Below are 52,776 nucleotides of genomic sequence, written 5' to 3'. Positions count from 1 at the left end.
CGGTGCGCCGCCTTCTGGACCGCGCCCTCCCCCAGGGCGACTCACGCGTGCTCGACCTCGGCTGCGGCGGCGGCGAGTGGCTGCTGCGCGCGCTGGGGGCGTACCCCAAGCTGCAGGCGGAGGGCGTGGACGTCGCCGAGGGCGCGCTGGCCCACGCCGCGGAGAGCGCGGAGGCGCTCGGCGTCCGGGACCGTCTCGTCCTCCATCGTGAGGACGCCGCCGAGTTCAGCTCCCCGCACGCGTTCGACCTGGTGATCAGCGTCGGGGCGACGCACGCGTTCGGCGGCCTGCTGCCCACGCTCGCGGCGGCGCGCGAGCACCTGGCTCCCGGCGGACGCGTCCTGGTCGGGGACGGTTTCTGGGCCCGTGAGCCCTCGCCCGAGGCGGTGGAGATGCTGGGCGAGCTCACCGACCTGCCGACCCTGATGGACCGCGTCACCGCCGACGGCTGGATGCCGGTGCACGGCCACATCAGCACGCGCCAGGAGCTCGACGACTACGAATGGGCCTGGACGGGGTCGCTGGCTTCATGGGCTCTGGACAATCCCGACCATCCAGACCGGTGCGAGGCGATCACGACGGCCAACACCCACCGCGCCGAATGGCTGCGCGTCTACCGGGACGTCTTCGGGTTCGTCAGCCTGGTCCTGCGCCCGACGTTCTGATCCCGCGTCCGACGTTCTGGTTGACGAGCGTCTCGCTCTGATCACGTCACGAGACCGCCTGCCCGGCTCCTGCACACATGCCGCCGCGCCAGTTCACCCCAAACCGCGGCGGCCCGGGCGTACGGCCCCCTGGCGGTCTCCTCGTAATCCCCTCGCTCGGCGACCCGCCGTACGAAGAACTGCGCCGCTTCGAAGCACAGGACGTACTCCTCACAACAGGACGCTTCGACCACGCGTACGAGTCCGCGCGAGACGTGGGGCTCCCACATGGGCACGGTCAGACCGTCCCACCTGGAACGCCGGCTTCACCGGGGGAAGGAAGAGGGCAGGAGCGCTCAGCTCTGGCAGAGGTGCTCACATCCTCGAAAGCATAGGCACCTTGGCGCAGAACGGCCCACACATTTCACTGTCCGGCATCAGTGACATAGCTTCCCGCTCCGACGGCCCACTCGCCCACAGCTTCGAGCCCTGCCCTGGATCGGACGTCCGGGCACGTCAAGCCGGCTGTGGCAGCCTGATCCGTCCTGAACCGGCCGACGGGCGCACCCAGGCCAACGCCGGGGAGCGCGAGGGGACGGGAGTCCCCTCGCACGGGGGTGCGGGGCTTGCCCCCGTAGAAGAGTGCCGCGCAGCGCCCCATGGCGAAGCCCCTGGCTTGAGGGCCGGGGGCTTGCCCTCGGGACGTGTCAGCGGCCTTGGTTGGCGACTGCTTCGATGGCGGACTTGGCGGCCTCCGGGTCGAGGTAGCGGCCGCCCCGCACCTTCGGCCGGAAGTCGGCGTCCAGCTCGTACGCCAGCGGAATCCCCGTAGGGATGTTGAGCCCCGCGATCTCCTCGTCGCCGATGCCGTCGAGGTGCTTGACCAGCGCCCTGAGGGAGTTGCCGTGCGCGGCCACCAGCACGGTGCGCCCGGCCGCCAGATCGGGCACGATCTCGTCGTACCAGTACGGGAGCATGCGGTCGACGACGTCCTTCAGGCACTCCGTGCGCGGCATGAGCTCCGGCGGAAGGAGGGCGTAGCGGGGGTCGCCGACCTGGGAGTATTCGTCGTCGTCCGCGATGGGCGGCGGCGGCACGTCGTACGAGCGGCGCCAGAGCATGAACTGCTCGTCGCCGAACTCCTCGCGCGTCTGGGCCTTGTTCTTGCCCTGCAGGGCCCCGTAGTGGCGTTCGTTCAGCCGCCAGCTGCGCTTGACCGGGAGCCAGAGCAGGTCGGCCTCGCCGAGGGCGAGCTGGGCCGTCTGGATGGCCCGGGTCATGAGGCTGGTGTGCAGGACGTCCGGCCGCAGACCGGCCTCCTGCAGGAGCCGGCCGCCGCGCCGGGCCTCGTCCTCGCCCTTGGCCGACAGGCTGACGTCCACCCAACCGGTGAACAGGCCCTTCGCGTTCCAGTCGCTCTCACCATGCCGTAGCAGCACCAAAGTCGCCATGCGGCAATCCTATGGCCGCCGTGCCGAGCGGCAGGAGGTCACCGTCCGGGGTCGGCGAAACGGGCGAAGGCCTGCAGGTTGGCCAGGGATTCGCCGCGTTTGGCGCGCCACTCCCACTCCCGCCTGATGGACGAGGCGAAACCCAGCTCCAGAGCCCGGTCGAACCAGTCGTCGGAGTACGTCAGCACGCAGCCGAGCAGCCGGTCGACCTCCTCCTCGCTGACGGCGGCCAGCGGCACCCGGCCGACGAGGTAGACGTCGCCGACGGGGTCGAGGGAGAAGTGCACGCCGTACATGCCGCCGTTCTTGCCGAGGAGCCAGCGGTAGAACTCCTCGTGGTTCTCGTCCGGCTGGCGGCAGAAGAACGCCTCGACGTGCAGCACCCGCTCGCCGACGATCAGCCAGGTCATGGTGGCGAGCTTGTGCTGTCCGGGCAGTTTGACCAGGAACGCCCCAGGCCGCGGCTCGTCGTAGGAGACGTCCGCGGCCTTGAGCGCGGCTTCGACGACATCGCGCATGGGATACAGCTTAGGAGCGCGCGCCGTACGGCCATGAGGCCCGCTAGAAGTTGAGCGCCACGGGCACCTTGTGCAGATTCGCGACGGCGCCCGCGTACACCTCCATGAGCCGTCCCGCCGTCGCCTGCCAGCCGAAGGCGGCCGCGTGCGTACGGGCCCCCCGCGACAACTGCTCACGCCATTCCGGCGTGGTGACCAGACGATGCAGGACACGGGCCCATTCGTCCGGATCGTGCCCGTCCACCAGCACCCCGGAGACACCGTCGTCCACCGCGGTGCGCAGTCCGCCCACCGCCGCCGCGGCGACCGGCGTCCCGCACGCCTGCGACTCCAGGGCCACCAGCCCGAACGACTCGCTGTACGACGGCACCACGGTCACGTCCGCCGCCCGGTACCAGTCGGCCAGTTCCTCCTGCGGAGCCGGCGGCACGAGCCGGACGACGTCGGAGATGCCCAGCTCACCGGCCAGTTCCGTGAGGATGGACGGCCGGGCGAGCCCGTTGCCGGACGGCCCGCCGACGCACGCCACGACCAGGCGGCCGCGCAGCGAGGGGTCGTCGATGAGCATGCGCGAGGCCGCGCGCAGCAGCACGTCGGGGGCCTTGAGCGGCTGGATGCGGCCCACGAACAGCAGGACGCGGGCGTCCTGCGGCAGGTCCAGCCGCTGCCGGGCGGCGCCCTGTGAGGCGGGCTGGAAGACGGTGAGGTTGACGCCGGGGTTCACGACGGCCACGCGCTGCTTGGAGGCGCCGTACAGGTCCATGAGCTCGCGGGCCTCGTCGGCGGTGTTGGCCACGAGGCGGTCGGCGATCTCGACGACCTGTTCCTCGCCCACCACGCGGGCCTGGGGCTCCGGCTTGTCGTCCTGGGCGAGCAGCAGGTTCTTGACCTTGGCCATGGTGTGCATGGTGTGCACGAGCGGCACGCCCCAGCGCTCCTTGGCCAGCCAGCCGACCTGCCCGGACAGCCAGTAGTGGGAGTGGATGACGTCGTAGCGGCCCGGGTCGTACATGGCCTCGGTGCGCAGCACCTCGGACAGGAACGCGCAGAGCTGCCCGGGCAGGTCGGCGCGGTCCATCTCCTCGTACGGCCCGGCCGTCAGGTGGCGCACCAGCACGCCGGGGGCGAGTTCGGCCACGGGCGGCTGGTCGCGGGCGGTGGCCCTGGTGAAGATCTCCACCTCCACGCCGAGTTGCGCCAGTCTCCTGGCCGACTCGACGATGTACACGTTCATGCCACCGGCGTCGCCCGTGCCGGGCTGGTCCAATGGCGATGTGTGCATGCTGATGGTCGCGACCCGGCTGACCCGTCGTCGCCTCACTCGACATCACCTCCAAGCGGAATACAACTATCCAGATTTTTTCGACATTCCCTGCCGCGGTTCGCACCGCGTTCGCCCTGGCAGGATGAGGGCATGCAGAGAACGGCAGTGGTGACCGGGGCGAGCGGCGGGATCGGCGAGGCGACCGCGCGGCGGCTCGCCGCTGAAGGCTATGCGGTGGTGGCGGGCGCACGGCGCCGCGACCGGCTGGACAAGCTGGCCGCGGAGGTGCCCTCGATCAGGCCGGTGACGCTTGACGTGACCTCTCAGGAGTCGGTTGACGCGCTGGTCGGCTCGCTCGACCGCTGCGACGTGCTGGTCAACAACGCCGGTGGCGCGCTCGGCATGGAATCGGTCACGGACGGCCTTCTCGACGACTGGCAGCAGATGTACGACACGAACGTACTCGGCTCCCTACGCATGACCCAGGCACTGATCCCCAAACTCGTGGCGTCCGGCGACGGCGTCCTGGTGATGCTGACCTCGACCGCGGCCCTGGTCTCGTACGAGGGCGGCGGCGGCTACGTCGCGGCCAAGCACGCCCAGTCCGCGATGGCCGAGACGCTCCGCCTTGAGCTGGTCGGGCAGCCGGTCCGGGTGGTCGAGATCGCGCCGGGCATGGTGAGGAGCGAGGGCTTCGCGGTCACCCGCTTCCGCGGCGACGAGACGGCCGCCGCCCGCGTGTACGAGGGCGTCCCCGGCCCGCTGACCTCCGAGGACGTGGCCGACGCCATCGCCTGGTGCGTGACGCGCCCGTCCCACGTCAACATCGACCGCCTGGTGATCAGGCCGCGCGCCCAGGCCGCCCAGCACAAGGTGCACCGCGTCAGCGGTGGCTGAGCCGGATGGCCAGACCGGTCGGCGCGATCACGCGCGGCACGACGTGGCACAACCGGCTGCGCCGGGTCGACCGCTGGACGGCCGCCGTGCACGGCCCGGCCCTGCGCGCCGCCGTCCGCCCGCTCGTCGTCGACCTCGGCTACGGCGCCTCGCACACGACCACGCTTGAGCTGTTCACCCGGCTGCGCGCGGTCGCGCCCGACGTCGAGGTGGTCGGCATCGAGATCGACCCGGCCAGGGTGGCCCTGGCCAAGCCGTACGAGCGGGAGGGGCTGAGCTTCGCGCTCGGCGGCTTCGAGCTGCCCGTCCCCCGCCCGCCGACGCTGGTACGCGCCTTCAACGTGCTGCGCCAGTACGGCGAGGCGGAGGCGTGGCACTACTGGGACGTGCTCTGCGGCAGGCTGGCCCCCGGCGGCGTCCTGGTCGAGGGCACCTCCTCCGAGACCGGACGGCGGGCGATCTGGGTGGGCCTGTCCCCCGACGGCCCGCACACACTGACGTTCTCCGCCCGTTTCGACGCCTTCGAGCGGCCTTCGGACCTGGCCGACCGCCTGCCGAAGACGCTCATCCACCGGAACGTGCCGGGTGAGCGCATCCATGCGTTCCTGCGCGACTTCGACCACGCGTGGGCGGTCAGCGCCCCTTATGGGGTGCACGGGCTGCGGCAGCGCTGGCTGGCGTCCGTACGGCTGCTGGCCGGGCAGTGGCCGGTGGCGGTGCGCCCGCCGCTCGGCGGCCCGGCGAGGTGGCGGCTCGGCGAGCTCACCCTGCCCTGGTCGGCGGTGGACCCGCGCTGAAGACGGAGAGCCGGCCGCGGAACACCTCGGCCGAACACCTCGGCTATGAGGAGAGCTGCCCGCGGAACACCTCGTAGGCCGCAGCGTCGAACAGCACGAACCTGACCTCCTCGACCGACGTCCCGGCCGCGCGCACGGCGGTCACGGCGATGCGCGCGGCGTCGTCGAGCGGCCAGCCGTAGATGCCGGTGGAGATCGCGGGGAAGGCCACCGTCCTGGCGCCCAGCGCGTCCGCCACCCGCAGCGACTCGCGGTGGCAGGAGGCCAGCAGCTCGGAGCGGTCCTGCGACCTGGAGTAGACCGGCCCCACCGTGTGGATCACCCAGTGGGCCGGCAGCAGCCCGGCGGTGGTGGCGACGGCCTGGCCGGTCGGCAGGCCCCCGCCGAGGTGCCCGGCGCGCAACTGCCTGCACTCAGCCAGGATCTCCGGCCCGCCGCGCCGGTGGATGGCGCCGTCGACGCCTCCGCCGCCGAGCAGGGAGGAGTTGGCCGCGTTCACGATCGCGTCGGTCCGCTGCTCGGTGATGTCTCCCTGCACCAACGTGACATTCATCTCACCCAGCCTGCCAGCCGCGGTTCCGCGTCGCCACTTGCCGCTCCCGGATGCCAGCTCGACGCTTTGTAGAGCTACCCTGAAGGGCGTGAAGGGTCTTGGCGAGCTTGAGCGCAGCATCATGGACATCCTCTGGGCGGAGCACAGCGCGTTGACCGCCCGCGAGGTCGGCAGGCTCATTGCCGATCGCGACCTCGCCCCCACGACGGTGATGACCGTACTCGACCGCCTCACGCGCAAGGGCTTCCTGGATCGGACCAGGGACGGCCGCGCGTGGCGTTACGAACCGGCCGCGAGCCGTGACGCCTACATCGCCGAGCTTATGCTTGAGGCGTTGGACCTGACGGGCGACCGCTCGGCCGCCCTGACCCGCTTCGCCCAGGCCGTGTCGGGCCCGGAGGCGGAGATCCTGCGGAGAGCTCTCACGGAGCTGGAGGAAGAGTGATCACGGCAGCGGTGCTAGCGGCGCTCGCCACGGCGTGCGCGCTCGGCTCCTGGCGTTTCACGACGGCCCGGTGGACCTCCCGCGCCCCGAAACTCGCCATCATCGTCTGGCAGTCCCTGGGCGTGGCCTGGGGCCTGGCCACCACCGGCGCCATGCTGGCCTACGCGGTCACGCCCTACGACGTGGGCGTGCTGCCGGGGCTGATCGCCTTCGCGCGCGGGGAGACGCCGTCCGAGGCGTGGGACCCGCTGCACGTGCTGGCCATGATCGCCGGTCTCACCTCGCTGGCGGTGCTGGTCGTGGTGCTGCTGACGGCCGGCGTGCAGGCGTTGCGCGCGCGGCGGCGGCATCGTGTGCTGCTCGCGCTCATCTCCCGCGACGATCCCGGCGTTCCCGGGGTGCGGGTGCTCGACCATCCAAGTGCGGCGGCGTACTGCGTGCCGGGGTTGCGCTCGCAGGTCGTGGTCAGCGCGGGCGCGCTGGAGCTGCTGTCGCCCGACGAGATGGCGGCCGTGCTGGCGCACGAGGCCGCCCACGTGCGCGAGCGGCACGATCTGGTGCTGCTGCCGTTCGCCGCGCTGCGCCGTGCGCTGCCCTGGTCGAAGGTGGTGGCCGACGCGCAGGCTCAGGTGGAACTACTGATCGAGATGGCCGCCGACGACCGTGCCCGCCGCTACTGCTCGCCGCGCAGGCTGGCCACGGCGCTGCTCAGGTTCGGTACGGCCGGCGCCATGCCGACCCCGCAGGGCATGCTCGGCGTGCACGCGCACCACGTCATGGCCCGGGTGGACCGCCTGATCAAGCCGGCGCCGGAATTGTCAGCATCTGTCCGGTACGGCTACCTCGCCCTCTCTGTGAGCTTGCTCACCGCCACACCCTTCCTGTGGGTCTACCAGCTCTGACTGCTTGCTGGTGTTAGCCATTCCGTTTGCAATTGCAAGCACGGGACGGCAGACTGTCGGTATGGCACTACCGAAGGTCGGCTCGATCGGCGAATACATCCGCGAGCAACGGCAACAGGCGAAGATCTCGCTGCGCCAGCTCGCGCAGGCGGCAGGGGTCTCCAACCCCTACCTCAGCCAGATCGAGCGCGGGCTGCGCAAGCCGAGCGCGGAGATCCTCAACCAGATCGCCAAGGGTCTGCGGATCTCCTCGCAGGCGCTCTACGTGCAGGCCGGCCTCATCGAGGACCGGGAGCCGCCGAGCGACGTGATCACCGCGATCAACGCCGACACCTTGCTCACCGAGCGCCAGCGCCAGGTGCTGATCGACATCTATGAATCGTTCCGCAAGGAGAACCGCACCGAGGGCGAGCAGACCTCCCAGAACGCCCGCCCTCAGCACGACTCCACCGCGGACGACGAGCCGCCGCTGCCCGAGGAGTATCTCGCCGCGCTTGAGCCCTACGCGGCCTCCCCCGGCAACGGGACCGTCACCCAGGAAACCAAGGAAGGTTAACCCATGACGCTCGCCACCGAGGTCAAGAAGCTCACCGACTCCAAGCCCTTCTACGCGTTCGCGGGCGCCGGCGACTTCGCCGTGGAGAAGCTGCGCGAGCTGCCCGAGCAGCTCCGCCAGCTCCAGTCCCGCCGCTCGGAGCTGGCCAAGGACCTGCCGGAGAAGACCCGCGCGTACGCCGACAAGGCCGAGGGCTTCGTCCGCGAGTTCCCCGAGAAGGCCCGCGAGTACGCCGACCAGCTGAGCAACAAGGCCACCGAGGTCTACGAGGACTTCGCCAGCCGTGGCCGCAAGGTCGTCAGCAAGACGACCGGTGAGGCCGCCCTTGAGCTGGAGGAGGTGTCGGAGGCCGCCGAGCCGCCCGTCGCCGAGCCCGTCAAGAAGACGACCCGCGCCCCTCGGGCCAAGGCCTGACCGAGCGAAAGGGCCCGCCTCCCCGGAGGCGGGCCCTTTTCTCTTCCGGTGCCCGCTTGTCGGGGACGCCTATTAGGCTGGGGCCGATTTCTTCGCGGCGTTGGGTGGAGCCAGCAACATGAATATGATCAACGGCCTTTTCAACTTCCTCTTCTTGGTGCTCGCCGCCGTCATCTTCGGCATGTCGGTCTACGCGCTGGTCCACGCGGCGCGGGTGCCGACCAACGCGTTCGTCTCGGCGGGCAAGCTGCAGAAGAAGATCTGGCTGCTCATCCTCGCGCTGGCGACGTTGCTCTCCGGCGGCGGTGCGCTGGGTTACTTCAACGACTTCATGCTGGTCGGCGGCTTCAGGTTCATCGGGCTCAACGGCATCGGCCTGTTCTCCATCCTGGCCGTCATCGCCGCCACCATCTACATCGTCGACGTGAAGCCCGCCGTCAAGGGCATGGGCCGCGGCAACAGCGGCCCCTACGGCCCCTGGTAGATCAGGCCAGCTCGCCCGCCAGCCATGCGGCGATGCGCTCGTGCCCGGCGAACGTGGGATGCACGCCGTCGGGCAACACCGTCTCCGACGGCCTGCCGGTCACCCATTTGCGGCGCATAGGGTCGAGGAACGGCACCCCCGCGGCGTCCGCCACCTCCGCCAGGGCGTCGCGCACGCGATAGGCCTTGGCCGGGGTGTCCTCCAGCCAGATCGGCCCGACCATGACGACCTTGGTGACCGGCCAGCGGCGGCGCACCTCGGCGAGCAGGCCGGTGGCCGCCTCGCGCACCTGCCCGGTGCTCCAGCGCTGGTCGTTGTGGCCGCCGGAGATGACCAGCACGTCGGGGGCCGGCCGCCAGGCCAGTTCCTCCTCGAACGACCGCCGGAACGTGCGGCCCACCTTGCCCTCGTTGAGGTAGCCGGTGCCACCGGCGCCGGCGATCACCGGCTGCCAGCCGAGCAGGCGCGCCGACTCTGAGGCGTAGGTCCGCCAGGGCGGCACGGGCCCTGAGCCGACCGTGAAGCTGTCACCCACGAACATCATCACCGGGACCGCCGGGCGGGCCGGAGGGACGGCCTCGGGCGCCCGCTGCGGCGGCGTACCGGCCACTGCACTACTACATGCCGAAACTCCAGCAAAAATCCCCATTATCGCGACGACCGGGGCGATTCTTCCTCGAAGCATCAGGCCACGCATTATCACCCCGGGGCACTAGGCTGCCGATATGACCGCCGACCTCCACGGACGCACGCAGCGGCTCGAACTGTCCGACCAGAGCCTGCGGGACTTCGAAGCCGTCGTGCTGGACGCGACGCCTGAGGGGATCGTGCTGAGCAGGTCGGCATTCTATCCAGGCGGGGGCGGCCAGCCGGCCGATCACGGAGTTCTGGTCTGGCAGGGTGTGGAGACGCGCATCGTCGGGGTGCGCAAAGGCGACGACCTCTTCCTGATCCCCGCCGAGGGCGACCCGATCCCGCCCGCCGGCACGGTGGTGGAGGCGGCCGTGGCCGACGCCCGCCGGTCGGCGCTCATGCGTACGCACTCGGGGCTCCACGTGCTGTGCGGCGTGGTGTTCAGGGACTACGGCTGCCTGGTCACCGGCGGCAACATGGACGAGCTGAGCGCCCGCATGGACTTCAACCTGCCCGAGGTGCCGCCCGGCTTCAAGGAGGCCGTCGAGGACGCCTGCAACGCCGAGATCGTCGCCGACCGGCGCATCGACGTGCGCGTGCTGCCCAGGCGGGAGGCGTTCGAGATCCCCGACATCATCCGCACGGCCACGAACCTGGTGCCCGAGGCCGTCCAGGACGTGCGCATCGTCGACATCGTGGGCCTCGACACGCAGGCCGACGGCGGCACCCACGTGGCCTCGACCAAGCAGATCGGCCGCATCAAGGTGGCCAAGATCGAGAGCAAGGGGCGCGGCTTCCGCCGGCTGCGCATCGCGATCTCCGACTAGCGCCCTTCGACCAGCCCGGCGAGCCCGTCGAGCAGCGCGTCGAGGCCGAAGGCGAAGAGCCGGTCGAGGTCGAGGTCGAACTCGCCGCCCAGCTCCTCGACGACGCCGGTGAAGGCGGTCAGCCGCCCCGACTCCGCCAGCGCCTGGAGCTCCCCTTCCCTGCTGGTCATCCATTCGTCGGCGGTCAGCCCGGTCGCGGCCTGGGCCTGCTGCTCCATCTCGATGTTGGCGGCCAGGCCCTGGACGAAGCTGAACAGCAGGGTGTGCACGTGCATCTTGCTCATGGGGTCGAGGGGCGAGCCCTCCAGCGTGCGCATGACCCACTCGGTGTGGGCGATCAGGCTGGCCGAGGGCAGCGGCCTGGTCAGTGACGTGACCCTGGCCATCCACGGGTGGGTGCGGTAGCCCGCCCACTGCACCCGGGCGGCGGTCTCCAGCCTGGCCCGCCATCCGTCGGGCGGTGGGTCGGGCAGCGGGAACTCGCGGATCACCTGGTCGATCATGAGCATGACCAGGTCGTCCTTGCCGCCGACGTGCCGGTAGAGGGACATGGTGGCCACGCCGAGCCGGCCCGCCACGCCGCGCATGGTCAGCTCGGCGAGCCCGTCGGCGTCGGCGATCTCGACGGCGGCGGCCACGATGCGGTCGCGGGTCAGGTCGTCGCCGGACGGGACGGGGGCCCGCCGCGCCCCGCCGCCGCGGATCTCGGCCACGACCGTGCCGACGCGCGGCTCGGCCACCACCACGCCCTGCTGGGCCAGCACCGTCAGCGCCTTGGCCGCCGTGGCGAGCGCGACCTCCCAGTCGCGGGCGAGCTGCCTGGTGGAGGGCACCCGGTCGCCGGGCCGCAGGCGGCCGTCGGCGATGCGCCGCCTGATGTCCTCGACGATGCGCGCGTAAGGCGGAGCGGTCATCTCGTCCCTCTCTCTGTACTAGTACAGATCTTATCAGCGCAGCCTTGTGAGCTGCTGTATGTACGTCGTACATTCAGTTCTGCGTACAACGTCAACAGCAAGGAGCTCATCATGAAGGTTCTCGTCTCGGGGGCGAGCGTCGGGGGTCCCGCCCTGGCCCACTGGCTGCGGCGGCGCGGCTTCGAGGTCACGCTCGTCGAGCGCGCCCCGCGCCCGCGCAAGGGCGGCCAGGCCGTCGACCTCCGGGGCGCCGCCCTGGTCGTGGCCGACCGCATGGGCATCCTGGAGCAGGTCAGGGCGGCCCGGACGACCATGCGCGGCATGTCCATGCACGACGGCGACGGCAACGAGATCATGCGCAGCACCGAGGAGACCGTCAGCGGCGGCCGGCTCGACAGCCCGGACGTCGAGATCGCCCGCGACGACCTCACCACCATCCTCGACGCCGTCACCGACGCCCCCTGCCGGTACGGCGACTCCGTCGCCACCCTCACCCAGGACGACGAAGGCGTGGACGTGACCTTCGACAGCGGCGTCCGGGAACGCTACGACTACGTGATCGGCGCCGACGGCCTGCACTCCAACGTCAGGAAGCTGACCTTCGGCCCGGAGCAGCCCTTCCTCAAGCACCTCGGCATGTACGTCTCCATCTACACCGCCGACAACTTCCTCGGCCTGGACCACTGGCAGGTCTGGCATCGAGCGGGCGAGGCCGGGTTCGGCCTGTTCAGCGACCGGGACACGGCGGTGATGAAGGTCAACATGGGCTTCGCCGCGGGCCCGCTCGACTACGACCACCGCGACGTCGAGCAGCAGAAGCGCCTGGTCCAGGAGCACTGCTCGGGGCTGCGCTGGCAGGCGCCCAAGCTGCTGGAGGCCATGTGGCGGGCCGACGACTTCTACTTCGACGCCATGGCCCAGGTCGAGATGGACCGCTGGTCGAAGGGCAGGGTGGCGCTGATCGGCGACGCCGGCTACTGTCCCTCGCCGCTGTCGGGGCAGGGCACCAGTCTGGCCCTGGTGGGGGCGTACGTGCTGGCCGAGGAGCTGGGCCGGGCCCCCGAGGGGGCGTTCGACCGGTACGAGCGGCGCATGCGGCCCTACGTCGCCCTCAACCAGGCTCTCGCCCTGGAGAACCCCGGCATGGCCGCCTCGCCCGAGAGCGTACGCCGGGCGGCCGACGGCATCACCCTGGATTGACACCCGCAACCGCTACGATGTCCCGCCATGACGGGTTTCAGACTCACGTTGGCCGCCCTGGGAGCCACCGCGCTGACGTTGCTGGCCACCCCCGCCCTGGCGGAGGCCGGGATCACGGACCAGGTGACGATGACGCTCGCCAAGGACGGCACGCTCCACGTGGTCGAGAAGATCACCGGAGCGTCCGGCGGCCTCAAGCGCACCCTCCTCACCAGGACCCGCTACGACGACGGCAACGACCGCGTCTACCAGGTCGCCAACGTCAAGGGCGGCAAGCTCGACGGCGACGTCCTGACGGTGACGGGCCAGACCGTCGAGTACGACGTCAAGGGCGCGGTGACCACCTCCGGCGGCGTCGAGGAGCTGCGCTGGTTCGCCGTCAGCGGCTGGAACGTCGCCGTGGCCAAGGCGACCGTCCAGGTCCACGGGCCCGGCCAGGTGCAGAACCTGTCGTGCTTCGCCGGCGACCTGACCTCGGCCATCGGCTGCACCGCGGCCACGATGGACCACACCGGCACGCAGGCCGACTTCGAGCAGGAGAACCTCGCGCCGGGCCAGGCCCTGACGGTGGTCGTCGGCTACCCCAAGGGCTCCAGCTCCGGGGCGCCCATCCTGGAGAGGCGCTTCTCGCTGGCCTCGGCGTTCACCCTCGACCTGGTCACCGGCGGCGCCCTGGCCGGCCTGCTGGTGCTGCTGCTCGGCGGCGTCGGCCTGCTCTACTGGACGCGCGGCCGGGACGCCCGGGTCGCGGGCCATGAGAAGGGCACGGTCGATCCCATCCAGAACGGGCACTTCACCCCGCCGGACGGCGTGCGTCCCGGCCAGATCGGCACGCTGGTGGACGAGCAGGCCGACGTGGTCGACGTCACCGCCACCATCGTCGACCTGGCCGTCCGCGGCTACCTGCGGATCGACGAGCAGCCCCGCCAGGCCTACGACGCTCCCGACTGGATGCTGGTCAGGCTGCCGAACGCGCCGGTCAACGCGCTGCTGCCGTACGAGCGGGCCCTGTACGACGCCGTCTTCGACGGGCGCGACACGGTGCTGCTGTCACAGCTGTCCGGCTCGTTCACCGGCCATCTGGGCAAGGTGCGCGACGCGCTCTACACCGACGTGGTCGCGCAGGGCTGGTTCGCCCGCCGTCCCGACACCGAGCGCACCCGGTGGACGACGATCGGCGTCGTGCTGATCGGGCTGGGCCTGCTGGCCACGGTCGGGCTGGCCTGGTTCACCACGTACGGGCTGCTGGGACTGGCCCTGGTCATCGCGGGCGGCGCGCTGGCCGTCGGCGGCCAGTACATGCCGGCCAAGACCGCCAAGGGCTCGGCCGCGCTCGCGCACACGATGGGCTTCCGCGAGTACCTGTTCTCCGGCGACCTGGGCGAGGTGCCCGAGCAGCACCGGGTGGAGCTGTTCTCGCGCTACCTGCCGTACGCGGTGATCTTCGACGGGGTCGAGCACTGGGCGCGGGTGGTGGCCTCGGTGACCGGCAACGGCCACCAGGCCGACAACCTCTACTGGTACCACGGGCCGGCGGAGTGGGACCTGTCCAAGTTCGCCGGGTCGATGCGCACGTTCACCACGACGACCTCGGGGGCCATCTCCGCCAGCCGCCAGTTCCGCAGCCTCTAGCGGATCCGCAGCTCGCCCACCGGCCGGCCGCCGCCCAGCAGCGCCGGCCGGGCCAGCTCGGCCAGCTCGGGGGCGTCCAGGCCGAGCGAGCGCAGGGCCGCCACGGTGACGGGCACGCGGGCCCGCGTGGAGCCGTCCTCGACCTTGATCGTGCCGGCCCGGCCGTCCTCGAACGCGAACGCGTCGAACGCCTCCGCGCCCGCCTTCAGCATCAGCCCGGGGATCGCCCGCATGATTTTGGCCTCGGGCCGGTCGGTGCCGGACGTCCACTCGGGGTAGGTCCGCATGGCGTCGAAGATCCGCCGCTCGTGCGAGCCCTCCGCCGCCAGCGGGAACGCCCTGAACGCCTTGGTGACGCCGAGCATCGACACGAAGAACAGCGGCGCGCCGCAGCCGTCCACGCCGGAGGCGGCCACGCGCTCGCCGGTCAGGTCCTCGACCGTCGCCCGGATCGCACGCTGGAGCGGGTGCGCGGGCTCCAGGTACGTCGTGAGCGGCCAGTCGTTGAGCACACAGGTGGCCAGCATGGCGGCGTGCTTGCCGGAGCAGTTCATGTAGACCCTGCCGAACTCGGTCGAGGTGCGCTCGAACGGGTGGTCCTCCGGACACAGCAGGGCGGACTCATCCAGGCCCGCTCCGGCCAGGATGTTCCGCACGCCGTCCACGTGGAACGCCTCACCGGAGTGCGAGGCGCAGGCCAGCGCCAGCAGCTCCCCCTCCAGCTGGAGGCCGTTGCGCATCATGCCGAGCGCCTGCAGCGGCTTCATCGACGATCGCGGCGAGGCCGGCACGTGCACCGCTCCCCGCGTCTCCACGGGCACGCCCCGCGCGTCCACGGTCAACATGCGGGCCTGATGCGTGGACTCCACGAACCCCGACCGGACAACCTCGACAATCAGCGACATAACGCGCCCCCTTTCGGCACGAGTCTACGAACAGTTCTTTCTGCGCCAGAATGGGATGCCATGCGAGCAGTCGTACAACGAGTGAGCTCGGCCTCCGTCGAGGTCGAGGGGCAGACGGTCGGCGCGGTCGACGAACCTGGGCTGCTGGTCCTGGTCGGCGTGACGCACACCGACACCCGCGCCGAGGCCGCCAAGCTCGCCGCCAAGCTGTGGGGCCTGCGCGTCCTGCACGGCGAGAAGTCGTGCTCCGACGTCTCCGCCCCGCTCCTGGTGATCAGCCAGTTCACCCTCTACGGCGACGCGCGCAAGGGCAGGCGCCCCACCTGGCAGGCCGCGGCCCCTGGACCGGTCGCCGAGCCGCTGGTGGAGGCCGTGGTCGAGGAGCTGAGGGCGCTCGGCGCCCATGTGGAGACCGGCCGCTTCGGCGCCGACATGAAGGTCTCGCTGGTCAACGACGGGCCGATCACGCTCGTCCTCGACATCGACGCCTGACGGGTCAGCGGATGCGGCGGCGCAGCGAGGGGTCGATGGCGACGTTGCGGCCGGCGTCGGGGGGCACGACGACTTCCTGGGCGGCGGCCACGCCACCGGCCAGCAGCGGCGCGTCGACCGGGACCGTGCGCTTGACCACGGCCAGCGCGATCGGGCCCAGCTCGTGGTGGCGGGCGGCCGAGCCGACGACGCCGACCTCCTGGCTCTCGAAGATCACCGGGTCGCCGTGCACCGGCAGGGTGTCGACGCTGCCGTCGAGGTGCAGGAACACCAGGCGGCGCGGCGGGTGGCCCAGGTTGTGGACGCGGGCGACCGTCTCCTGGCCCCGGTAGCAGCCCTTGCTCAGGTGGACCGCCGAGCCGATCCAGTCGACCTCGTGGGGGATCGTCTTGTGGTCGGTCTCGAAGCCGAGCCGCGGCCGGTGCGCCTCGATGCGCAGCGCCTCGTACGCCCACAGCCCCGCCAGGGGCCGGCCCAGATGGTCGGCCAGCTCCGCGCGCGGCACCAGGAAGTCTTCGGTGGCCGTGGAGAGCACCGCCAGGTCGTCGGCCCGCGACACCTCCACGCGCAGCATGAACCGCATGCGGTCGAGGTAGTCGATCAGGCTCTGGGCCGTGCCGGGCTCGACGTGCGCCAGCACGCTCTCGCCGTCGTCGACCAGCGTGAGGTGGTGCAGCACGCGGCCCTGGAGGTCGAGGTCGAGCGTCTGCGTCCACTGGCCGGGCGGCAGCGCGTCGAGCTTCTGCGAGGTCAGGTCGTTGAGCCATTTCAGCCGGTCGACGCCGGAGATGCGGACCACCTCGCGGTTGCTGCGGTCGACGACCGCCTCACCCTTGGCCAGCGCGCGCTGTTCGGCGAACAGGTCGCCATAGTGCGCGGCTACGTCGGCGTCCGGCCCGTCGGCCGCGACGGCGCCGGGGAGATCGAGCAGAGGGCTACGCATGCCCTCAAGGCTATCCGCCCGCGCGACGGCGCCCGACGCCGGTGCCGCGGGTCAGCGGCAGTTGCTGCACCGGCCGAACACCGTGAGGTGATGGACGTCGGCCGCGAACCCCAGCTCCTCGTCGAGCCCCTTCACCAGCCCCTCGGCCAGCTCGGGACGCACCTCGAAGACCTCGTCGCACCCCCGGCACACCAGATGGACGTGGTCGGCCTCGGCCGCCAGGTGGTAGGTCGGCGCGCCGTGGCCGAGATGGGTGTGGGTGACCATGCCGAGCTCTTCGAGCAGCTCCAGCGTGCGGTAGACGGTCGAGATGTTGACCCCGCGCGCCGTCTCGCGGACCTTGGTGCAGATCTCCTCGGGCGTCGCGTGCTCCAGATCCTTGACCGCTTCGAGCACGAGCTGCCGCTGCGGGGTGACCCGGTAGCCCTTGGCGCGGAGTTCCTCGTGCCACTGCGTCTCGGTCATGCCCCGAGTGTAAAGCGCACGATCGCCTGTTCGCGGCCGTCCGATAATTACTTGCCCCCGGCGCGCGCGACCGCATAGCTTCATGAGTACGCGGAAAGGAGGTGGTCCGAATAATGGATAGTCATAGTCGGGCTAGCGAGGTGGTTGTCCGCTAGCGCTGCGGACTGTTGTCTCGTGTCGCAAGCGAATCCGAGGCAACCACCGGGGCCCCTGGCAGCCGGAGGGCGGGATGACGCATCCCGGCCATGGTCCATCCGGCCCGTCTGCTCGGCAGGCGGAGTGTTGCCCGGGGCCCTCTTTGTTTCTCCGATCGATTCTTCCCTCAGTGTTCGCCGTGCGGCTCGATGCCCAGCTCGGCGCAGGCCGCCCGGTAGAGGCGCACCACCGCCTTGCGCACCTGGGCGCGCTCGGTCAGCGTCTCGCCCCACGGAACGCGCACCCGCTCGCCGCCGTCGACCGTGAACTCCATCGCCTCGGCGTCGACGTCGCTGGTCACCGCCGAGGTGGCCCCCGGCCGGCCGCCGAGCCCGCGGACGATGACCAGGGCGTCGCCGGTGTGGTCGTCGTTCATGTGGCGCTTGATCGCCTCGACGGCCTCGGGGGGAAAGGGCGAGGTCATGCTCAGGACACCTTCTTCAGCTCGGCCGACATGTGGTCGGTGAGCGGGTGGCCCATGGCCGCCATCTCGTAGGCCCACATCAGGTTGCCGTTGACCAGGCCGTAGAGGCGGTGGCCCGCGGTGTACTCCTTGGACGTGGAGGTGCGGGCCACGACGTCGGTACGCAGCTCGATCTTGTGGAAGACGACCTCGCCGATGTAGATCTCGACGATGCCGGTCGGGTGCGCGAGCACCACCTCGATCTGCCGGTCGGGCTGCGCCCGCCAGTAGCCGGACTCGGTGGCCAGCGGCCTGACCCGGTTGCCGTCGTTGTCGAGCAGCCAGGTGCGGCTGACGTACGTCAGGAACGGCTTGCCGTTGTGGCCGAACTCGATCTCCTGGCCGAAGTTGAAGCTCTCGATCGTCGGATAGCCGCCCACGCCGGCGCCCTCCCAGCGGCCGAGCAGGAACGCGATCTGCTCCAGAGCGGGATGCACCTCAGGTTCTTCCATGCTCACCAAGCCTAGCGCCGGTGGCTAACCTTCTGAATCGGGGAGACGTTCCGTCGGGGGGAGCCGCGATGCTGGATGCCTGGGCCGTGCCGCCGCACGTCGACGTGCTGTTCGTGGGCGCCCATCCGGACGACGAGTACCAGTCGCTGTCCACGTTCGGGCAGTGGCGCGAACGCCTGGGGCTGACCACCGGCGTCGTGACGGTCACCCGCGGCGAGGGCGGCGGCAACGCCACCGGGCCGGAGAAGGGCGCGGCGCTCGGCCGGATCAGGGAGGCCGAGGAGCGCGAGGCGGTCGCGCACGCGGGCATCCGCGACGTCTTCTACCTGGACAGACCGGACTTCTGGTACACGCTGTCGGCGCCCCTGACCGCCCGCGCGTGGGGGCCGGACACCCTCAGGCGCATGGTCGAGACGATCAGGGCCACCACGCCCACGACCATCGTCACGATGGACCCGCGGCCCTTCAACCAGCACGGCGGGCACCAGCTCGCCGCCCGGCTGGCCGTCGAGGCGTTCCGGCTGGCCGCCGACCCCGCCGCGTTCCCGGGGACGGGCGCGCCCTGGCGGGCCTCCCGGCTGCTGACCCAGAACTGGGGGCTGCGCGGCCCCGTGGGCCCCGGCTGCGCGACGGCCGGCCTCCGCGACCCGGCCACCGGGCTGCCGCAGCTCGGCGTCTGGGAGGGCGTCCGGTCGCCGCGCCACCGCGGCACGTGGGCCCAGCGGGAGCGCGACGCCGAGCGCGCGTACCGCACGCAGGGGTTCGCCTCCCGGCCGGCGAAGGTGGCCGGGCCGTTCGGGTGCGACTGGTTCTCGGTCGTCTTCGACGGCGGGCGGCCGGTGCCCGCCCCCGTCGTCGAGCAGGCCGGTCTTCGCCCCCTGTACGCCGAGTTCCGCGACTGGGCGCGCGCGGTCGGCCTGCCCTGGCTGGCCAACAGGGCACAGCCGGACTATCCCGAGCCGCCCGCCACCACGCTGCCGGTCGCCGGGCGCGCTCCCGTCCTCGACGGCGTCGCCTCCCCCGGCGAGTACGCCGGCCCCGCCCTGCGCCTGGCGCACTGGGAGGGCGAACGCTGCGCGGCGGCCGACTGCGCCGCGACCGCCCGGCTGGCCCGCCGCGGCGACGACCTCTACGTCCAGGTCGAGGTCACCGACGAGGCCCGCGGCGCCGCCCTCGGGGAGTGCGAGCGCCACTGGCGCACCGACGCGGTCGAGATCGCCCTCGACCCGCGCGGCGACTCCGACGACACCTCGACCACGTTCAAGCTGGGCGTCCTGCCCTACACCGCCCGGGGCGGGCCGTGCGCCGCCCGCGACGCCGACGCCCGCCAGGGCCCCGCCCCGCGGGTACGCGTGGCCGCGGCGGCCCACCACGGCGGCTACGGCGTCGAGGTGCGCATCCCGCTCGCGCTGCTGCCCGCCCCGCCCGCCGCGCTGAGGGCGAACGTGCTCGTCTACGACTCCGACACCAAGGACAGGACCGGGCAGACGCGGCTCGCCTGGTCGCCGTTCGGCAGCGCCCAGGCCGATCCGTACGTGTGGGGTCAGGTGCGGCGGGGTTAGGGTGACGCCATGGCACGTTCATTGGTGATCAAGGTGACCGCGGGGGCGGACGCCCCTGAGCGATGCAACCAGGCCTTCACGGTGGCGGCGGCCGCGCTGGCGAGCGGCGTGCCGGTCTCGCTCTGGCTGACCGGCGAGTCGTCCTGGTTCGCCCTGCCGGGCCGGGCCGAGGAGTTCAGCCTGCCGCACGCCGCGCCGCTGGCCGACCTGCTGGAAGCCGTCCTGGCGGCGGGCCGGGTGACGCTGTGCACGCAGTGCGCCGCCCGCCGGGACATCACGGTCGACGACGTGATCGAGGGCGTGCGCATCGCCGGCGCGCCCGCGTTCGTCGAGGAGGCGGTCAGCGAAGGCGCCCAGGCCCTGATCTACTAGGCCGTCAGCCGGACAGCACGGTGTTGAGCCGCTCCTGGCGCAGGGCCTCGTAGCGGGAGTCGTCGAGCGGCGTCAGGTCGCCCACGCGCCACGACAGCAGCAGGTCGGCCAGGGCGGGGTTGCGCGCCAGCGCGGGGCCGTGCAGGTACGTGCCCACCACGTGGCCCGCGTAGCAGCCCTCGAAGCCGTCGCCGTTGCCCACCCCGGCGACCGTCTTGGACAGCGGCCGCACGCCCTGGCCCAGGTGCGTGACGCCCATGTGGTTCTCGAAGCCGGTCAGCGTGGGCAGGTTGAGCGCGGCGTCGACCTCGGCGACCAGCTCGCCCACGGCCCGCGCCGGGCCGCGCGAGCTGGCGATGTCGAGCAGGCCGATGCCGTCGACCGGCTGGCCCTCCTCGCCGCCGAACGTGCTGCCCATGATCTGGTAGCCGGCGCACACCGCCAGCATCGCCGCGCCCCGGGCGATGGCCCGCTGGAGCCCGCCGTCGCGGCGCAGGCGCTGGGCGGCCAGGATCTGCGGACGGTCCTCGCCGCCGCCGATGAGGTAGATGTCGCCGCTCTCCGGCACGGGGTCGGCCGAGCGGACGTAGACGGTCTCGACCTCGATGCCCCTGCGCTGCGCACGCTGCTCCAGGACGAGCACGTTGCCCTGGTCGCCGTACGTGCTCAGCAGGTCGGGGTAGATCCAGACGATGCTGAGGGCGCTGTCAGAGGGCACGTCCGAACTCCGATCGGATCAGCTGGAAGGCGGTGTAGTTGGCGATCACGTCGACCCGGCCGGGCGGCTGCATGGCCAGCGCCTCGGAGAACGAGCTGCACAACGTGAACGGCACGTCGGCCACGTCGAGCCGGAGCGCCAGGTCGAGCCGTCGCTCACCAGTGACGAAGACCGGACGGCCGCGCAGAATGCGGTAGTCGACGTCCCACAACCACGAGGTGTCGCGGCCGTCGGGGCCCTGCGCGTTGACCGAGAGGATGATCGGCAGCTGCGGGTCGGCGACGTCGAACGCCTCCAGCCAGCCCGCCGGGTTCTTGGCCAGCAGCAGCCGCGCGTGGCGGCCGTCGCGCTCGACCGTGGTGTAGCGGCCGGCCACCGACGTGACCTCGCGCAGCCGGGGCAGCGCCCGGTCGACCGGCAGCCCGAACGCGTCGGCCACGGCCAGCGCCATCACCGCGTTGGAGCGATTGGCCAGGCCGGGAAGCTGGATGTCGAGCAGCCAGCGCTGCCCGCGCGGGTCGACGGCGACGTCGTCGTCGAGCATCCACTGCGGCTCGGGACGGTGGAAGGTGCACTCACGGCAGGACCAGTCGGCGTCTTTGCGGTCGAGGGGGCCGCCGCACTCGGGGCAGCACCAGGAGTCCTCCTTCCAGCGCTGCCCGCCCGCGACCCAGGTGACCTTGGCGGCCGTGGAGGCCCCCCAGGTGACGAGGGGGTCGTCGCAGTTGGCGATGACGTGGGTGGGCCTGCCGGACAGCGCCCTGCGCCACTTCTGCGCGAGCAGCCAGATCTCGGCCGCGCGGTCCATCTGGTCGCGGCTGAGGTTCATCAGGCAGACGACGCCCGCGCCGGTGGTGTCGAGCACCTCCGGCAGGTACTTCTCGTCGACCTCCAGCACGCCGTAGGGGGCGCCCTTTTGCTGGGAGAGCGCCGAGACGTGGCCCGCCGGCATGTTGGCGCCGAAGGCGTTGGTGGCCACCTCGCCCATCTCCAGCAGCGCGGAGGTGATCAGCCTGGTCGTGGTGGTCTTGCCGTTGGTGGCGCTGACCAGGGCCAGCTTGCGGTCGCGGGCCAGCTTGCGCAGGAGGTCGGGCTCAAGCAGCAGGCCGACCCTGCCGCCGATCACCGAGCCGTCACCGCGCCCGGTCATCCGCGAGAGCGTGGCGGCGCTGCGTCCCAGGGCGCTGGCGAGCTGAGCCCGCAGAGGAAGCTGGGTCATGCCCATGGATCCTAGTCGCCGTTGAGTCGTACTCTGGAGTTGCACACGAAAACGCGGCCCGGTTGGTAGCCCGGGCGAAGCCTCACGTATCCGCCCTTCCAGGGATGTCCGGTGTGCCGGAAGCGGCCTGTCCAGGTCGTTTTCCCGGCATGTCTGGATGAAGGGCGGAGAAGATGGTCACGTTGTCGGTCTACCTGGACGGCCCGTTCTGGGTCGGGGTGCTGGAGGTCGCCGAAGGCGGGCGGCTGCGGGCGACCCGGTTCACCCTCGGGTCCGAGCCCACCGATCCCGAGCTGCACGCGTTCCTGATGCGCCATGGCGTCCCCCTGCTGGAGCAGGCCCATGCCGCGCCCGCCGTGGCCGCCGGGGAGCGGGTGCGGCGGGTCAACCCCCAGCGGGCGGCCAAGCTGGCGGCGCGGGCCGCGGCGCAGGTGTCCGTGCGGAGCACGGCCTCCCAGGAGGCGATGCGGCTGGAGCTGGAGAGCCGCAGGCAGGAGGCCGCGCAGGGGCGGCGGGAACGGCGGCGCGAGCTGGCCGAGCACAAGCGCGAGGTGGCCCGGCGCAAACGCCTCGAACGCCGCCGCGACCGCTAGCCGTGGCGCCCCGGGGGCGTCAGGACGAGGGCGCCTCGACGAAGGCGATCTCCGGGGCTCCACCGTGCTCGAACGGCAGGACGAACCGCTGCGGCCACGACAGCACACCCTCCAGCCAGCCCGCGCCCATCGTCTGGCCCACGTGCCTGATCCTGGCCGACGCCTCGATGCCGATCGCCACGTTCGTGATGTCGCGCTGCACGTTCTCGTTCTCGTCGTCGCCCAGGATCACCCGCCAGGCCAGGGCCCGGTTGTGGTCCACCTCCATGGACAGCGGGTGGTGGCGCAGGGCCTTGGCGCGGTGGCCGAGCAGCTCGGCGTGCACCAGGTCGGCGCCGCCGTTGCCGTTGGCCCCGCGGAACAGGGCGTACTCCATGGGCGGGGCCGGGCTGCGCAGGTTGGGGGCGGGCTGGCCGTACGGGAAGAGCCGGTCGACCTCGTGCAGCCAGCGCACCTGCGGGATCACCCACGACGCCCCGGGACGGTCGCCGCCGGCCTCGGCCCCGGACAGCAGCCGCGCGGCGACCTCGGCGGCCTTCTCGGTGAGCAGCGCCGGGTCGAACCAGCTCCGCAGCGACCAGGCCCGCCGCTGGACGGCACGTTCGACCAGGGTGGCGAGCAGGCACTCGCGGCGGCGGGCGGGCAGCTCGGCCCAGGACGCCGACAGGGCGCGCGGCACGCCGGGCAGCGGCCGGTTGCTGACGAAGGCGAGCACGACCGTGTCGCACCAGATGCGCAGCCACGCCCAGTCCGGCCCGTCGGCGAGGACGTCGGCCTCCCTCAGCTCCACCAGGGTGCACGCCTGGCCGGTACGGCACTGCGCCCCGCAGGCGGCCGACCTGCGCCCGCGGATGGGCGGCTGTGGGCCCGGCAGCGGCTTCTCCCGCGACTCGCCCAGCGGGACGCGCACGCGCAACGGCCGGTCCATGCCGTCGGCGAACACCGCGGCCGAGCCCGGCTGGAGCGACACGACGTGCCTGGACTGCTCGTCGCTGAGGTTCATGGCCGCGCCGACGAGCTTCCTGTCGTCCTCGGCGGGCAACCGGTGGACGACCTTCAGCGCGGTGTTCTTCACGACGTCGGAGACGAGTTTGGTCGGGATCTGCTCGGCCACCACGATGCCCTCGCCGTACGCCCTGATCTCGGCGAGCAGGCCGGCCAGCAGCTCGACGGCGTGGGTGGAGGCCCGCCCGTGGCCGCGGTCGCGCAGCAGCCGGTGGGCCTCCTCGATCACGATGACGTGCCGCAGCCCGGCCGACTTCTCCTTCCTGGCCCGCATGCGCAGGTGCTCGACGATCCGGATGATCAGCGTGCCCATGAGGAACGCCTTGTCCTCGTCGTTGGCGACGTCCTCGATGGCGAGGACGACGTTGCGCTCCAGCAGGCCGCCGATGTCGGCCGGGTGGCCGCCCTCGAAGAAGCGCCCGGCCGAGCCGACCCGCAACGACCGCAGCCTGAGCGAGATGAAGCCCTCGACGTCGGCCTGGACCTCGCGGCCGTAGCCGATCTCCTTGATGACGTCCATGGCGTGCTGCTGGAGCTGTTCGAGCGTCGGCACGCTGGGCGGGACGTTCGAGCCGGGCACGGCGCCGCCGGTGACGACGTCCCAGCCGGTGGCCTCGTAGACCCGTTGCAGGGACAGCGACATGATCTGCGGGAACGGCTCCTCGGCGTCGAACGCCGCCATGAACAGCGCCCTGATCATGTCGATGTGCGCCTGGACGGGATAACCGGGCTCGGGTTCGAGCGGGTTGACGCTGAGCGGCACGCCCTCGGGCGCCGAGGGATTGATCACCGTCACCGGATCGGCGATGCGGCCGGCCATGGCCGCGTACTCGGACTTGGCCGGCTCGATGGCCAGCCAGGGGATGCGCGCCTCGCTGAGCTGCTCCAGCAGGTGCCGGACGGTCTGGGACTTGCCCGAGCCGGTCGCGCCGGTGACGAACGCGTGCCTGTTGAGCGTGGCCAGGGGCACCCGGAAGCTGCCCACCCCCCTGTCCTGGCCGTCGAGGATCTCGCCCAGCTCCAGCTCGCCGCCGTCGGCCTCGGAGGTCACGTCGAAGAAGCCGGAGTCGAGCACGCGTACGCCGGGGACCTCGCGCCGGGGCAGCCCGGCCAGCGCGGCGAGCGCGCCCGCGGTGGCGGCGAAGGGCGCGGCGGCGCTGTCGGCCGGGTCCTGCATGGTGATGGCCAGGGCCTCCGACAGCGCGTAGACCGCGCCGTGCGCGCTGCGCAGCCGGTACGGGTGGTGGCTCATCTCGACGGACCCGACGAGCACGGGCGCGATCTGCCGCAGCTCCTCGGCGGTGGCACCGCCGGCCAGCACCCGCACGTTCCACAGGCCGGCCTCGCGGAAGGCGTCGAGCTCCTGCATGCGGCGCTCGGCCCGTTCGGCGTCGAACCGGGAGCGCTCGGAGGCGTCGCCGTACTGCCGCAGGACGTTGAGCTGGGTGCGCAGGTGCGCCACCTCGGCGTCGAGCAGGTCGGTCGGCTCGGCCACGACCAGCCAGGCGAACGGCCGCGACATGAGCGTGACCAGCGTCGACTCGAACAGCGTGGGCCGCCTCAGCTCGTCGGGGTCGGACCCGGCGAACTCGCGTCCCCGCCCGCCCAGTGGCGGCGCCTGGCGGCCGGGGCACGGCGTCCAGACCAGGTCGGCCAGGTCGGCCAGGTACTCCTCGTCCAGCTCGATGCCCCGCGCGCCGCCGGGGAACAGCAGTGGCTGCGGCCCGGTCGGCAGGCCGGGCACGTCGGTCGCCCGTCGTGGCTGGCGCGGCGGCGAGAGCGGGCCGGCGTTGGTGATCAGTTCGAGCGGCGCGCCGGAACCTCGCGACAGCCACCCGATGACGAACGGCCGGTCACGCTGCGCCGCCGACAGCACGGCGGGCAGCACCGTGACGAAATCCCATTCCGCCGACGAGCTTCGCGAGGGTGCGGCGATCGACTGGATCCGATACCAGGGCCCGCTCAGCGAGACACTCGGCTGCATCTTTCAATTCCCCCACAGTCGGTTCTCAGTAAAGTCCCGCCGATCGTCAGCTCCTCACCACGCCCTTGACCAGGTCATTGCCTGCCCTTGCGCCAGTCAAGGCGTGGCGGTGGTGGCCCGAGGTTGGGTGGCGGCTCTCCGTCGGCGCCCTCGTCGCCCGCCTCAAGGGCCAGCACGGCCTCGCGCACCTCCTCCAGATCGCCCAGCGTGGTCTTGGGGAAGGTCAGGATGGCCGGGTTGGCGTCGGCCAGCCGCACCCGCCGGCCCTCGGCGGTCGCGTCGGTGACGATCACGGACGTCGTGGGGAGCTGCTGGAGCTGGTGCGGCTCGACCAGGAACTCGCGCGAACGGTGCAGCACGCGCTCGGTCTCGGAGATCTTGTCCGCGGTCCTGCCCCACTCGGTGGACTCGGTGATGTCCTCGACCAGGTCGGCGTGGCCGTCGCCGCGGTCGTGCCGGTCGTCGTCGACCTGGGAGATGGTGGAGGTGTAGCCGCCGTCGAGGCCCGGCAGGGCGTCGCTGATCGTCTCGGTGAGCTGGGCCAGCTCCAGCCGGTGCTCGGTGCCGACGTGCTCGCTGGCGACCCGGGCGTCCTCGGCGTTGCCGAGGCGCATGAACGCCACCGCCGCGTGGCCGCGCCCCAGGCGCTCCTTCACGGTGGGGGTCAGGCTCCGGTACGTCAGCACCAGCCCCGTACGGGAGGTCTCGCACGCGTCCATGAGCCGGTCGAGCACGTCGCCGCGGAGCTTGTCGGCGCCCGCCACGATGATCGTGTGGTACCAGGGCCGGTCGGAGGCGGGCGACTGGCGCAGGATGTGGGTGAGCGCGGTGGCCACGTACGTGCCGAGCACGCGGTTGCCGAACACGCCGGCCTGCCGGTCCATGCTCACCACCCGCAGCCGGGCGGGCGGCAGGCGCACGGCCTGGGTACCGAGCGTCTCCAGCTTGCGCAGCTGCGACTCCAGGGCCCAGGCGCGCTCGATCACCACCCGGTCGCTCACGCCGCGGCCGAACAGCGTGCCGATGCGTTCGAGCTGGGGCGCGGTGATCAGGCCGAAGCGCAGGTCGTCCCGCGGGTCGCCGACCTGCGCCAGGGCGCGCAGGGCGGCGGTGACCTGGCTGATGGTGGCGTTCTCGCCGAGCACTTCGAGCACCCGCTCCAGGATGGCGTTGTCGAAGCTGAGGTCACGCGTGGTGCGCTGCTCCTCGCTCACGCTGACCACGTGGGCCAGCACGTCGGCGAACGCCTCCGGCTTCAGCGTGGCCCCGAGGTCGAGCTTGGGCAGGTCGACCGGCAGCACCCAGACCAGCGGGTCGTCGCCGCCCTTGCGGGCCAGCTCGATCAGGTCCTTGGCGATCGCGCCCTCCGACAGGTCGAGCACGGTGAGGTGGCCGCCGCTGTAGAGCCGGGTGGCGCCGAGCAGCGTGATCAGCGCGGACCAGCCCGGCAGCGTGCCGCCGGCCACGTCGATGCGGTCGATCTCGTCGGGGACGGCGACGGCGTACCAGGTGAGCTGGCGTTCGTGGCGCTCCTTGGACTCCTGCCACTCGCGGTAGCGCCGGGCGTGCTCCTCCTGGGCGCGGAACAGTTCTTTGTCACGTTCCTGACGTTGCCGGTCGTCCCTGGCCTGCTGTTCGAGCACCCTGAAGCGCACCGCCCGGTCACCCTGGAGCAGGGCGTAGGTGCAGATGCCCGCCACCCCTCCGGCCGCGACCAGCCCGAGGATCGCGAACGACCACCCCAGGTAGCCGCTGAACGCGGCCACGAGGATCAGCACGGACACGGTCAGGCTGATGGCCCGGATGACGCGTACGGGCCGGTTGAGCATGTCCTCCTGGAGCCGCTCGCGGCGCAGCGCCTCGGCCGCCGCGCGCTCGGACGACTCCGCGGCCGGCGCGGGCTCCTGGACCGGCGAGGGCCGTTTGGGCGGCGGTCCGGGGTCGGGATGCAGCAGCATGTACTGCCACCCCAGGTAGATGCGGTCCGCCTGGAGCTGGGCATGCTCGGGATGCACGTCCGCCACGTGACCCTCCGGCCGCGATATGTCGTTAGTTGCAGGGGCCAGCCCTTTTCCGCTCCGTGACAGCGTATGAGCTTCCACCCCCGTAGCGGCAGGGTTCGCGGCAATTCCACCCGCCAGAAGGGAGCATTGCGGCAGATGGGGCAAGCGTGACCTATTACCATCCATACCCATGACGGAACCCTCCGGCGACACGAGGCCCAGACGCCCGGTGGCGGTGCCCATCGTGGCTCTCGTGGCGGTCACGGCCGTCGGCATCACCGCCTTGCTGGGCGGGCTGAACGAGGCCGCCGACAAGGGCCCGGACCTGCTCGCCCAGGGCGCGACCCTGGACCAGGGCCGTTACTCCACGCGCTTCGTCGAGTCGCGGGTCAAGGTGGAGAAGGCCGAGACCCAGTTCGACGAGGACAAGCGGTTCGTGGAGCTGGTCTTCGAGGTCACCAACAAGGGGGACGAGACGTCCAGCGTCGGCCTGCCTCCCGACCCCGCCAAACCGGAACAGGCGTGGCTCGGCGAGTCCTTCGCCGACTCGCTCGTGGCCATCAGCCCCAAGTTCCCCAAGGAGTCGGGGCCCTTCGTCTACGCCGTGAACAAGGGCGACGAGACCCGGCAGCTCCATCCGGGCGTGACCAGCCAGGTCCTCGTCCGCTACCGGCTCGGCGCGACCGAACGGCCACCGGACAAGGTCACCGTCGACGTGGCCACCTTCGAGTACGTCCCCGGCTTCGAGGACCAGCGGCTGCGCTGGCAGATGATCGCCGAGGAGAAGGACGACAAGTTCTTCCCCGAGGTGAAGGCCCGCGTGACGATGCCGGTCAAGGCGGGTGAGGGGGCATGACCGCCATCCAGCCGCGTTCCTCCGCCGTCCCGGACCGCCCCGGCCGTCCCGACCGCCACGCCGGACACGGGCGCAAGCGGGGCTCGACGCTGCTCAACGCGTGCGCCGGGCTGCTGCTGGCGGCCGCCGCCGTCGGGCTCCAGACGTTCCACCTGTCCGCCAACGAGGCGAGCGCCAAGGTGACGTACAAGGGCGTCAAGGGCGAGAGCGTGGACGCCCGGCGGTTCACCGTACGGCTCGACTCGTTCGTGGCCGCCAAGACGATCCAGAACAGCGACCAGACCATCGCGACGGACAACCTGTTCCTGGTGGTCACCGCCTCGGCCAAGTCGAGCCTCAAGCCGTACCACCTGGGCCAGCCGGAGCTGCTGACCACGGACGGCAAGAAGTTCGACGCCACCGACCGCGTGGCGAGCCCTCTGACGCTGGCCAACACGTGGGTGCAGCCCGACATCTGGGTCAGCGGGCGGTTCTTCTTCGAGGTTCCTCCATCGGCGTTGCCGGGGGCGCGGGTGGTCTTCGGGCTGCCGGCCGAGGTGGTGGTGGAGCCGTTCCAGCCGGAGGTCGAGGTCGACCTCGGGCTCGACGAGGAGGCCGCGCGCAAGCTCGCGGCCTCGCCGCAGGCCGTCTACTCCACCGTCAAGAAGTGATCGCACTGTGAGCACGAACGAGCGCGACTGGTTCGCCCCCAGGAACGACCAGCAGGCCGAGGACCCTTCCCCTTCGGCCTTCCCGCCTCCCCCGCCGCCACCGGGCCCGGCGACGCCTCCGGGACCGCCTGCGGCTCCGGCGTCCCCGGCGTTCCCCGCGCCCGGGCAGGCGTCCGCGCCGGAGCCGCAGGCGCCCCTGCCGGCCAGGCCGCCCAGGCCCCGCCGCCGCCGTACGGTCTCGCCGCCCCCGAACCACCCCACGCCGCCCCCCGGGTACGGCATGCCCGGCGCGGGATCGCCCGGTGGCCCCCGGATGCCCGAAGCACCGCAGAACCCCGCACAGGGGCCTTTCGGGCAGGGCACGCCCGCGACGGGTGCCGGGTTCGGGCAAGGGGCGTCAGGGGCCGGGTTCGGGGGGCAGCCGTCCGCCGGGCACGGGTTCGGGCAGCAGGGGCCGGAACGCGGCCGGTACGTGCACCCCGATCAGCAGGTCTGGCCGCCCGCCCCCCGGGAGTCCTCCGGAGGCCGCAGCACGCAGCCGTTGCCCGCCATCCGCCCCGGCATGACCATGCCGTCCCCGCAGCGGGCCCCCGGCGCGGCTCCCGGCACGGCCCCCGGCGCGGCTCCCGGCACGGCCCCCGGCGCGGCTCCCGGCGCGGCTCCCGGCGCGGGCTCCGTGCCGCCGGAGCAGCCGCCGGCGCCGCAGGAGCCCCCGCAGCCCAGCCGCGGCCGGCTGGTCCTGGTCGCCGTGGGCGCCGTCGTGGCGTCCGTCGTCGCCATGGGCCTCACCACGTACGACGGTTACGTCTTCTACGACACGACCATCACCGACGGCATCACGGTCAGGGAGATCTCCGTCGCCCCCGGCCAGTCGGGCAAGCTCCACGACATCGAGTGGAAGGCCGCGCTGAGCACCGTCCCGGCCCCTCAGGGCAGCAAGCACGGCCCCGAGGTCACCTGGCTGAAGGTGGACATCACCCAGAAGCTGCTCGACGAGGGCAGCGCGACCATGACCGCCGCGCCGGGCAAGGTCAAGCTGGAGGACCGCGCCGGCCGGAGCTGGACGGTGGAGTTCGAGCCGGGCGATCGCCCGACGGACCGGCTGGAGCTGGGCAAGGAGTACAAGATCGAAGGCATGGCCATCGTCCCGACGCCGGTCGCGAACGAGGTCGAGCTCTCCTTCACGCCCAGCGACTACCGCTCCGACACCCCCACGGCGGACTTCTTCAAGCGCGAGAAGGCGGGCAAGCCGGAAGCGGACGTGCTGCGGTTCAGACGTCGGTGAGCGGCTCGCCCTTGAGCCTGGCCCGCGTGGCGGCCAGGTCGTACGTGGCCGCCAGCAGCGCCATGGTGAGCACGGTGACGACCATCTCGCGCACGAACGTCACCGGCCCCTGCTTGTACGTCCAGGCCCACTCGGCCTGCGAGCCGACGAGCGTCACCACGGCGCGCTCGGCGTACTCGGCGCCCACGGTGAGGACGACGTAGCACAGGCACATCATGCCGAACAGCGGCGCGCCACCCTTGATGATCATCCGTAGGGAGTTGGCCAGCGGCAGCCAGCGGTCCCGGAAGCCGCCGGTGAGCTGGTCGAACGACCTCTTGGTGAGGTCGTGGCTGCCCTCCAGCCGGTCCACGCCCCGTTCGAGCCGGGTGCCCTTGAACAGGCTGCGGGTCTCGTCGGAGTAGGCGCCGAACACGAGCATCGCGATGGTCAGCCAGGCCAGCGGGACGGCGACGCCGTCGATGAAGTACGGCCAGAAGTCGCCCACCGCGTCCGTGACCGTCTTCCACAGCGGCACGCTCTTCTCCGCCTGCTCCACCAGGTCCTCGGTGCCGGCGACCACGCTGCGGTGCTCCACCCAGTCGGAGCGCAGCCCGGCGATGGCGACGGTGGCGTTCAGGCCGTAGAAGACGAAGGCGAACTCGGAGAAGGCGGCGCCGAAGCCGAACAGTTTGCCCTTGCCCTGCTCCACGAACTTGGCGAACAGCCACTTCAGGCCGAACAGCACGACCATCGCGCCCAGCGACACCCGCCAGTCGAGGTCGGTCAGCCCCTTGCCGACCTGGGTCTTCTCACCGAACCAGGCCGCCGACGTCATGTCGTAGAAGTGGTGGTTCAGGTCCATGCGCTGGAGGGCGCGCGCGTCCTCCACGTGCCAGCCCCATGAGAGGTAGAGCACCGCGAAGGCGGGGGCCACCCGGTCGAGCACCCTGAAGAAGCGCTCGTCCTCGACGCCCTCGCTCCTCCGGGCACGCATCTCCCACAGCGCGCCGCGCAGGGTGTAGAGCATGCCCGTGGTGACCGTCATCACCGCGAGGACGATCATGGTCAGGAACGTGACCGTGCCCACCAGCCGGACCTGCCGGAAGTCGCCGTAGGCGAGCTCGGTGGCGGCGTACAGCAAGGCGAAGCGCACGACCTGGCCCGCCGCGTACCAGAGGATCAGCGGCAGCGCGCATCTCCCCGCGAGGCGCAGCGCGTGCAGGGGCAGCGAGTACGGCGACGGCATCCGCTGAGCCGGCGCAGACCCAGGTCGGGGCGGCGCCATCACACCTGTCGATCCGGACATCTGCTGAATCGTAGCGGTCTGTCCCTTGCGCCGCAGCCGCAACTCGCGGACACCCGATGACCAGCGTGTTCGCGGACCATTTCCGTGCAGTGACAAATCCGGGAGCCGAAGGATCGGCGGTCCACATCGGACGAACCGTGCGGCACGATGGCGTCATGGACCCGCTGCCCGCGTTCGACCAGGACCCCGCCGTCGTCGGTGATCGGCTGCGACGGCTGCGACAGGCGCGCGGAGTCTCGCTGTCCGAGCTCGCCAAACGGGCGGGCATCGGCAAGGCCACGCTGTCCGGCGTCGAGACCGGCACCCGCAACCCCACGCTGGAGACGCTCTGGGCGATCACCGCGCAGCTCGGCGTGCCCATCGGGGCGATACTCGACTCCCCGCCCGAACCGCGGACCATGCGCGGCGCCGCCATCGAGGCCGACCTGCTGGAGGTCTTCGAGGACGACAGCGTCACCTACGAGCTCTACCGCGTCCGCGTGCCGCCGGGCATCACCCAGACCTCCCCCGCCCACCACAAGGGCGTCAGCGAGCACGTCACGGTCTTCAGCGGCACGCTCAGCGCCGGCCCGATCCACGAACCGCTCACGGCCGGGCCCGGCGACCACATCTCCTGGCTGGCCGACGTCCCCCACGGCTACCGCGCGCACGGCCCCGACGTCGTGCGCGCGACCCTTCTGATGCGTTACCCGGCCAAGCCTTCCACCTGAGCGGGCCGGCAGGTGCGGCACGGCCGGTAGCCGGCCGCCCTGGCCTGGGCCAGGCTGCGGAAGCCGTGGCGGTGGGCGGGGGTGATCCGGCGGGCGTTGTGGCAGGTCGGGAAGCACACCACGCCGGTGGTGTCGCTGGCCAGGTAGAACACCCGCTCCCCGGCCAGCGAGCGCACCCGGTCGAGATCGACGCCCTCGGCCAGCAGCAGCCGTTCCTTGGCCGCCGGGCCGAACACGTAGTCGCCGGTCACGCCGTCGGACCTGACGACCCGGTGGCAGGGCACGAGCAGCGGCACCGGGTTGGCGCCGAGCGCCGTCCCCACCGCCCGTACGGCCCGCGGCCGCCCGATCTGCGCGGCCACCCACGCGTACGGCCTGACCTCGCCCCTCGGGATCGTCCTGACCGCGTCGAGCACGTCGCGCTGGAAGCCGCTGACGCCGCGCAGGTCCAGCGGCAGCTTGCCCAGGCGGCCGGTGCGCAGCGCGGGCAGCAGCCCGGCGGGCGGCCGTTCGGCGGCCAGCAGCGGCCGGCCGAAGCGTTTCCTGAAGGAGGCGGCGAAGTCGTCGCCGGCGTGCACGTACGCCACGCCCTGGTCGGTGAAGGCCACGCGCAGCTCGCCGATCGGCGCGGGCACGCTCACCCAGCGGGCGGCGATCCGGTCGAGCAGCCCGTCGGGCGCGTCGGTGGCCAGCCCGGCCAGCCCGGCCAGTAGCGAATCGTTGTTCATCGGGCACCTCCCAGTTCACGGAGCCGCCGCAGCCCTCGCGACACGTGTGACTTGACCGTGCCCTGCGGAATCCTGAGCACGGTGGCGATCTCGCTGACCGGCAGGTCGACGACGTGCCGGAGCACCACCGCGGCCCGCTGCTCGTCGGGCAGCAGGCCGAGCAGCTCCGACAGCTCGTCGCCGGTCTCCTTGCGGACCGCCGCCTCCTCGACGTTCTGGGCGGGGTCGGGCTCGTCCACGGGTTCGTCACGCAGGTCGGGCGGCGGTTTGCGGGATTTGGCCCTGGCGCAGTTGCGCCAGATGTTCATGAGGATCGTCATCAGCCAGGCCCGCGGCTGCAACGCGGCCACGCGGTCGGGCCCGTAACCCGCCAGCGCCCGGTACGCCCGCAGGAACGCCTCGGCGGTGAGATCCTCGGCGTCGGCCCAGCGCCCGCTCAGCCGCAGCGCGGTCGAGAAGACCAGGCCGCGGTGGGCGGCGTACAGCTCGGCGAAGCCCTCGTCGAGGTCGTCGAGGAGCGCTTTGCGCACCGGGTCGAGGCAGTCGGTTCCACTCACAATCTCTCCAACACCGCCGCGCCGGTTTCGGTTGCGTCCGCCCGGAACGGGGACGGGGCCCGTGTCCGATGTGGACACGGGCCCCGCCTTGACGCTGTCGGGCTCAGACGGCGACCGCGAGCTGGGAGACCTCACCCAGCCTGGCCTCCACCTGAACGTCCCGGGTGACGCCGCCGCCCGCGATGATGCGGACGGTCCAGTCGCCGGGAGCGGCGAAGAAGCGGAAGACGCCGTCGTCGGAGACGACGACCTCACCGGTGAACTCGCCGGAGTGGTCGAGCAGCCGCGCGTAGGCGGTGGTGGCGCCCGTCACCACGCCCTGGATGACGGCCTGGTTGGACAGATCGATCCCGGCCGGCAGCGCGATGGTCTGCTCCGGCGCTCCGCAACCCTGTGCAGTGGTCATCAGCGGGCCTCTCCCAGCTCGATCGGCACGCCCACGAGCGAGCCGTACTCGGTCCACGAACCGTCGTAGTTCTTCACGTTGGCCTGGTCGAGGAGCTCGTGCAGCACGAACCAGGTGTGCGCCGAACGCTCGCCGATGCGGCAGTAGGCGATGGTGTCCTTGCCGAAGTCGACGCCGGCCTCGCCGTAGAGGGCGCGCAGCGCGTCGTCGGACTTGAAGGTGCCGTCGTCGTTGGCGGCCTTGGACCACGGGATGTTGCGGGCCGTGGGCACGTGGCCGCCGCGCTGGGCCTGCTCCTGCGGGAGGTGGGCCGGGGCGAGCAGCTTGCCGGTGAACTCGTCGGGCGAGCGCACGTCGACCAGGTTGAGCTTGCCGATCGCGGAGACCACGTCGTCGCGGAAGGCGCGGATCGCGGAGTCCTGCTCCTGGGCGACGTACTGGGTCTTGGCGCGCTCGGGCACGTCGCGGACCAGCTCGCGGGAGTCGAGCTCCCACTTCTTGCGCCCGCCGTCGAGCAGCTTGACGTCCTGGTGGCCGTAGAGCTTGAAGTACCAGTAGGCGTAGGACGCGAACCAGTTGTTGTTGCCGCCGTAGAGCACGACGGTGTCATCGTTGGAAATGCCGCGGTCCGACAGCAGGGCCTCGAAACCGGTCTTGTCCACGAAGTCGCGGCGGACCGGGTCCTGCAGGTCCTGCCGCCAGTCGACCTTCACGGCGCCACGGATGTGGCCCTTGTCATAGGCGCTGACGTCTTCGTCGACCTCGACGAGTACGACGCCAGGGGTGTCGAGGTTGGCCTCGACCCAGTCGGCGTCCACCAGGGCGGCGGAGCGGCTCATTCGGAAACCTCCATGTTGGCGGCGGGCAGTAGACGGCGGGTGAGCAGGTACGTTTCGCAGCCGAGGCAGAATCCGAAGGCTGCGTTGAGGAAGGCGGCGAGGAGAGCCGCGGCCGTGGCCCCGAGGGCCAGCGATGTGATCCCGGCGGCGAACCCGGCCAGCCCCACGACCGCGAAGAGCAGCCCGACCCCCTGCGCGAACCGCGGCGGGCGAGCGTCCTCCGTCTCCTTCGGGGCGCTTTTGACGAGCGCCTTGAAGAGCATCGTGTACGGCGAGAGCCGCGCGACTCCGAGTGCGAAAACCACCGCCTGGGCGGCAAGCAGCCACGCGCTGCCCGTCACGAGGACGAGAGCGAGGACCAGGGTGGTGATGGCCGCGGCGAAGCGCAGGGCTCTGGGATCAGCACGCATCACAGGATGCTCCTGAAGGGGGCGATGGGGCGGACCAGATGTCCGCGGTGACCGTCCTCAGGCAGCGCGACAGAGCGCGGTGGCGACGCGGCAGAAATCAACTGCGCGCCGCTTCGTGAGCAGCTCTGTCGACGGGTTCATGGCGTCGACACTACTCGTCGTCTCGCCATCTGTCACATCTCGTCCGAGTTCTGAGACAGTTCGTGAGACGGCGATGACTCCCCGGAGGGGATCGCGGCCCCCAGCGCGGCCAGCACGTCGGCCTTCCGCGGCAGGCCAGACGCCTTCTTGACGACGTTCCCTGACGGATCCAGCACAAGCACTGTGGGCGTGCGCATGATGTCGAGCCGGCGCACCAGGTCGAGCCGGGACTCGGCGTCGATCTCGACGTGCGCCACCCCGGGCACGAGCGCGCTCACGTCGGCCAGCACCCGCCTGGTCGCCCGGCAGGGCTGGCAGAACGCGGTCGAGAACTGCACCAGCGTGGCCCGCTCGCCCATGGCGGCGCCCAGCATGTCCGCGGTCAGCCGTTCTCCGGCCGCCGCGCGCACCCGTCCGTCGCGGCGCAGACGTACCACCCCGATCACCGTACCGAGCGCCAGCGTCGCCAGCGCGATCCACAGGCCCGTCACCTCAGGCTGCAACCATGACGGCCCGCGATTACTTCCGCGCCGGGCCGGCGACCTCGACCAGGACGCGTCCTGCCTGGTCGACGACCTCGAAACGGGCGATGTTCCGCATGAGGACCGGCGTCTCCATCTGGAAGACGGTCTCCTTGCGATAGCTCTCGCGGCTGACGGTCCAGCTCCCGGCGATCTCGCGCCGCCCTCCGTCGTCGTAGACGGCCAGGCTGCACTCGGTGCCGACCGGCACGTTCCGCACGGTCACCAGCAGCTCGGTGGTCGCGCCGCCGGGCAGGGCGTAGACCGTGGCGTAGTAGTCCTTGGCCGGGTTCTCGCCCTTGAACGCCCGGCCGTCGGCGGTTCTCCCCGTTTTCGTGGGCATCGTGCTCGGTGACGGGACGGCCTTCTTGAGCCGGGTGTCGGGGGCGGCGTCACTGGCGACGTAGGACTCGCTCTTCAGCGAGTCGTCGGCCGCCGAGGACCCGGGGGCGGCCGCGGGCGCGGCGACCGACTGCTGCGCGGTGTCCTGGCGGGTGACGGTCCAGACCGTGCCGCCGACGGCGATCACCGCGACGGAGGCGGCCACGGCCAGCACGAGCCGCCCGCGCCGGTACCGCCGGGCGCGGGCGTTGAGCAGCCGGTCGAGCACCTGGCGCGGCGGGCTGGCCACCAGTTCGACGTCGCGCTCGGACACCTTGCCGAGGAAGGCGGCGACGCCTTCGAGTTCGAGCAGCTCGGCGCCGCAGGTCTCGCAGGTGGCCAGGTGGTTGTCGATCTCCAGCGCCTCGTCGGGTTCGAGCGCGCCCAAGGCGTGCGCGCCCATCGCGATGCGCACTTCTTCACAGGTCATCACGGCGCCAGCCCCCGCTCCTCAAGTGCCAGCTTGAGCGCGCGCAGCGCGTAGTAGGTGCGCGACTTGACCGTGCCCGGCGGAATGCCCAGCGTCGCCGACGCCTCCTTCACCGATCGCCCCCGGTAGTAGACCTCCAGCAGCACCTCGCGGTGCTCGGGCCGCAGCGCGGCCAGCGCCTCGGCCACGGCCCACGACTCGACCGCCCGTTCCAGCTCGTCGTCGGCCGGCAGGACCGCGAGCGCCTCGTCGCCGGTCTCCTGCGGCCTGGCCTTCTTGGCGCGGTGCTGGTCGACCACGAGGTTACGCGCCACCGTGAACAACCACGCCCGGATGGGACGGCCGGAGAGGGCGTCGGGGTGCCGCCAGGCCCGCAGCAGCGTCTCCTGCACCACGTCCTCCGCACGTCCGGAATCACCCGTGAGTCGCAGCACGTACCCGTAGAGTGGCCCGGCGTGCTCGTCGAAGAGGGTGCGTACGAGCTCCTCGTCCGCGGTGCCTGCTGCGCTCACGCCCTCATCACGTACGGGGGGCCGCAGCGGTTCAGGCTCATCCACGGATGGGCACGTCAGACGCTTCGGCCGAGAACTCCAATCCGTCGGCCACGCTCTTGACCCCGGTGACCTTCACGTCGAAGGGCAGCCCGCCCTTGAACGGGATCGTGTAGGTCACGAAGTGGGCGAGCTGGTCGGGCAGGCCCTGGATCTTCTCCGCCTGGAGCCGGATGCCGCCGTCGGCCACGTCGACCCGCATCTCCGCGTTGAATCGCATCTTCTGCGCCCCCACCGTCACCTCTCCCGACGCCACGAGCCGCCTCCCGTTGCCGCTGATCTTGATGCCCCGGGGCGCGTACTTGTCGATCGTGGCCCGGGTGAGCGTGCCGCTCACGGTGACGCGCCCGGCCCGGACGTCGGCTCGGTTCTGCAGCACGTCGGACAGGGGGGCGGTCACGTCGTAGGCGGCGCCGCGCAGGTTCTGCACCGGCACGCCTCCGTAGGTGAGGGTGCCGAGATCGAACCGTACCTCGGGATAGTGCCCCGAGACGGCCTGAGTGAGAAACGGGATGCCCTCGATGCTCACCTTCGGGGTGTCACCGAGGTCGGAGGCGGCGGCGATGCGGTTGGCGAGGTCGCGCTCCACACCGGCCACGGCGACGCGGTCGACGACGACGAGGAGGACGGCCAGCACGAGCAGAAACATGATCAGCTTGCGCATGGGGCTCCCTGTCGTCGGCGGGGGTTCGAGCCTATCGATCCGGCGGTTCTCCTTCCCCGCCGGAGCCGCGGATCACCCGCCGGCGAAGGGCGGCAGCACCTCGACCGTGACGCCCTCGCCGAGCACGACCGTGTCGTGGGCGCGCCTGCCCACGGGAGCGCCGTCGACGAGGAAGGACGAGCGGCCGACCACCCGGGCGAGCTCGGCCCGGTTTTCTGTGATTTTCGTCATCAGTTCTTCAAGAGTTGTCGCGTCGAACGACTCTTCCGCGACTCCGGCGGCCTCCTTGGCCGCCGCCCAATAACGTACTTTTCCAGTGGCCATGCGCTGCCTCACAATCGACTCGGCTCTATTGTGCGCCGTTCTTAACACGCGTGTTTCAAAGGATCCGCTGTTCACCTGGTGGACGCGCAATGGACGCGACCAGGCCGTGGGATATCCTCGCGTACAGGACCTGGGCGACGTCGCCCCCGGGTCCTTGCGTGTTTGAGGAGGCTGTAATGAGCAACCTGCTGATGCTGACCAACGCCCTCGAGCCGTCCTCCGAGGTGCTGCCGGCGCTCGGGTTGCTGCTCCACTCCGTCCGGGTCTCGCCGGCCGAGGTGTCGGCGCTCATCGACACGCCGCCCGCCGACGCCGTCGTCGTCGACGCGCGCAAGGAGCTCGTCCAGGCGAAGAGTCTGTGCCGGTTGATCCGCACCACGGGCATCGACTGCCCGCTGCTGGTGGTGGTGACCGAGGGGGGGCTGGCCGCCATGACCGCCGAGTGGGGGGTCGACGACGTGCTGCTCGAATCGGCGGGGCCCGCCGAGGTGGAGGCGCGGCTGCGGATGGCGACCGGGCGCAGGTCGCAGGTGGCCGCCGAGGACGTCCCCGACGAGATCCGCAGCGGCGACCTGTCGATCGACGAGGCCACCTACACCGCGCGGCTGCGCGGGAACGTGCTCGACCTGACGTTCAAGGAGTTCGAGCTGCTGAAGTACCTCGCCCAGCATCCCGGCCGGGTCTTCACCCGCGCCCAGCTGCTGCAGGAGGTCTGGGGCTACGACTACTTCGGCGGCACCAGGACGGTCGACGTGCACGTCCGGCGGCTGCGCGCCAAGCTCGGCACCGAGAACGAGTCGCTGATCGGGACCGTGCGCAATGTCGGCTACCGGTTCGTGCCCGACCGGAGCGATTCCGCGCACGTGTGATCCGTTGACCCGTGTTCGCCCGATGTGACACTTTGTCGTTGGGACTGTTTCCAACCTGTCAGGTCGAGGACACCGCCGTCCCCAGATTGGTGGTGGCGGCGTGGGTCTGTTCAGGTCACTCGTGGACGAGGGCGCGAGCCCCCGCCTCTTCCGTCGCGGCGAGCTGATCTGCTCGCCGGTCCGGCCGGTCAGCCGCGTCCACCTGATCGACCACGGGTATGCCCGCGAGCACGTCCCCGGCGGTGACCGGGAGGTCGTGCACGACCTGCGCGGCCCCGGCGACCTCGTGGGCGAGCTGGCCTTCTGGAGCCCTGGGGAACGCGTCAAGGTGGACGCCCTGACCGAGGTCCGGGCCTGGCCGATCGACCTGCGGCGGTTACGCGAGCACGCCTCGGCGGGCCCGGCCGTGGCGACGGCGCTCGTCCAGGAGCTGTTCGCCAGGAACCTGGCGGCCCGCAGGCACGAGGCGCTGGCCCGCGCGCCGGTCGCGGCCCGGCTGGCGGTGTGGCTGCTGCACCTGGAGGAGCGGTACGGGCTGGCCTCCGCCGCGGCGCCGCCGCTGTCCATGGAGACGCTGGCCGACCTCGTGGGCAGCGCGCCGGACGTCGTGCAGCGGCAGCTCGCGCAATGGGTCAGGCGCGGCTGGCTGGTGCGGCCGGCGTACCGGAGGCTGCGGATCGCCGACCCGGTGGCGCTGCGCGAGGCCGCGGGGGCCTGGGAGCACCTGGCGGAGCCGTGGCGCGGCCGGGTGACGCCGTTCCTCACGCGGCCGGGCGCGCAGGCCGGGCCGCTGCCGGTCGGCGAGCTGCCCAAGCCGCGCCAGCTTCCCTCCGACGTGTCCGACTTCACCGGACGGCAGCAGAGCCTCGACCTGCTCACCGCCTGGCTGGACCGGCCACGCCGGACGAACACCATGGTCGTGCAGGGCCTGACCGGCGTGGGCAAGACCGCGCTGGTGACGCACTGGGGCCACCTGCACGCCGACCGGTTCCCCGACGGGCAGATCATGATCGACCTGCGCGGCCAGTCGCCGACCCAGCCGCCGATGAGCTCGGCCGAGGCGCTCGGGCAGATCCTGCGCTCGCTGGGCGTGGGCGAGCACATGCCGGCCGCCGACGAGGCCGAGCTGATGCTGCTGTACCGCAGCAGGATCGCCGGGCGCAGGCTGCTGCTCATCCTGGACAACGCGGCCGACCCGGCCCAGGTGCGGGCGCTGCTGCCGGGCGGCAGGGACTGCGTGGTGCTGGTGACCAGCCGGACGCGGATGGCGCCGCTGCGGGCCACCGGGCACGCCGACCTCATGGACCTGTCGGTGCTCGACCCGGGCAACGCGGTGGCGCTGCTGGTGTCGGTGCTCGGCGCGGGCTCGCCGCGGGCCGCCGACCGGGACGCGCTGGCCGAGCTGGCCCGGGTGTGCTCGTACCATCCGTACGCGTTGCGGATCTCGGCGGCCAAGCTGGCCGAGGATCCGGGGCTGAGCGTGCGGTCGCGGGCGGCGGAGCTGCGTACGCCGGACCGGCCGCTGGCCGGGGACCCGGAGGAGGCGTTCAGGTCGGCCCTGGACCTGGCGTACGAGTCGCTGAGCCACGCGCAGCGACGGGCCTTCCGGCACGTCGGGCTGCTTCCCGGGCGGGACTTCGCGCCGGAGGTTCTGGCGGCGGCGCTGGGCGTGCCGGTGGGCGAGGCGGTGGCGGCGGTGGAGGGGCTGCACCGGGCGTACCTGGTCGAGCCGCTGCCCGGGTCGCGGTACCGGGTGCACGACCTGGTCAAGTGGCAGGCCAGGGAGCTGGGCCGGCACGCCGAGGCCGGGGTGCGCGAGGCCAGGGTGCGGCTGCTCGACCACTACCTGGCGGTCGCGACCGATCCGGAAACGCCGCGCGAGTGGTTCGAGGCCGAACGGCGTTCGCTGGTCTCGGCGGTGCGGCTGGCCGAGGAGAGCGGCGCGTACGGGATGGCCTGGCAGCTGGCTGAGGCGGTGTTCGAGCCGTTCAGGAGGCTGCGGTACTACGAGAACAACCTGGAGGTCCAGCAGGCCGGGCTGACCTCGGCCATCCAGGTGGGCAACCGGCGGGCCGTCGCGCTCATGCGCAGCCACCTCGGCTCGATCCACCGCGACATCGGGCCCTCCACGCTGGCGGCCAGGTTCATCGGCGAGGCACTGGCCGACTTCACCTCGCTCGGCGACCGCGAGGGGCTGGCCCGCGCGCTCAACGACCTGGCCGAGGTGCACGGCATCGCGGGCAACAGGGACGAGGCCCTGCGCCGCGCGGGCGAGGCGCTGGAGGCGTACCGGGAGATCGGCGACCTGGCCGGCGTGGCCGAGTGCCTGCACACGCTCGCCCTGCTGCACCTGTCGCAGGAACGGCACGACCTGGCCCTCCGGTACGCCGGCCAGGCGCTGCGCGTACGGGTGGAGCTGGGCGACCGCAGGGGCACCGCGCAGAGCCTGATCGTCTCGGCCCGGGTGCGGCAGAGCCTGGGCGAGCCGGACGCGGCGCTGTCGGAGGGCCTGGAGGCGCTGTCGATCTGCCACGAGCTGGGCGACGAGCACGCCGAGTCCGAGACGCTGCTCTGCCTGGCCGAGATCTACGACCGGCTCCGATTGCAGCAGGACGCCCGGCGCGACGCCGAACGCGCCCTGGCCGGGTACACGGCCACCGGCGACCAGCACGGGTGCGGACGCGCCCTGGGCGCCCTGGGCCGGATCGCGCGCAACGGCTCGCGCTACGACGAGGCGCTGGCCTGCTACGAGCAGGCGCTCGCGGTGCAGGTCGAGCTCCACCACGAGCAGGGCAAGGCCGAGACGCTGGGCGACATCGGGCTGGTGCACTGGCGGCTGTCGGACTACCTGCGCGCCGACGACTACCTGAACCAGGCGCTCGGCATCAGCCGGGTGATCCGCGACGAGCCCGTCGAGGCCCGCATGCTCAACCGGCTGGCCCGGGTACGACGCCGCCAGGGCCTCCCCCAGGTGGCCTTCGTGTACGCGCTGGAGGCGCTGGACCTGGTGCAGGGGCTGGGCAACCGGCGGGCGGAGGCGGACGTCCAGGAGACGCTGGCGTACACGTACCTGTCGCTGGGGTGGCACGAGCAGGCGCTGTGGGCGGCACGGGCCTCGCTGGCGCTCCGGGAGGAGACGGGCGACGACAGGGCCAGCGCGCTGCTGTCGATCGCGCAGGCGCTGCACACGGGTGGCGAGCCCGCGGCGGCCCTGAAGTACGCCAGGGAGACCGTCGAGCTGCAGAAGGAGAGGGGCACCAGGGACCGGTGGGCGTCGGCGCTGACGACGCTGGCCATGGTGCTGCTCGACCTGGACCGGGCCGAGGAGGCGCTGGCCCACGCCGAGCAGGCCAGGGACGTGCACCTGGAGTGCGGGACGCGGCGCGACCTGGGCTGCGCGCTGCGGGCGCTCGGCCTGATCACCGCCAGGCTCGGGGACCGCGCGGCGGCGGTGGCCCACCTGGCCGAGGCGGTGCGCACGCTGGAGGAGGTGGGGGACGTCTTCGAGAGCCGGCGGGCGGCGCTGGAGCTGCGGGACCTCTCCTGAAACACCGCTAAAAGTCGGGAAATCTCGGAAGTGAGGTCGCAGATCTGCTCCGGACCTTCTCGTTAGCTGGTGCCACCAGCGACGACACGGAGGTGATCCGGATGCTCAAGAACCATGTGCGTCGAGACCTGCAGTCACTCAAGCGACAGGCGCGCAGGGACCGGCGGGTGACGCTCGGCCTGCTGGCCGGGATGCTGGCCGCCTGGACCCGCCAGCTCTCCCCCGGTGACCCGCCGCCGGGGCCGGGGGTGCTGCTCGCCCTCTCGGTCGGGCTGATCACCGCGTCGGGGGCGGCCTGGCTGATGGCGGCGTACTTCGCGGTGCGGGCGGTCAAGCCGCGGTCCGAACCGGTGGAGGTGCTGGTCTGGGTGGCTCGGGTGGGCAGGAGCAAGGAGTGGGCGTTCTGCTCGCTGGCCGCGTACGTGGCCTGGCACCTGCTCCAGTTCGTCACCGCGCTGCTCCTGGCCTGAGCGGGGGCGCGGCGGGCCGTCACCTGCGCGGTGGCGTCCCGCCGTCTCCGCGCCACGCCCTGACGGCCGCCCGGATCAGCGGCGCGTAACCGGCTTCGAGGTCGCCGGGCAGCCGGTCCACGGGGAAGAAGCGCAGGTCGCTGTGCTCCTCGCTGACACGCGGCTCGACCGGCCCGGCGGGGGTGGCGAGCAGGGCGACGACCAGGACCTTGCCGCCGGCGATGTGGAAGATCTCCGCGCCGACGACCCCGCCGACCTCGACGTCGAGGCCGCTCTCCTCCAGGACCTCGCGGCGGACGACCTCGGCGAGGGTGTCGTCGGCCCGGTCGGGCCAGCCGCCGGGGAGCTCCCAGGCGTTCCTGGGGTTCCTGCAGAGCAGGACGCCTTCGTCGGTCAGGACCACGCCCTTGATCGAGGCGTGCATGAAGTACCAGCCGGTCTCCGCGTCGATCACCAGGGGATCATGACACGGTTCGCGGGCCCGTGGGCAAGGTCAGGGGAAGGCGGATCGGTGGGGGCCGGTGTCGGGGTCGAACTCGTGGCGGATTCTGGCGCAGTCGTCGAGCAGGGCGCCGTACAGGGGCCAGAGGGGGCCCTTGGGGCGGGAGTCGGCCAGCTCGGCGGTCAGGTGGCGCTGCTGGTGCTCGCCCTCGCGCAGGGCCGCGCACAGGTCCGCCATGTCCCTGGACGCGGCCTTGCCCACCTGGATCAGCCCGAAGTTCCGGAAGATGCGCGACAGCGCGCGCAGCTCGTCGGCCAGAGGTTCGGGCAGGTCGGCGGCCTTCTCACCGGGCAGGCCGCGGGCGCCGGCGATCAGGTCCACCAGCCCGCGGGCGATGCTCCTGAGCTGGTGCCCGGCGTGGTCGAGGCAGGTCGCCGCCTCGGCCGACTGGCGCAGGCGGCGGTCGTAGCGGCGCCTGCGGCGGAAGGTCAGGCGCAGGGACTCGGCCGCCTGGTCGGCGGTGTCCTTGGTGTTCTCCAGGCGCTGGGACAGCTCGCGAGAGCGGTCCAGCCAGTCCCGGGCCATGTCCTCGGTCCAGTGACCGCTCAGCCCGTCGGCCATGTCCTGGGTCAGGTCGGCCAGCTCGGCCGACATGTCGCACAACTCCCTGGCCGCGTGCTCGACGAAGCGCGGCGGCAGGATGAGCAGGTTCGCCGCGATGCCGATGGCCGCGCCGAGCAGGACGTCGGCCAGGCGCGCGAAGCCGTACAGGCGGCCGAGGGAGAGCACCAGCAGGGCGGTGATCGGAATCTGGACGTTCTGGGTCGGCAGGTTGAGCAGGCGGGTCAGCACGAGCCCGGCCGCGACCAGCACGCCCAGCGTCAGCGCGTTGACGCCCATCAGCCAGATCAGCCCCGTCGCCGCCGCCACCCCGACCACGACCGCCCCGACCTGCTGGAGCCCGCGTACGACCGTGCTGTAGGCGGTCGCCGAGACCGTGAGCAGCACCCCGATCGGCACCAGCACGGGCAGCGGCACCTTCAGCGCGAACGTGGCGAGCCACCACCCGAACACGCAGGCCAGCGTCACCTTGACCGTCTGGGCGAACGCCTCCCGCTCGGCCACCAGCCACTCGCGGAACCCCTGGGCGCGCAGACGTGCCAGCCCGGCCGCCGCGCCCGAGACGATCCGCCCGAGCGGCGCGCCGGCGCTCTGCTGCTCGCGCCCCGGCTCTTTGCTCATACTCCCAGGTCAATGCCCATTCCGACGGTGGATAGAGGTCGCCGTGCCTGGGTAGCGGCAAGGTTGTGGCGCAGCGGGGCAGCGCGCCGTCGGAGGTGAAGCATGACCGGCGACCTGGTCGTCCCTGACGCCGCCCGGGGGGTGGTGGTGTTCGCGCACGGCAGCGGCAGCAGCCGGCTCAGCCCGCGCAACCGGTACGTGGCCGAGGTGCTGAACAGAGCCGGCCTCGGGACGTTGCTGTTCGACCTGCTCACGCCGGAGGAGGAGGCCGACCGGGCGAACGTGTTCGACATCGCGCTGCTGGCCGGGCGGCTGCTGCGGCGTACCGAGGAGCTGCGCGGGCAGGAGGAGGCGGCGGGGCTGCCGATCGGCTACTTCGGCGCGAGCACGGGCGCGGCGGCGGCGCTGTGGGCGGCGGCCGAGCCGGACAACGCGATCGCGGCGATCGTCTCGCGCGGCGGACGGCCCGACCTGGCCGGCGGGCGGCTGGCCGCGGTACGCGCCCCCACGCTGCTCATCGTCGGCGGCCGGGACCCGATCGTGGTGGACCTGAACGAGGAGGCTCAGCGGCACCTGCGCGCCGACACCCGCCTGACGGTCGTGCCCGGCGCGACCCACCTGTTCGAGGAGCCCGGCGCGCTGGAGAGCGTCGCCGAGCACGCCCGCGACTGGTTCACCACCTACTTCACGGCGCCGTGACGGGCACGGCGCCCTTCGCCTGGCCGACCAGGCGTTCGTAGACCTCCTGGGCGGTCGTCTCGCAGCCCAGCCGGTGGCCGGTCAGCTCGCCGTGGTCGTCGCTCGACCCGGTGACCTCCAGCCCGAGCCCGGCGGCGAGGCGGCGCAGGTGGGCGCGGGCCTCGTCGTCGTGGTCGAGGTGGTCGGCCTCCACGCCGAAGAGCCCGGTCTCGGCCAGCTCGGCGATCCACTCGTCGGGCACGGCCTCGCCGCGCCTGACCGCCTTCGGGTGGGCCAGCACGGGCACCCCGCCGGCGGCGCGCACCAGGCGGACCGCGCGTACCGGGTCGAGGGCGTAGCGGGTGACGTGCGCGCGGCCGCCCGTGCCGATCCACTCGGCCGTGAACGCCTCCTCGGGCGCGGCCACGGCCCCGGCGGCGACCATGGCGCGGGCGATGTGCGGCCGTCCGACCGGGCTGCCGCCGGCCAGCGTGGACACCTGCTCCCAGGTGATCGGCACGCCCAGCTCGACCAGGCGCTCGACGGTCAGCCTGCCGCGTTCCTCGCGGGCCTGCCGGATGAGCTCGCACTCGGCCAGCAGCTCGGGGTCGGCGGGGTCGAAGAGGTAGGCGAGCAGGTGGATGCTCTGCCCGGCCCGCCGGCACGACAGCTCCATGCCCGGCACCAGCGTCAGGCCCTCGGGCAGTGCCTCGACGGCCGCGCGGTGCCCGGCGACGGTGTCGTGGTCGGTCAGCGCGAGCACGTCGAGGCCGCGCTCGCGGGCGCGGCGCACCACGTCGGCCGGCGGCTGCGTGCCGTCGGAGGCGGTGCTGTGGCTGTGCAGGTCGATGCGCATCGCTCGATGGTAGGCGGTCACACCTGGACGGTCGCGAGGATCCGGCCGTCCAGGGTCTCGATGGTGAAGTGGTTCAGGTCGTCCTGGGTCAGGCTGGTGCCGCCGTGCAGCAGCAGGGCGTCGGGGGCGCCGGCGACGCCGTACCCCTTGTCGGGCACGCCCCAGCTCGCCACGGTCTCCGAGCGGCCGTCGTCGCCGAAGGCCACCAGGCGGCACTTCAGCGGCCCCTTGACGCCCTTGAGCTCCAGCGCCACGTGGGTGCCCCAGCCCTTGTCCTCGACGCCGACGACGCCGGAAACGCCGGTCGCGGGGTCGCTGACCGGGTAGGTGCGGCCGGTCATGAGCAGCGCGCGGGCGGGGCTGTGCACGCTGTCGGGGTCGGGGCCCGAGGCCGCCGCGTTGACGGCCAGGAAGACGCCGGTCGCGACGAGGAAGCACGCGGCGGCCGACATGATCCCCCGGTGGAGGGTCCGGCGGCGGCGTTCCACGGCGGCCCGGCGGACGATCAGCGACTCGACCGGGGACTCGTCCGGCTCGGCGCGCAGGTCGTCGGGGTCGACGCCGCGCATCAGCTCCCCCATGGCCGCGAACGCGCCGACCTCGCCGGCGCAGCTCGGGCAGCCGTGCAGGTGGCGCTCGAAGGCGTTGCGCTCGTCGTCGTCCAGGAGGCCCAGCGCGTACGCCGCGACGTCCTCGTGGTGCACCTCGTTCATGGGAGCCCCACGCCCCTTTCCTCCAATGCGATGCGTAACGCCCGCATCGCGTAGTACACGCGGGACTTCACCGTGCCCACGGGCACGCCGATCGTCTCCGCGGCCTCCTGCAACGTGCGATCACGCAGGAAGGTCTCCGTGAGCACCTGGCGGTGCGCCGGCGAGAGCGAGAGCATGGCGTCGGTCACCACGATCTCGCGCAGCAGGCGGTCGTCCTCGGCGGCCACGGCGTTCGCGCGTTCGGGGACCTCCTCCACGGTGTCGAGGGGACGCGTGCCGGCCCGGCGCCGGTCGTCGATCACGACCCGGCGGGCCACGGTGGCCAGCCAGGGCATCAACGAGCCGTTGTCGGTCCGCAGGTCCCCGAGGTTGCGCCAGGCGCGCACCAGCGTCTCCTGGACGACGTCCTCCGCCCAGCGCCGGTCGCCGCCCGTCAGCCGGACGGCGAAGGCCATCAATGGGGACCCGTATTCGCGGTACAGGGCCCGGACCATGGCTTCGTCGGTCACACGATGATTCACGCGGCGACTCCTCGCGCTGCGTACATCATGAAATGTCGCCCAGACAACTACTGATATTGAATTATTGCCCTAGTCACGGGCGAGGAACAAGATACGGGATTTGCATAAATCACCAGGTTTGCCGATTCGGCAGTAAAAGATGATCATTCGGCTGATGACACGCGGCCGTGCCGGCCCGCCGCTCGCGGCCGGCCCTCCGGACGCGCCGGCTCGTACGGACCGGCCCACGCCTCGGCCTCGCGCAGCAGCTCGCGCACCGAGGCGTGCCGGGCGGAGGCCGAATGCCCGAGCAGCACGCGCACCAGCTCCATCGCCGCCGGCCGGGCGGCGGGGTCCGGGTCGCGGCACTGGTCGACCAGAGCGCGCAACACGGGCGGCAGCCGGTCGAGGCCGGTTCCGCCCTCCATGTGCCCGGCGGCGGCGAAGACGATCACGTCGGCCCACTCGCGCACGTCGGCCGGCGGCAGCTCGCTGCTCCTCGGGCCGGGCGCGAACGACGCCTCGCCGAGCGGTCCGACCAGCACGTTGTGCGGCCCGAGCCGCAGCCCCGCGATCCCGGTCAGATGCAGCCTGGCCATGGTCGCGGCCGTGCCGAGGGCGAGCCGGTGCAGCTCCTCGCCCTCGTACGGCCCCGCCGCCGCGACCACGTCGGCCAGCGGCTCACCCATCCCCAGGTAGTCGCGCGGCCGGAGGGCCAGCCCGCCACCCCATCCCTGACTGTCCATCGCCGTCCTCTGGCTCGGTTCTCGTCGTCAGGGTGTACGCCGGTCCCCGCGGACAGGGTTCAACGGCTCCCATGCGGAAAACTCATGGGACGACGACCGCCGCCGGGCCGCGCCGCGGATCACCACCCGCCTCCGCCACCTGGCCGCCTGGCATTTCGGTCGCGAATTTAGATGAGATCAGCTCATGTTCGGTCTTGCCGAGGCCCCTCCGGCGGTGGATGCTTGCGGCGACCCCGGTACCGCAGCCTGGGAGGTGGTCCCGTGTTCCACCGTCTCACCCGCCGGGCGGCCGCAGCCGTCCTTCTCCTGACCGGCGCGCTGGTCGCGCCGTCCGTCCCCACCGCCGCCGCGCACGCCGCCGCCGCTGTAAGCGGCTTCGTGGACGGCCACAGCCACCTGTTCTCGTACGAGGCGTTCGGCGGCAAGCTCATGTGCGGCGAGCCGTTCGACCCAGACGGCATCGAGCAGGCGCTGACCGACTGCTCCGACCACTACCCGAACGGCGAGCTGGCCTGGTACGAGAACTTCACCAGGACCGGCAAGCCCACCGGCACCCACGACCCGGTGGGCTATCCCACCTTCCGCGACTGGCCGGCCAACGACTCGCTGACCCACCAGCAGGCGTACTACACCTGGGTCGAGCGCGCCTGGCGGGGCGGGCTCCGGGTGCTGGTCAACGACCTGGTGGCCAACCGGCAGCTGTGCGCGATCTACCCGCTGAAGAAGTACTCCTGCGACGAGATGTCCTCCATCCGCCTCCAGGCCCAGCGAGCCCGCGAGCTGCAGGACCACATCGACGCCGAGTCGGGCGGCCCCGGACGGGGCTGGTTCCGCATCGTGAACGACCCCGCCGAGGCCAGGACCGTGGCCGCGGCCGGCAAGCTGGCCGTCGTCCTCGGGATCGAGACGTCGGAGCCGTTCGGCTGCCGGCAGATCTTCGGCATCCCCCAGTGCACGAAGGCCCAGATCGACCGGGGTCTGGACGAGATGTACGCGCTCGGCGTGCGCAGCATGTTCGTCTGCCACAAGTACGACAACGCGCTGTGCGGCGTGCGCTTCGACTCCGGCACCCAGGGCGCGATCGTCAACGTCGGCAACCTGCTGGCCACCGGCTCGTTCTGGCAGGCCCGCACCTGCACGGGGCCCGAGCACGACAACACCATCGACCCGGCCGGCGTGCTGCCCGACCAGATCGCGCGGCTGCTGCCGCCGGGCGTCTCGCTGCCGCTGTATCCGCCGGCGCCGCACTGCAACACCCGGGGGCTGACCTCGCTCGGGACGTACATGGTGCAGGGGCTGATCCGGCGCGGCATGCTGGTGGAGATCGACCACATGAGCGTCAAGGCCGCGGCCCAGACGCTCGGCCTGCTGGAGGCGGCCCGCTACCCGGGCGTGATCTCCTCGCACAGCTGGGCCGACCCGAACTTCTTCGCCCGCATCTACGCACTCGGCGGCATGATCACCCAGTACGGCCACAACTCCCAGGACTTCGTCGCGGAGTGGCGGCGTACGGCGCCGCTGCGGCAGCAGTACAACGTGCCCGGCTACGGCTACGGCCTGGACGTCAACGGCATGGGCCGGCTGCCCGCCCCGCGCGCGGGCAACGCCGCGAACCCGGTGACCTACCCGTTCGCGTCCTACGACGGGAGCGTGCGACTCGACCGGCTGCGCACCGGGCAACGGGTCTGGGACGTCAACGTGGACGGCGTGGCCAACTACGGCCTGGTCCCCGACTGGATCGAGGACATGCGTCTGCTCGCCGGTCAGGACATCGTCCGTGACCTGGCGAGCGGCGCGGAATCGTACCTGCGGACGTGGGAGGCGACCGCCGCGCGGCGACTGCCGTGAGGCAGGCGTCCCCGTCCTTCACGCGACCGGCTGGGCGGACCGCGAGGTCCGCCGGCCGGTGGCCAGGTTGAGCAGCAGCGACGCCGCCGTCAGCGCCACGCCGAACCAGACGACGCTGGTGACCCCGAGGTGGTCGGCGAACAGCCCGCCGAAGAGCGCGCCGAGCGCGATGGAGGTGTTGTAGGCCATCGTGTTGAGCGACATGGCGGCCTCGAAGGTCTCCGGCGCGGCGGCGAGCGTCATGTTGACCTGGGCGAGCTGCACGACCCCGAACGACAGCCCCCAGACGACCAGCGCCACGATCGCCCCGGTGGCGCCGTCGCCGAAGGCGAGCAGCAGCAGCATGGCCACCACGAGCCCCGCGGCGCCGGTGACGAAGCTGCCCCGCAGGCTGCGGGTCACGGTGTGCCCGGCGATGAAGTTGCCGATCGCGCCGGCGACGCCGAACACCATCAGCACCCCCATGACGAGCAGCGGGGACGCGCCCGTGCCGGCCTCCAGGAAGGGCCGGACGAAGGTGTAGGCCCCGAAGTGGCCGAGCACGAACAGCACCACCGTGAACAGCACCGTGCGCAGCGGCACGTTCCGCAGCGGGAGCCCGAACACCTCGCGGACGGAGACCGCGTTCGCCGACGGCAGCGACGGGATCAGGACGGCGACCGTCAGGAACACCAGCGCGCTCAGCCCGCTCCAGATGAGGAACGTGGTGCGCCAGTCGGTGAGGCTCTCCAGGAAGGTGCCGAGCGGGATGCCGACCACGGTGGCGATCGAGATGCCCGACATCACGACCGCGGCGGCCCGGTTGGCCTGCCGTTCCGGGACGAGCCGCATCGCCATGCTCACGCCGATGGCCCAGAACACGCCGCTGGCGAAGCCCAGCAGGAGCCGTGCCATCAGGATCACCGTGTAGTTCGGCGCGATGCCCGTCACCAGGTTCCCCAGGGCCAGCACCACCAGCAGGACGGACAGCAGCACCCGCCGGTTGACCCGCCTCGACCAGGCCACGATGAACGGCACGCCCAGCCCGGCCGACACGCCCTGCAACGTCACCATCAACCCGGCGACGCCCACGGAGATGCCCAGATCCTCACTGAGCGGGGTCAGCAGGCCCACCGGCATCAACTCGGTCGTGAGAAAGACGAAAAGGCTGGCTGTGATCGCGGCGACCCCCGCCCATGCCCTGAAGGCCGGGCGGGTCGCCTGCGTCGTAAGAGTTTGCGTCATGGCGCCAAGCCTGCCGACAACCGATCGATGAGTCCAACACATAGTTTTGATCGGGATCTATCGCGTGGCACGATTGATGGATGGAGCTTCAACAGCTGAGGTACGTCCTCGCCGTCGCGGAGACCAGCAACTTCACCCGGGCCGCCGAGCGTTGCCGGGTCGTGCAGTCGGCGCTCAGCCACCAGATCGCCGCCCTGGAACGGGAGCTGGGCGCCCGGCTGTTCGAGCGCACCAGCCGCCGCGTACGGCTGACGACGGCCGGAGAGGCGTTCCTGCCCGCGGCCCGCGCCTGCCTGGAGGCCGCCGAGCGGGCGCGGACGGAGGTGGCCGCGGCCAGCGGGGAGATCCGCGGCCGGCTCGCCGTCGGCGCGATCCCCACGGTCACCGCCGTGGACCTGCCGGTCGTGCTGAAGGAGTTCCGCCGCCTGCACCCGCGGGTGCGCATCACGCTCATCTCCGCCGGCAGCGAGGACCTGATCGAACGTGTCCGGCGCGGCGAGACGGACGTCGCCTTCCTGGGCCTGCCGCCCCGCGCGGAGCCGAAGGCCGTCCAGAGCCGCCCGCTGGCCAGGGGCGAGCTGGTCGCGATCGTCGCGCCGGACCACCCGCTGGCCGGTCGCCGGACGGACCTGCGCGGCCTGGCCGACGAGCCGTTCATCGACTTCCGCGCCGGTCACGCCGGGCGCATCCAGTCGGACGTGGCGTTCGCGGCGGCCGGCGTCCACCGCGAGGTCGCCTTCGAGGTCACCTCCGGCGACTTCATGGTCGACCTCGTCCGGCACGGCCTCGGCGTCGGCCTGCTCCCGGCCGCCTACGCCCCCCGCTTCCCGAACCTCGGCCTCGTCCGGCTCGGCGACGCCCCGGCCCGGGTGGAGCACCTGATCTGGGGCGCCCACCCGTCCGCGGCGGCCACGGCCTTCCTCGACCTGATCGGCCCGCCGGCCGGCGAGAACGGGGTCAGCCGCGCAGCAGCGGCTGGCCGGGAAGCTTGACCTTGGTCTTCATCAGGCTGGGCGCGCCGTTGCCGCCGATGTTGACGAAGTAGAGCGCCTTGCCGTCGAAGGCCAGGCTGGCCGGGCTGTCCAGCTTGTCGGCCAGGACCTCCACGCCGCCGCCCGTGCGGACGATGCTGAGGGTGTTGCCCGTGTAGCTCGGCACGTAGAGCTGCCCGCGCACGTCGAAGGCCAGGCCGTCGGCGCCGGCCAGCTTGGCGTCCTTGACGTACACGGTCGGCACGCCGGCCTTGCCGCCCTTGCCGTACGGGATGCGGACGATCTGCGCCTCGTCGGACACGGCCACGTAGAACGCGCCCGAACGCCAGGCGATGCCGTTCGCCCCGGTGCCGTCCGAGCCGACGAGCAGGGACGACTTCGCCCAGACCGCGGCCTTGCCGTCGGC

59 protein-coding genes (2 of these 59 only partly in view) are annotated in these 52,776 nt (G+C 72.0%); 25 read left to right on the top strand and 34 right to left on the bottom strand.

Features of this window, described 5'->3' with window-relative positions; genetic code table 11:
- Nucleotides 1-665, top strand: partial view of a class I SAM-dependent methyltransferase gene (locus ACIA8R_RS35470; protein ID WP_357706239.1) — the 3' portion only. Its footprint begins 70 nt before the window's first position; 665 of the gene's 735 nt are visible here — the last part of the coding sequence; its start codon lies off the left edge, out of view; its stop codon occupies nt 663-665.
- Between the two features lie 686 nt (nt 666-1,351).
- Here ACIA8R_RS35470 and ACIA8R_RS35465 read toward each other — a convergent pair.
- From ACIA8R_RS35465 to mshA, 3 genes are read right to left on the bottom strand one after another with little or no spacing between them, the layout of a single operon-like run.
- Complete coding sequence (locus tag ACIA8R_RS35465; protein ID WP_357706238.1) at nt 1,352-2,095, bottom strand: phosphoglyceromutase; 744 nt, start codon at nt 2,093-2,095, stop codon at nt 1,352-1,354.
- Between the two features lie 38 nt (nt 2,096-2,133).
- Nucleotides 2,134-2,613: a YbjN domain-containing protein gene (locus ACIA8R_RS35460; RefSeq protein WP_357706237.1), complete on the bottom strand. Its 480-nt coding sequence runs from the start codon at nt 2,611-2,613 to the stop codon at nt 2,134-2,136.
- Between the two features lie 43 nt (nt 2,614-2,656).
- On the bottom strand, nt 2,657-3,934 hold the full coding sequence (gene mshA / locus ACIA8R_RS35455) for a D-inositol-3-phosphate glycosyltransferase (RefSeq protein WP_357706236.1): 1,278 nt from the start codon (nt 3,932-3,934) through the stop codon (nt 2,657-2,659).
- Nucleotides 3,935-4,027: 93 nt separating this feature from the next.
- Between mshA and ACIA8R_RS35450 the strand changes: the two genes are divergently transcribed.
- Together ACIA8R_RS35450 and ACIA8R_RS35445 are read left to right on the top strand one after the other, a co-directional pair.
- A complete protein-coding gene (locus ACIA8R_RS35450; protein WP_357706235.1) occupies nt 4,028-4,774 on the top strand; it encodes an SDR family NAD(P)-dependent oxidoreductase in 747 nt (248 codons plus the stop codon).
- 5 nt (nt 4,775-4,779) lie between these two features.
- Complete coding sequence (locus ACIA8R_RS35445; protein ID WP_357706234.1) at nt 4,780-5,571, top strand: class I SAM-dependent methyltransferase; 792 nt, start codon at nt 4,780-4,782, stop codon at nt 5,569-5,571.
- A gap of 43 nt (nt 5,572-5,614) precedes the next feature.
- Here the strand turns inward: ACIA8R_RS35445 and ACIA8R_RS35440 are convergent, their stop codons facing one another.
- Nucleotides 5,615-6,124 (bottom strand): O-acetyl-ADP-ribose deacetylase, encoded by a 510-nt coding sequence (locus ACIA8R_RS35440; protein ID WP_397042194.1) that lies wholly within the window; start codon nt 6,122-6,124, stop codon nt 5,615-5,617.
- A gap of 88 nt (nt 6,125-6,212) precedes the next feature.
- On the opposite strand from ACIA8R_RS35440, the gene ACIA8R_RS35435 reads away from it, so the two are divergent.
- From ACIA8R_RS35435 to ACIA8R_RS35415, 5 genes are all read left to right on the top strand, one after another.
- The gene (locus ACIA8R_RS35435; protein ID WP_357706232.1) at nt 6,213-6,569 is read left to right on the top strand and encodes a BlaI/MecI/CopY family transcriptional regulator; all 357 of its coding nucleotides are present in this window, start codon (nt 6,213-6,215) and stop codon (nt 6,567-6,569) included.
- On the top strand, nt 6,566-7,471 hold the full coding sequence (locus ACIA8R_RS35430) for a M56 family metallopeptidase (protein ID WP_364096035.1): 906 nt from the start codon (nt 6,566-6,568) through the stop codon (nt 7,469-7,471). Before ACIA8R_RS35435 ends, ACIA8R_RS35430 begins: the two co-directional genes overlap by 4 nt.
- A gap of 61 nt (nt 7,472-7,532) precedes the next feature.
- Nucleotides 7,533-8,027 (top strand): helix-turn-helix transcriptional regulator, encoded by a 495-nt coding sequence (locus ACIA8R_RS35425; RefSeq protein WP_357706230.1) that lies wholly within the window; start codon nt 7,533-7,535, stop codon nt 8,025-8,027.
- Between the two features lie 3 nt (nt 8,028-8,030).
- On the top strand, nt 8,031-8,441 hold the full coding sequence (locus tag ACIA8R_RS35420) for a hypothetical protein (RefSeq protein ID WP_357706229.1): 411 nt from the start codon (nt 8,031-8,033) through the stop codon (nt 8,439-8,441).
- A 118-nt stretch (nt 8,442-8,559) separates the two neighbouring features.
- Complete coding sequence (locus ACIA8R_RS35415; protein WP_364096039.1) at nt 8,560-8,925, top strand: DUF2516 family protein; 366 nt, start codon at nt 8,560-8,562, stop codon at nt 8,923-8,925.
- A 1-nt stretch (nt 8,926) separates the two neighbouring features.
- On the opposite strand, the gene ACIA8R_RS35410 is transcribed toward ACIA8R_RS35415, so the two are convergent.
- Complete coding sequence (locus ACIA8R_RS35410) at nt 8,927-9,535, bottom strand: SGNH/GDSL hydrolase family protein (RefSeq protein ID WP_357706227.1); 609 nt, start codon at nt 9,533-9,535, stop codon at nt 8,927-8,929.
- 115 nt (nt 9,536-9,650) lie between these two features.
- Here ACIA8R_RS35410 and ACIA8R_RS35405 point away from each other — a divergent pair, with 115 nt between their 5' ends.
- Nucleotides 9,651-10,385, top strand: a complete 735-nt coding sequence (locus ACIA8R_RS35405) for an alanyl-tRNA editing protein (protein ID WP_357706226.1) — start codon at nt 9,651-9,653, stop codon at nt 10,383-10,385.
- On the opposite strand, the gene ACIA8R_RS35400 is transcribed toward ACIA8R_RS35405, so the two are convergent.
- Nucleotides 10,382-11,299, bottom strand: coding sequence for a TetR/AcrR family transcriptional regulator C-terminal domain-containing protein (locus ACIA8R_RS35400; RefSeq protein ID WP_364096043.1), 918 nt, complete (start codon nt 11,297-11,299; stop codon nt 10,382-10,384). The genes ACIA8R_RS35405 and ACIA8R_RS35400 overlap by 4 nt on opposite strands.
- A 111-nt stretch (nt 11,300-11,410) precedes the next feature.
- On the opposite strand from ACIA8R_RS35400, the gene ACIA8R_RS35395 reads away from it, so the two are divergent.
- A complete protein-coding gene (locus ACIA8R_RS35395; protein ID WP_397042193.1) occupies nt 11,411-12,499 on the top strand; it encodes an FAD-dependent monooxygenase in 1,089 nt (362 codons plus the stop codon).
- Between the two features lie 27 nt (nt 12,500-12,526).
- A complete protein-coding gene (locus tag ACIA8R_RS35390) occupies nt 12,527-14,131 on the top strand; it encodes a DUF2207 domain-containing protein (protein ID WP_364096049.1) in 1,605 nt (534 codons plus the stop codon).
- On the opposite strand, the gene ACIA8R_RS35385 is transcribed toward ACIA8R_RS35390, so the two are convergent.
- On the bottom strand, nt 14,128-15,036 hold the full coding sequence (locus tag ACIA8R_RS35385; RefSeq protein ID WP_364096052.1) for an asparaginase: 909 nt from the start codon (nt 15,034-15,036) through the stop codon (nt 14,128-14,130). The two genes, ACIA8R_RS35390 and ACIA8R_RS35385, sit on opposite strands and share 4 nt — an antisense overlap.
- A 60-nt stretch (nt 15,037-15,096) precedes the next feature.
- Here ACIA8R_RS35385 and dtd point away from each other — a divergent pair, with 60 nt between their 5' ends.
- The gene (gene dtd, locus ACIA8R_RS35380; protein ID WP_357967172.1) at nt 15,097-15,528 is read left to right on the top strand and encodes a D-aminoacyl-tRNA deacylase; all 432 of its coding nucleotides are present in this window, start codon (nt 15,097-15,099) and stop codon (nt 15,526-15,528) included.
- A gap of 4 nt (nt 15,529-15,532) precedes the next feature.
- Here dtd and ACIA8R_RS35375 read toward each other — a convergent pair whose 3' ends face one another.
- From ACIA8R_RS35375 to ACIA8R_RS35360, 4 genes are all read right to left on the bottom strand, one after another.
- On the bottom strand, nt 15,533-16,471 hold the full coding sequence (locus tag ACIA8R_RS35375; RefSeq protein WP_357706220.1) for a glycine cleavage T C-terminal barrel domain-containing protein: 939 nt from the start codon (nt 16,469-16,471) through the stop codon (nt 15,533-15,535).
- Nucleotides 16,472-16,522: 51 nt separating this feature from the next.
- On the bottom strand, nt 16,523-16,936 hold the full coding sequence (locus ACIA8R_RS35370) for a Fur family transcriptional regulator (RefSeq protein ID WP_352319736.1): 414 nt from the start codon (nt 16,934-16,936) through the stop codon (nt 16,523-16,525).
- Nucleotides 16,937-17,258: 322 nt separating this feature from the next.
- Complete coding sequence (locus ACIA8R_RS35365) at nt 17,259-17,555, bottom strand: DUF2470 domain-containing protein (protein WP_364096056.1); 297 nt, start codon at nt 17,553-17,555, stop codon at nt 17,259-17,261.
- A gap of 2 nt (nt 17,556-17,557) precedes the next feature.
- Nucleotides 17,558-18,046, bottom strand: coding sequence for an FABP family protein (locus tag ACIA8R_RS35360; RefSeq protein WP_357706218.1), 489 nt, complete (start codon nt 18,044-18,046; stop codon nt 17,558-17,560).
- 68 nt (nt 18,047-18,114) lie between these two features.
- On the opposite strand from ACIA8R_RS35360, the gene ACIA8R_RS35355 reads away from it, so the two are divergent.
- Nucleotides 18,115-19,608: a sugar-binding protein gene (locus tag ACIA8R_RS35355; RefSeq protein WP_397042192.1), complete on the top strand. Its 1,494-nt coding sequence runs from the start codon at nt 18,115-18,117 to the stop codon at nt 19,606-19,608.
- A gap of 9 nt (nt 19,609-19,617) precedes the next feature.
- Nucleotides 19,618-19,980, top strand: a complete 363-nt coding sequence (locus tag ACIA8R_RS35350) for a DsrE family protein (protein ID WP_357706216.1) — start codon at nt 19,618-19,620, stop codon at nt 19,978-19,980.
- Nucleotides 19,981-19,984: 4 nt separating this feature from the next.
- Here ACIA8R_RS35350 and ACIA8R_RS35345 read toward each other — a convergent pair whose 3' ends face one another.
- Both ACIA8R_RS35345 and ACIA8R_RS35340 read right to left on the bottom strand, forming a co-directional pair.
- Nucleotides 19,985-20,698 (bottom strand): glutamine amidotransferase, encoded by a 714-nt coding sequence (locus tag ACIA8R_RS35345; RefSeq protein WP_357706215.1) that lies wholly within the window; start codon nt 20,696-20,698, stop codon nt 19,985-19,987.
- Entirely contained in the window at nt 20,688-21,917 is a 1,230-nt protein-coding gene (locus ACIA8R_RS35340; protein ID WP_357706214.1) for a MurT ligase domain-containing protein, read from the bottom strand. The genes ACIA8R_RS35345 and ACIA8R_RS35340 overlap by 11 nt, the downstream gene beginning before the upstream one ends.
- A gap of 173 nt (nt 21,918-22,090) precedes the next feature.
- Between ACIA8R_RS35340 and ACIA8R_RS35335 the strand changes: the two genes are divergently transcribed.
- Nucleotides 22,091-22,510: a DUF2992 family protein gene (locus tag ACIA8R_RS35335; protein WP_397042191.1), complete on the top strand. Its 420-nt coding sequence runs from the start codon at nt 22,091-22,093 to the stop codon at nt 22,508-22,510.
- 19 nt (nt 22,511-22,529) lie between these two features.
- On the opposite strand, the gene ACIA8R_RS35330 is transcribed toward ACIA8R_RS35335, so the two are convergent.
- Together ACIA8R_RS35330 and ACIA8R_RS35325 are read right to left on the bottom strand one after the other, a co-directional pair.
- Nucleotides 22,530-25,499: an ATP-binding protein gene (locus ACIA8R_RS35330; RefSeq protein ID WP_357706212.1), complete on the bottom strand. Its 2,970-nt coding sequence runs from the start codon at nt 25,497-25,499 to the stop codon at nt 22,530-22,532.
- Nucleotides 25,500-25,573: 74 nt separating this feature from the next.
- Nucleotides 25,574-27,523 carry a hypothetical protein gene (locus tag ACIA8R_RS35325; RefSeq protein WP_364096072.1) on the bottom strand — a complete coding sequence of 650 codons (1,950 nt, stop codon included), beginning with the start codon at nt 27,521-27,523 and terminating at the stop codon, nt 25,574-25,576.
- Between the two features lie 169 nt (nt 27,524-27,692).
- On the opposite strand from ACIA8R_RS35325, the gene ACIA8R_RS35320 reads away from it, so the two are divergent.
- From ACIA8R_RS35320 to ACIA8R_RS35310, 3 genes are read left to right on the top strand one after another with little or no spacing between them, the layout of a single operon-like run.
- Nucleotides 27,693-28,358 (top strand): hypothetical protein, encoded by a 666-nt coding sequence (locus tag ACIA8R_RS35320; protein ID WP_357706210.1) that lies wholly within the window; start codon nt 27,693-27,695, stop codon nt 28,356-28,358.
- A complete protein-coding gene (locus ACIA8R_RS35315) occupies nt 28,355-29,008 on the top strand; it encodes a hypothetical protein (RefSeq protein ID WP_397042190.1) in 654 nt (217 codons plus the stop codon). The genes ACIA8R_RS35320 and ACIA8R_RS35315 overlap by 4 nt, the downstream gene beginning before the upstream one ends.
- Nucleotides 29,009-29,015: 7 nt before the next feature.
- Nucleotides 29,016-30,293: a hypothetical protein gene (locus ACIA8R_RS35310; RefSeq protein ID WP_397042189.1), complete on the top strand. Its 1,278-nt coding sequence runs from the start codon at nt 29,016-29,018 to the stop codon at nt 30,291-30,293.
- Here ACIA8R_RS35310 and ACIA8R_RS35305 read toward each other — a convergent pair.
- Nucleotides 30,280-31,521 (bottom strand): hypothetical protein, encoded by a 1,242-nt coding sequence (locus ACIA8R_RS35305; protein ID WP_357706207.1) that lies wholly within the window; start codon nt 31,519-31,521, stop codon nt 30,280-30,282. The genes ACIA8R_RS35310 and ACIA8R_RS35305 overlap by 14 nt on opposite strands.
- A 215-nt stretch (nt 31,522-31,736) precedes the next feature.
- On the opposite strand from ACIA8R_RS35305, the gene ACIA8R_RS35300 reads away from it, so the two are divergent.
- Nucleotides 31,737-32,291, top strand: a complete 555-nt coding sequence (locus ACIA8R_RS35300) for an XRE family transcriptional regulator (protein WP_357706206.1) — start codon at nt 31,737-31,739, stop codon at nt 32,289-32,291.
- Here ACIA8R_RS35300 and ACIA8R_RS35295 read toward each other — a convergent pair.
- The 10 genes from ACIA8R_RS35295 to ACIA8R_RS35250 form a co-directional block, all read right to left on the bottom strand.
- A complete protein-coding gene (locus ACIA8R_RS35295; RefSeq protein ID WP_357706205.1) occupies nt 32,267-33,019 on the bottom strand; it encodes a methylated-DNA--[protein]-cysteine S-methyltransferase in 753 nt (250 codons plus the stop codon). The genes ACIA8R_RS35300 and ACIA8R_RS35295 overlap by 25 nt on opposite strands.
- Nucleotides 33,016-33,576 (bottom strand): sigma-70 family RNA polymerase sigma factor, encoded by a 561-nt coding sequence (locus tag ACIA8R_RS35290; RefSeq protein WP_357706204.1) that lies wholly within the window; start codon nt 33,574-33,576, stop codon nt 33,016-33,018. The genes ACIA8R_RS35295 and ACIA8R_RS35290 overlap by 4 nt, the downstream gene beginning before the upstream one ends.
- Before the next feature lie 103 nt (nt 33,577-33,679).
- A complete protein-coding gene (locus ACIA8R_RS35285) occupies nt 33,680-33,982 on the bottom strand; it encodes a DUF1416 domain-containing protein (RefSeq protein ID WP_357706203.1) in 303 nt (100 codons plus the stop codon).
- The gene (locus ACIA8R_RS35280; protein ID WP_357706202.1) at nt 33,982-34,821 is read right to left on the bottom strand and encodes a sulfurtransferase; all 840 of its coding nucleotides are present in this window, start codon (nt 34,819-34,821) and stop codon (nt 33,982-33,984) included. Before ACIA8R_RS35280 ends, ACIA8R_RS35285 begins: the two co-directional genes overlap by 1 nt.
- On the bottom strand, nt 34,818-35,231 hold the full coding sequence (locus tag ACIA8R_RS35275) for a DUF4395 domain-containing protein (RefSeq protein ID WP_357706201.1): 414 nt from the start codon (nt 35,229-35,231) through the stop codon (nt 34,818-34,820). Before ACIA8R_RS35275 ends, ACIA8R_RS35280 begins: the two co-directional genes overlap by 4 nt.
- A 173-nt stretch (nt 35,232-35,404) precedes the next feature.
- Nucleotides 35,405-35,863 (bottom strand): thioredoxin family protein, encoded by a 459-nt coding sequence (locus ACIA8R_RS35270; protein WP_357706200.1) that lies wholly within the window; start codon nt 35,861-35,863, stop codon nt 35,405-35,407.
- Nucleotides 35,864-35,891: 28 nt separating this feature from the next.
- Nucleotides 35,892-36,704, bottom strand: coding sequence for an anti-sigma factor family protein (locus ACIA8R_RS35265; protein WP_397042188.1), 813 nt, complete (start codon nt 36,702-36,704; stop codon nt 35,892-35,894).
- Nucleotides 36,704-37,216, bottom strand: coding sequence for a sigma-70 family RNA polymerase sigma factor (locus tag ACIA8R_RS35260; protein WP_125643242.1), 513 nt, complete (start codon nt 37,214-37,216; stop codon nt 36,704-36,706). The genes ACIA8R_RS35265 and ACIA8R_RS35260 overlap by 1 nt, the downstream gene beginning before the upstream one ends.
- A 37-nt stretch (nt 37,217-37,253) precedes the next feature.
- Nucleotides 37,254-37,919 carry a DUF2993 domain-containing protein gene (locus tag ACIA8R_RS35255; protein WP_357706197.1) on the bottom strand — a complete coding sequence of 222 codons (666 nt, stop codon included), beginning with the start codon at nt 37,917-37,919 and terminating at the stop codon, nt 37,254-37,256.
- Nucleotides 37,920-37,991: 72 nt separating this feature from the next.
- Nucleotides 37,992-38,243 (bottom strand): MoaD/ThiS family protein, encoded by a 252-nt coding sequence (locus ACIA8R_RS35250; RefSeq protein WP_357706196.1) that lies wholly within the window; start codon nt 38,241-38,243, stop codon nt 37,992-37,994.
- Between the two features lie 176 nt (nt 38,244-38,419).
- Between ACIA8R_RS35250 and ACIA8R_RS35245 the strand changes: the two genes are divergently transcribed.
- From ACIA8R_RS35245 to ACIA8R_RS35235, 3 genes are all read left to right on the top strand, one after another.
- Entirely contained in the window at nt 38,420-39,112 is a 693-nt protein-coding gene (locus ACIA8R_RS35245; protein ID WP_364096096.1) for a response regulator transcription factor, read from the top strand.
- A gap of 100 nt (nt 39,113-39,212) precedes the next feature.
- Nucleotides 39,213-42,659 (top strand): tetratricopeptide repeat protein, encoded by a 3,447-nt coding sequence (locus tag ACIA8R_RS35240; RefSeq protein ID WP_397042187.1) that lies wholly within the window; start codon nt 39,213-39,215, stop codon nt 42,657-42,659.
- Between the two features lie 101 nt (nt 42,660-42,760).
- The gene (locus ACIA8R_RS35235) at nt 42,761-43,129 is read left to right on the top strand and encodes a hypothetical protein (RefSeq protein WP_357706193.1); all 369 of its coding nucleotides are present in this window, start codon (nt 42,761-42,763) and stop codon (nt 43,127-43,129) included.
- Nucleotides 43,130-43,148: 19 nt separating this feature from the next.
- Here ACIA8R_RS35235 and ACIA8R_RS35230 read toward each other — a convergent pair whose 3' ends face one another.
- A complete protein-coding gene (locus ACIA8R_RS35230) occupies nt 43,149-43,583 on the bottom strand; it encodes an NUDIX domain-containing protein (protein WP_397042186.1) in 435 nt (144 codons plus the stop codon).
- 39 nt (nt 43,584-43,622) lie between these two features.
- Nucleotides 43,623-44,813 carry an aromatic acid exporter family protein gene (locus ACIA8R_RS35225; RefSeq protein ID WP_364096106.1) on the bottom strand — a complete coding sequence of 397 codons (1,191 nt, stop codon included), beginning with the start codon at nt 44,811-44,813 and terminating at the stop codon, nt 43,623-43,625.
- Nucleotides 44,814-44,915: 102 nt separating this feature from the next.
- Between ACIA8R_RS35225 and ACIA8R_RS35220 the strand changes: the two genes are divergently transcribed.
- On the top strand, nt 44,916-45,512 hold the full coding sequence (locus ACIA8R_RS35220; protein WP_357706190.1) for a dienelactone hydrolase family protein: 597 nt from the start codon (nt 44,916-44,918) through the stop codon (nt 45,510-45,512).
- On the opposite strand, the gene ACIA8R_RS35215 is transcribed toward ACIA8R_RS35220, so the two are convergent.
- From ACIA8R_RS35215 to ACIA8R_RS35200, 4 genes are all read right to left on the bottom strand, one after another.
- Nucleotides 45,499-46,347 carry a PHP domain-containing protein gene (locus tag ACIA8R_RS35215; RefSeq protein ID WP_397042185.1) on the bottom strand — a complete coding sequence of 283 codons (849 nt, stop codon included), beginning with the start codon at nt 46,345-46,347 and terminating at the stop codon, nt 45,499-45,501. The genes ACIA8R_RS35220 and ACIA8R_RS35215 overlap by 14 nt on opposite strands.
- Before the next feature lie 17 nt (nt 46,348-46,364).
- Complete coding sequence (locus tag ACIA8R_RS35210) at nt 46,365-47,060, bottom strand: zf-HC2 domain-containing protein (RefSeq protein ID WP_357706188.1); 696 nt, start codon at nt 47,058-47,060, stop codon at nt 46,365-46,367.
- Nucleotides 47,057-47,554 (bottom strand): sigma-70 family RNA polymerase sigma factor, encoded by a 498-nt coding sequence (locus tag ACIA8R_RS35205; RefSeq protein ID WP_397042236.1) that lies wholly within the window; start codon nt 47,552-47,554, stop codon nt 47,057-47,059. The genes ACIA8R_RS35210 and ACIA8R_RS35205 overlap by 4 nt, the downstream gene beginning before the upstream one ends.
- Nucleotides 47,555-47,724: 170 nt before the next feature.
- The gene (locus ACIA8R_RS35200; RefSeq protein ID WP_397042184.1) at nt 47,725-48,306 is read right to left on the bottom strand and encodes a hypothetical protein; all 582 of its coding nucleotides are present in this window, start codon (nt 48,304-48,306) and stop codon (nt 47,725-47,727) included.
- Nucleotides 48,307-48,567: 261 nt separating this feature from the next.
- Here ACIA8R_RS35200 and ACIA8R_RS35195 point away from each other — a divergent pair, with 261 nt between their 5' ends.
- Complete coding sequence (locus tag ACIA8R_RS35195; RefSeq protein WP_364096115.1) at nt 48,568-50,154, top strand: Coagulation factor 5/8 type domain-containing protein; 1,587 nt, start codon at nt 48,568-48,570, stop codon at nt 50,152-50,154.
- Nucleotides 50,155-50,172: 18 nt separating this feature from the next.
- On the opposite strand, the gene ACIA8R_RS35190 is transcribed toward ACIA8R_RS35195, so the two are convergent.
- Nucleotides 50,173-51,378: an MFS transporter gene (locus ACIA8R_RS35190; protein WP_397042183.1), complete on the bottom strand. Its 1,206-nt coding sequence runs from the start codon at nt 51,376-51,378 to the stop codon at nt 50,173-50,175.
- Nucleotides 51,379-51,458: 80 nt separating this feature from the next.
- Between ACIA8R_RS35190 and ACIA8R_RS35185 the strand changes: the two genes are divergently transcribed.
- The gene (locus tag ACIA8R_RS35185; RefSeq protein ID WP_397042182.1) at nt 51,459-52,370 is read left to right on the top strand and encodes a LysR family transcriptional regulator; all 912 of its coding nucleotides are present in this window, start codon (nt 51,459-51,461) and stop codon (nt 52,368-52,370) included.
- On the opposite strand, the gene ACIA8R_RS35180 is transcribed toward ACIA8R_RS35185, so the two are convergent.
- A protein-coding gene (locus tag ACIA8R_RS35180; RefSeq protein WP_357706182.1) for a hypothetical protein crosses the window boundary here: on the bottom strand, nt 52,336-52,776 show its 3' portion. The gene runs 450 nt beyond the window's last position; only the last 441 of its 891 coding nucleotides appear in the window; its start codon lies off the right edge, out of view; the stop codon is at nt 52,336-52,338. The two genes, ACIA8R_RS35185 and ACIA8R_RS35180, sit on opposite strands and share 35 nt — an antisense overlap.

This window comes from Nonomuraea sp. NPDC051191 (assembly GCF_044455665.1).
Classification (GTDB): domain Bacteria; phylum Actinomycetota; class Actinomycetes; order Streptosporangiales; family Streptosporangiaceae; genus Nonomuraea.
Note: the sequence above shows the minus strand (reverse complement) of the source record. Positions and strands in the feature narration are given on the sequence as shown.

Bases quoted from the DNA above. Each gene is read 5' to 3' on its own strand.
- ACIA8R_RS35465 (WP_357706238.1), bottom strand. From the start codon at position 2,095: ATGGCGACTTTGGTGCTGCTACGGCATGGTGAGAGCGACTGGAACGCG.
- ACIA8R_RS35460 (WP_357706237.1), bottom strand. From the start codon at position 2,613: ATGCGCGATGTCGTCGAAGCCGCGCTCAAGGCCGCGGACGTCTCCTAC.
- ACIA8R_RS35450 (WP_357706235.1), top strand. From the start codon at position 4,028: ATGCAGAGAACGGCAGTGGTGACCGGGGCGAGCGGCGGGATCGGCGAG.
- ACIA8R_RS35445 (WP_357706234.1), top strand. From the start codon at position 4,780: ATGGCCAGACCGGTCGGCGCGATCACGCGCGGCACGACGTGGCACAAC.
- ACIA8R_RS35440 (WP_397042194.1), bottom strand. From the start codon at position 6,124: ATGAATGTCACGTTGGTGCAGGGAGACATCACCGAGCAGCGGACCGAC.
- ACIA8R_RS35425 (WP_357706230.1), top strand. From the start codon at position 7,533: ATGGCACTACCGAAGGTCGGCTCGATCGGCGAATACATCCGCGAGCAA.
- ACIA8R_RS35420 (WP_357706229.1), top strand. From the start codon at position 8,031: ATGACGCTCGCCACCGAGGTCAAGAAGCTCACCGACTCCAAGCCCTTC.
- ACIA8R_RS35415 (WP_364096039.1), top strand. From the start codon at position 8,560: ATGAATATGATCAACGGCCTTTTCAACTTCCTCTTCTTGGTGCTCGCC.
- ACIA8R_RS35405 (WP_357706226.1), top strand. From the start codon at position 9,651: ATGACCGCCGACCTCCACGGACGCACGCAGCGGCTCGAACTGTCCGAC.
- ACIA8R_RS35400 (WP_364096043.1), bottom strand. From the start codon at position 11,299: ATGACCGCTCCGCCTTACGCGCGCATCGTCGAGGACATCAGGCGGCGC.
- ACIA8R_RS35395 (WP_397042193.1), top strand. From the start codon at position 11,411: ATGAAGGTTCTCGTCTCGGGGGCGAGCGTCGGGGGTCCCGCCCTGGCC.
- ACIA8R_RS35390 (WP_364096049.1), top strand. From the start codon at position 12,527: ATGACGGGTTTCAGACTCACGTTGGCCGCCCTGGGAGCCACCGCGCTG.
- ACIA8R_RS35385 (WP_364096052.1), bottom strand. From the start codon at position 15,036: ATGTCGCTGATTGTCGAGGTTGTCCGGTCGGGGTTCGTGGAGTCCACG.
- dtd (WP_357967172.1), top strand. From the start codon at position 15,097: ATGCGAGCAGTCGTACAACGAGTGAGCTCGGCCTCCGTCGAGGTCGAG.
- ACIA8R_RS35375 (WP_357706220.1), bottom strand. From the start codon at position 16,471: ATGCGTAGCCCTCTGCTCGATCTCCCCGGCGCCGTCGCGGCCGACGGG.
- ACIA8R_RS35370 (WP_352319736.1), bottom strand. From the start codon at position 16,936: ATGACCGAGACGCAGTGGCACGAGGAACTCCGCGCCAAGGGCTACCGG.
- ACIA8R_RS35365 (WP_364096056.1), bottom strand. From the start codon at position 17,555: ATGACCTCGCCCTTTCCCCCCGAGGCCGTCGAGGCGATCAAGCGCCAC.
- ACIA8R_RS35360 (WP_357706218.1), bottom strand. From the start codon at position 18,046: ATGGAAGAACCTGAGGTGCATCCCGCTCTGGAGCAGATCGCGTTCCTG.
- ACIA8R_RS35355 (WP_397042192.1), top strand. From the start codon at position 18,115: ATGCTGGATGCCTGGGCCGTGCCGCCGCACGTCGACGTGCTGTTCGTG.
- ACIA8R_RS35350 (WP_357706216.1), top strand. From the start codon at position 19,618: ATGGCACGTTCATTGGTGATCAAGGTGACCGCGGGGGCGGACGCCCCT.
- ACIA8R_RS35340 (WP_357706214.1), bottom strand. From the start codon at position 21,917: ATGACCCAGCTTCCTCTGCGGGCTCAGCTCGCCAGCGCCCTGGGACGC.
- ACIA8R_RS35335 (WP_397042191.1), top strand. From the start codon at position 22,091: ATGGTCACGTTGTCGGTCTACCTGGACGGCCCGTTCTGGGTCGGGGTG.
- ACIA8R_RS35330 (WP_357706212.1), bottom strand. From the start codon at position 25,499: ATGCAGCCGAGTGTCTCGCTGAGCGGGCCCTGGTATCGGATCCAGTCG.
- ACIA8R_RS35320 (WP_357706210.1), top strand. From the start codon at position 27,693: ATGACGGAACCCTCCGGCGACACGAGGCCCAGACGCCCGGTGGCGGTG.
- ACIA8R_RS35315 (WP_397042190.1), top strand. From the start codon at position 28,355: ATGACCGCCATCCAGCCGCGTTCCTCCGCCGTCCCGGACCGCCCCGGC.
- ACIA8R_RS35305 (WP_357706207.1), bottom strand. From the start codon at position 31,521: ATGCCGTCGCCGTACTCGCTGCCCCTGCACGCGCTGCGCCTCGCGGGG.
- ACIA8R_RS35300 (WP_357706206.1), top strand. From the start codon at position 31,737: ATGGACCCGCTGCCCGCGTTCGACCAGGACCCCGCCGTCGTCGGTGAT.
- ACIA8R_RS35295 (WP_357706205.1), bottom strand. From the start codon at position 33,019: ATGAACAACGATTCGCTACTGGCCGGGCTGGCCGGGCTGGCCACCGAC.
- ACIA8R_RS35285 (WP_357706203.1), bottom strand. From the start codon at position 33,982: ATGACCACTGCACAGGGTTGCGGAGCGCCGGAGCAGACCATCGCGCTG.
- ACIA8R_RS35280 (WP_357706202.1), bottom strand. From the start codon at position 34,821: ATGAGCCGCTCCGCCGCCCTGGTGGACGCCGACTGGGTCGAGGCCAAC.
- ACIA8R_RS35275 (WP_357706201.1), bottom strand. From the start codon at position 35,231: ATGCGTGCTGATCCCAGAGCCCTGCGCTTCGCCGCGGCCATCACCACC.
- ACIA8R_RS35265 (WP_397042188.1), bottom strand. From the start codon at position 36,704: ATGACCTGTGAAGAAGTGCGCATCGCGATGGGCGCGCACGCCTTGGGC.
- ACIA8R_RS35255 (WP_357706197.1), bottom strand. From the start codon at position 37,919: ATGCGCAAGCTGATCATGTTTCTGCTCGTGCTGGCCGTCCTCCTCGTC.
- ACIA8R_RS35250 (WP_357706196.1), bottom strand. From the start codon at position 38,243: ATGGCCACTGGAAAAGTACGTTATTGGGCGGCGGCCAAGGAGGCCGCC.
- ACIA8R_RS35245 (WP_364096096.1), top strand. From the start codon at position 38,420: ATGAGCAACCTGCTGATGCTGACCAACGCCCTCGAGCCGTCCTCCGAG.
- ACIA8R_RS35235 (WP_357706193.1), top strand. From the start codon at position 42,761: ATGCTCAAGAACCATGTGCGTCGAGACCTGCAGTCACTCAAGCGACAG.
- ACIA8R_RS35225 (WP_364096106.1), bottom strand. From the start codon at position 44,813: ATGAGCAAAGAGCCGGGGCGCGAGCAGCAGAGCGCCGGCGCGCCGCTC.
- ACIA8R_RS35220 (WP_357706190.1), top strand. From the start codon at position 44,916: ATGACCGGCGACCTGGTCGTCCCTGACGCCGCCCGGGGGGTGGTGGTG.
- ACIA8R_RS35215 (WP_397042185.1), bottom strand. From the start codon at position 46,347: ATGCGCATCGACCTGCACAGCCACAGCACCGCCTCCGACGGCACGCAG.
- ACIA8R_RS35210 (WP_357706188.1), bottom strand. From the start codon at position 47,060: ATGAACGAGGTGCACCACGAGGACGTCGCGGCGTACGCGCTGGGCCTC.
- ACIA8R_RS35205 (WP_397042236.1), bottom strand. From the start codon at position 47,554: ATGGTCCGGGCCCTGTACCGCGAATACGGGTCCCCATTGATGGCCTTC.
- ACIA8R_RS35200 (WP_397042184.1), bottom strand. From the start codon at position 48,306: ATGGACAGTCAGGGATGGGGTGGCGGGCTGGCCCTCCGGCCGCGCGAC.
- ACIA8R_RS35190 (WP_397042183.1), bottom strand. From the start codon at position 51,378: ATGACGCAAACTCTTACGACGCAGGCGACCCGCCCGGCCTTCAGGGCA.
- ACIA8R_RS35185 (WP_397042182.1), top strand. From the start codon at position 51,459: ATGGAGCTTCAACAGCTGAGGTACGTCCTCGCCGTCGCGGAGACCAGC.